Below are 53901 nucleotides of genomic sequence, written 5' to 3' on the forward strand. Positions count from 1 at the left end.
CTGTAGGAGCGCACCCTGTGCGCGATGCTCTTCGCGCAATGAACATCAGGGCATCGCGCACAGGGTGCGCTCCTACGGGACACGCGGCGTTTTACGCGCATACGAGGTAAGCAGACATGTGGTATTTCTCATGGATCCTCGGGCTGGGCCTGGCCTGCGCCTTCGCGATCCTCAATGCGATGTGGTACGAGGTACACGCCGCCGACGAGGCGAACCGACTGCGCGAGGATTCCGAACTGCCGGACGAACTGACCTAGCGCCGCTGACCTAGCGTCCGGCCAGCAACGCCTCGATCGCCTCGGCCTCCTTCGGCACGGCGGCGGTCAGCACCTCGTTGCCGTCGCGGGTCACCGCCACGTCGTCCTCGATGCGGATGCCGATGCCGCGCCAGCGCTCGGCCACCGAGCGGTCGTCCGGCGGCACGTACAGGCCCGGCTCCACCGTCAGCACCATGTCCGGCTCGAGCAGGCGCGATTCGCCGTCGACCCGGTAGTCGCCGACGTCGTGCACGTCCAGCCCCAGCCAGTGGCCGGTCTTGGCCGGGAAATAGCGCTGGTAGCTGCCGTCGGCGATCGCCGCGTCGGCCTTGCCCTTGAGCAGGCCCAGCTCGCACAGGCCTTCGGCCAGCACGCGCACCGCCGCCGTGTGCGCGGCGCCGAACGGCCGCCCCGGCCGCACCTCGTCGATCGCCGCCAGCTGGGCGGCCAGCACCACTTCGTACAACGCGCGCTGCTCGCGGCTGTAGCGGCCGTTGACCGGGAACGTGCGGCTGATGTCGGATGCGTAGCAGTCCAGTTCGGCGCCGGCATCGATCAGCAGCAGCTCGCCGTCGCGCAGCGCCGCGCGGTTGCTCTGGTAATGCATCACGCAAGCGTTCGCGCCGCCGGCGACGATCGGCGGAAACGCCGGCACCGCGCCGCTGCCGCGCACCACCCGCAGCAGCTCGGCCTCCACCTCGTACTCGTGGCGGTCCGGCGTGGCGATCTGCATGGCGGCCAGGTGCGCGTCTGCCGCGATCGCGGCGGAGGCGCGCATCAGCTTCAGCTCGGCGCGCGACTTGTACAGGCGCAGGTCGTGCAGCAGGTGGCCGAGCGCCACGAATTCCTTCGGCACCACGCCGCCGCCGCGCAGCTGGCGCAGGCGGCGCATCCAGCCGAGCAGGCGCGCGTCGAAATCCGGCTCGCGGCCGAAATGGCAGTACACGCGGCCGCGGCCCTCGATCATGCCGGGCAGGATGTCGTCGATATCCTCGATCGGGAACGCATCGTCCATGCCGTAGCCGGCCACCGCCTGCTCGGTGCCGATCGACGGGCCGTGCCAGCGCTCGCGCGCCGGATCATGTTCGCGGCAGAACAGCACCGCCTCGCCATGGCGGCGCCCCGGCAACAGCGCCAGCACCGCGTCGGATTCGGGAAAACCGGCCAGGTAATGGAAGTCCGAATCCTGCCGGTACGGCCATGCCGCGTCGGCGTTGCGCATGCGCTCGGGGGCGGCGGCGACCAGCACCACGGCGTCCTCGCCGGCCATCTGCATCAGCTGGCGGCGGCGCCGCGCGAACTCGTCCGGCCCGATCGCCAGCGCGGCCAGCTTCGAGGCAAGGGGGATCAATGCACGCTGCCGCTGCCGGACGGGTCGGGCGCCGCGCATTCGGTGTACAGCAGCATCGCGGCGACGCGCACGAACTCCTGCACCTCGATCAGCGCATCCTCGTCCTCCGCCTCGTCGCCGAAATCGAACGACGAGCCGGCCACCGTGCCGAGGTCGCGCAGCACTTCCTGCGCCTCGTCCGACAGTTGCGCGTGCGCCGCGGTGCCGGCCAGGCCGAAACCGCCGAGGAAGCCGCGGCACCAGTCGACCATCGCCTCGACGCGTTCGGCCAGCGGACGGTCGTCCTCCGGCAGCAACGGCTCGAAGCCCAGCTCGGGATCGGCCAGCTCGGTTTCGCTCTGCCGCGCCAGCCGGTCCAGCAGGGCCAGGTCGTCCGCGCTGGCGTCGGTCGCCTCGCCGTCGAGCTGCAACGCGGCCAGCACCGTGGTGCCGCGCAGCGAGCCGCCGCCGGCCAGGTAGCCGCACAGCGAGCCGTGCAATTCGCTGGCCGTGGTGCCCAGGCGCAGGCGCCCGGCCAGCGCGTCGATGTCGTCGTGGCCCACCAGCCCCGGTGCCGTCATGGCGTTGCTCCATCAGGAAATGGCCGCCAGTTTAATGCAGCGCCGACCCCGTCACCGACCCGGCTGATTTCCGCTGGCGTCCTGTTATAGTTTTGGACATGAGCACGCCCGAGTCCGTCCAGACCGATCCGGTCCATCAAGAGTTGGCCGCCCTGGCGCAGCAGCTTGACCGGCTGCTCGACACGGTGCGTCGTCTCACCGAGGAAAATCGCAGCCTGCGCCAGAGCCAGGAACAGTTGTCCGGCGAACGCGCCGGCCTGCTGGCACGCAACGAACAGGCACGCAGTCGCGTCGAGGCGATGATCCAGCGGCTCAAATCGCTTGAAAGCAACGGCTGATAGAAACCATGTCCAGCAGTGAACCGGTCGCGCTGCGACTGATCGACCGAGAATTCCTGATCGCCTGCGCGCCGGAAGAGCGCGAGGGGCTGCTCGAGGCCGCCGGCTTCCTCGACCGCAAGATGCGCGAGCTGCGCGCGAACGCGAAGGCGCCGAGTTTCGAGCGGCTGGCGGTGCTCACCGCGATCAGCGTGGCGCACGAATTCCTCAGCCTGCGCAAGCAGCACGACAACCAGGAACGCCGCCTCAGCGACGGCCTCGCCGCGCTGCGAAGCAAACTTGATGCCGCGCTCGACGGCGAGCCGACCCGGCGCTGACCGCTGCGCCCGCATGAACCCGGCCGGCGTCGGCAGTGGCACATTCCGGAACAAGCGCCTAAAATCGTCCACGGCGTTTTCTGCGATGTGCGCCAGCACACTCTTACATTTGCCTTGTTCCTAAATACGGCCCCGGGTCGGCTTCACATCGGCTGTTGTGCATGTCCGCCGCGCGCGGAAAGCCTTGAGGCCATGTAGTCCTCCCACCTGATCCATCGTGGATCAAGGTCGTTCGGTGGGCAGCGGCATCGCGGTTGACGCCACCTCTTCCCGCCGCCCCGTTCGTCACGTGACGAACGGGGCGCACCACGACGGAGCTGCGCGAAACGTGGACGCCCTCGCCCGACGACGCGAGCTTCGCCAGCGCCTGGCCGGTCAACGCCGCGCCCTGCCGCCGACCGAGCGCATCGCCGCCGCCCAGGGCCTGCGCCGCAGCCTCGAGCAGTTGCCCGAGTACCTCACCGACACGCGCGTGGCCGGCTACTGGGCCAGCCACGGCGAGCTGCCGCTGAACCTGGCGATCGCGCCGCTGGCTGGTCGCGGCCAGCAGTTCCTGCTGCCGGTGATCGGCCAGAACAAGCACCTGCGCTTCGCGCCCTGGCAGTCCGGCGACGCGGTGCAGCCGAACCGCTACGGCATCCCCGAGCCGGTCGCGCCGACCGAACTGCTGGAGCCGTTCCAGCTCGACCTGGTATTGGTGCCGCTGCTGGGCTTCGACCGCCGCGGCAACCGTCTCGGCCACGGCGGCGGCTACTACGACCGCAGCTTCGCCTTCCTCAACGAGCAGGTGCGCCCGACCGAACCGCTGCTGGTCGGCATCGGCTACGCGTTCCAGGAATTGCCCGAGGTCGACGAGGAGCACTGGGACGTCCCGCTCGACTTCATCGCCACCGAGCGCGAACTGATCGACTGCCACGCGCCCGCCCCCCATCCGGAGACCGCCGCGTGAACCACTGGCTGATGAAGTCCGAACCGGACGCGTTCTCGATCGACGACCTGAAGCGCAAGAAGCGGGAAGCCTGGGACGGCGTGCGCAACTACCAGGCGCGCAACTTCATGCGCGACGGCATGCGTCCTGGCGACAAGGTGTTCTTCTACCACTCCAACTGCGCCGTGCCCGGCATCGTCGGCATCGCCGAGGTGGCCACGGACGCCTACCCCGATCCCAGCCAGTTCGACCCGAAGAGCAAGTATTTCGACCCGGGCAGCTCGCGCGACAACCCGCGCTGGATGCTGGTCGACGTGAAGTTCGTGAAGAAACTCAAGCGCACGATCAGCCTGGACGAACTGAAGAACGATTCCGCGCTGGCCGAGATGCCGCTGCTGCGCAAGGGCAACCGGCTGTCGGTGATGCCGGTCGACACCGCCCACTGGAAGTACATCCTGGCGCTGGAATGAGCGCCGCCCGACCACCCTCCACCGGAATCCACCGATGAGCAACGCAAACGAGAAGAAGCTGGCTGGCGAAGCCGCGATCCGCTACGTCGAAGACGGTGCCGTCGTCGGCGTCGGCACCGGCTCCACCGTGGCGTTCTTCATCGACGCGCTGGCCGACCTGAAGCATCGCATCCAGGGCGCGGTGTCCAGCTCGGAACAGTCCACGGCGCAGCTGAAGAAGCTGGGCATCCCGGTGCTCGACCTCAACGCCACCGGCCCGTTGACGCTCTACGTCGACGGCGCCGACGAATGCGACCCGTACAAGCGCCTGATCAAGGGCGGCGGCGCCGCGCTGACCCGCGAGAAGATCGTGGCGGCGGCCAGCGAGAAGTTCGTCTGCATCATCGATGCCAGCAAGCGGGTCGAGCTGCTCGGCAAGTTCCCGGTACCGATCGAGGTGATCCCGATGGCGCGTAGCCTGATCGGCCGCGAAGTCGTCAAGCGCGGCGGCCACCCGGTGTGGCGCGACGGCGTGGTCACCGACAACGGCAACTGGATCATCGACGTGCACGGCTGGCAGATCGTCGATCCGGCCGCGCTGGAAAGCGAGCTGAACCAGCTGCCCGGCATCGTCACGGTCGGCCTGTTCGCGCGGCGGCCGGCCGACGTGGTGCTGGTCGGCGACAGGGAGATGTGATCCGCTGCGCCGTCGTCCACGAAAACGGCCCGCACGGGCCGTTTTTTGTTTCGGCGCCGGCCGCCTTATGGCGCCGGCCGCGGCTTCAGCCCGTCGCGAAAACGCAGGTACCGCGCGGAATGGCGCGCCTCGCGCAGGCGCCGTGCGTGCGCCGCGAGGATGTCGCCGCGGGTGATGATGCCGACCAGCTTGTGCGGGTCGTCCTTGCTCACTACCACCAGCCGGCCCACGCTCTCGGCGACCATGTGGTCGGCCGCCTCGCGCAGCGAATGGCTTTCGCTGACCGCGATCGGCGGCCGCGTGACGAGTTCGCTCAAGGTCAGCGTGTAGTGCCACTGCGGATCGAGCAGGCTGCGCCGGGTCAGCACGCCCTGCACGTGGCCGCGCTCGTCCACCACCGGATAACCCTGGTGCTGCGCCTGCGGCAACTCCTCGGCCAGCCAGCGGCGTACCTCGGCCAGCGTCTGGCTGGCCTTGAGGGTCACCACGTTGCGCGAACAGGCCTCGTCCACGCCGACCTGGTCGAGGTAATCGGCCACGTATTCAGACGGCACGCGCACGCCGCGGCGCACGATCTTCTCGGTCATGATGGTGTTGCGCATCATCAGCGCCGAGATCAGGTAGGCCGCGGTGCAGCCGCCCAGCAGCGGCAGCAGGCCGACCGGCTGGCCGGTGGTCTCGAACGCGAACACCACCGCGGTGAGCAGCGCGCGCGAGGCGCCGGCGAAGATCGCCGCCATGCCGACCAGCGCGGCGATGCGCGGATCCATGCCGATCTGCGGCGCCAGCGCGGCGATGCCGATGCCGATCGACGCGCCCAGCGCGCCGCCGATGGTGAACAGCGGCGCCAGCGTGCCGCCGGAGGTGCCGCTGCCCAGCGCGATCGACCAGGACAGGAACTTCATCACGCACAGGAACGCCAGCGCGGCCAGGGTCAGCCGGCCGTTGAGGATGTTCTCGATGTTGGTATAGCCCACGCCCAGCGTCAGCGGCGCGAAGTAGCCCACCACGCCGACCACCACGCCGCCGAGCGCCGGCCACCACATCCAGTGGATCGGCAGCTTCTCGAACCAGTCCTCGATGCCGTACACGAGCCGCGTGGTCCACACGCTGACCACGCCGATCAGTGCGCCGATCAGCACGTACAGGAACAGCGCCATCGCGCCGGGCGCGGCCAGCACCGGCATCTGGAACACCGGGGTGGTGCCCTGCAGCAGGTAACGCATGCCGGTGGCCGCGACGCAGGCCAGCGCCACCGGGATCAGCGAGCGCGGGCGCAGTTCGAACAGCAGCAGTTCCACCGCCAGCACCACCGCCGCGATCGGCGCGGAGAACACCGCCGCCATGCCGGCCGCCGCGCCCGCCGCCAGCAGCACCTTGCGCTCGCTGCCGGTGACCTTGAGCACCTGGCCGATGAACGAGCCCAGCGCGCCGCCGGTGGCGATGATCGGGCCCTCGGCGCCGAACGGGCCGCCGGTGCCGATCGCGATCGCCGAGGAGATCGGCTTCAGGAACGTGATCCGCGGCGGGATCTTCGATTCGTTCAGCAGCACCTGCTCCATCGCCTCGGGAATGCCGTGGCCACGGATCGCGCGCGAGCCCCAGCGCGCCATCACGCCGACGATCAACCCGCCGGCCACCGGCACCAGCACCACCCACCAGCCCAGATGCGGCACCGCGTCGGCGGGCGACGAAAACGCGGTGGACCAGCGGCCGTAGAACGCCAGGTTCGTCACCACGCCGATCAGCGCGGTCAGCAATTTGGCGATCAGCGCCGCCAGCACGCCCAGCACGATCGACACCGCGGTGATCCGCAGGACGCGCCGGTCGACCAGGGTCGATCGGCGCGGCATCTTCGCCGCGTCCAGGCTCATGCCCATCGTCGGCGCAAGCGGCAGGGCGTCGGTGCTGCCTTCGGTTTGCACGGCCGGACGACCCGGCTCGTTTTCGCTTGCAATCATGGATCAGCCCGCGGGGACAAAGCCGCAGATTTTACGCTGCGGCGGCGCAAAACCGAAGGGCGGAAGTCCATGAATTGACTCGCAATTTCATGCGCCATCCGCGACGATGCGCCGACCACGGGCAACGAAAAAGCCCGCCATGAGGCGGGCTTTGGTGCCGAAGCGCCGCAGCTGCGGCGGCATCGGCGTCTGGATTGGCAGCCCCGGATGGATTCGAACCACCGAATGCCTGAGTCAGAGTCAGGTGCCTTACCGCTTGGCGACGGGGCTAGGAAGCTCAGTTTAGCGCTTCGAGAACTGCGTGGCGCGACGTGCCTTGTGCAGACCGACCTTCTTGCGCTCGACCTCGCGGGCGTCGCGGGTCACGAAGCCGGCCTTGCGCAGCGGCGACTTCAGGCTTTCGTCGTACTCGATCAGCGCGCGGGCGATGCCCAGGCGGATCGCGCCGGCCTGGCCGGTGATACCGCCGCCGGCGACCGTCACCTTGATGTCGAACTTGTCGGTGCTCTGGGTCAGTTCGAGCGGCTGGCGCACGATCATGCACGAGGTCTCGCGGCCGAAGAACTGCTCGAGCGACTTGCCGTTGACCACGATTTCGCCCTTGCCCTTGCGCAGGAACACGCGAGCGGCGGAGGTCTTGCGGCGGCCGGTGCCGTAATTCTGCTGGATCGTCATGAGGGTTCCTTAGATTTCCAGCGCCTGCGGCTGCTGTGCGGTATGCGGATGCTCGGCGCCACCATAGACCTTGAGCTTGCGGTACATCTCGCGGCCCAGCGGGTTCTTCGGCAGCATGCCCTTGACGGCGATCTCGATCACGCGCTCCGGGTAGGTCGCCAGCAGGTCCTTCAGGCTGGTGGTCTTCAGGTTGCCCACGTAGCCGGTGAAGCGGTGGTACATCTTGTCGTCCAGCTTGGCGCCGGTGACCGCCACCTTCTGCGCGTTGACCACCACGATATAATCGCCGGTGTCGCAGTGCGGGGTGTATTCCGGCTTGTGCTTGCCGCGCAGGCGACGGGCGATCTCGGTCGACAGGCGACCGAGCGTCTTGTTCGTGGCATCGACCACGAACCAGTCGCGCTTGACGTTGTCGGCATTGGCGCTAAACGTTTTCATTTCAGAATACCTGTCTGCCGCCGTGAGGCGGTACGCATGATTCAGGAAAGCATGCTTCGGTGGAACAAAGGCGCGAGATGATAGCGGAGCCGTCATCCATGGCGCAAGCCCACCGGCCGGCGAGCTGTGAGCTGGCAATGATAGCATGACCGCCAGGCCGCTTGAAAAGCCCCCTGCCCGCGCCCGCGGGACGCATGGCCGAATGGGCCGGCCAATGCGTGCGGTGCGGACCTGCCTGCCGGCATGCCACACCTAATGTGTAATGTGCTGGACCGCAACAAGGCGGAATCGCCGTGCGGACGCATCGCCAGCGCCTCGGAACGCCGGCGTGCGGGCTGGCCGACCCCACCGCCGAGCTGCGCGCGCACCTGGATCACTACTGCCTGGGTTGCCTCAACTGCGAAACGGCGTGCCCGTCCGAAGTGCAATACGGTGAATTGCTGGTGGAAACCCGCTCCCTACCGGGGCCGTCGCCGCAACAGCCGCTTGCCCGGAGTTCCCCGCACGGCTGCGCGACGACACACGGCGGCAAGCCGCCACGCTGGAACCGCAGGCGCTGTTGTCGTCCAATATGGGCTGCCGCCTGCGCCTGGCCGCCGGCCTCGACGCGCAAGGCCGCCTGCCCTGGCCGACCCTGCTGGCCGAACAACTGCAACCGGAAACCCCATGAACGTGCGCACCCTGAGTCCCCTCGACCGCCTGCTCGCCCAGGGCGAACGCGCGCTGGAAGCGATCGCCGGCGTGCCCCCGGCGCATCGCCGCTCGCCCGCCGCCGGCGTCGCCGAAGCGGAGTTCGACGATGCGGAACGGCGCCACGCCGCCGGCCTGATGCGGATCAACCACACCGGCGAGGTCTGCGCGCAGGCGCTCTACTTCGGCCAGGCCGCGCTGGCGCGCGACGCCGACAACCGTCGACACCTGCTGCACGCCGCGACCGAGGAAACCGACCACCTGGCCTGGTGCGCCGAGCGGCTGCGCCAGCTGGACAGCCGGCCCAGCCTGCTCAATCCGCTGTGGTACGCCGGCAGTTACGTGATCGGCGCCGTCGCCGCACTGGCCGGCGACCCAGTCAGCCTGGGCTTCGTAGTCGAGACCGAGCGCCAGGTGGAAGCGCACCTGGCCGAGCACCTGGAAAGGCTGCCCGTGCAGGACGGGCGCTCGCGCGCCGTGCTGGCGCAGATGCAGACCGACGAAATTCGCCACGCCCACGCGGCGCAGGCGCGCGGCGGCCTCGAGCTGCCGTTCCCGCTGCCGCAGCTGATGCAGCTGAGCTCGATGGTGATGAAGACGGTGGCGTACCGCGTGTAGGATTTCGCAGCCATCGCGGCGAAGCGAGCCGCCGAGCAAAGAGCAACCCCGGACGCCACCCGGACCGGGCCGCCAGCCACTCAGGCTCATACCTGACGCAATCGTGGTGGCAGGGCACGACGACCGGCAGCATGGCCACGGTTCGACAAAAATGCGGCCCGGTGACCGGGCCGCACTGCGAAGTGTGGCTCTTGCCTGCTTTTTCTGGTTACTTGCCGCTCTGGTAAAGCGATAGGTAGCGGCCGGCTGCAACGGCATAGGCCGCGCGGGTCACGGCGAGGCCCGGATCGAAGTAGGCATGCAGGGTGGGCTGAAGATCGTACGGCCCCTGGGTCACTGCGAAGCGTGCATTGATGACACCGCGATCCAGCGCAAGCTGCACGTACCCATGCAGACTTGCCGGAATCGTGCCGGCATCATCAAGCGGGATGCGCTTGCCGTCATAGAACGCAGTGAGTGCACCGCTGAACGAGCGCGCCTCATCCTGCAACGCCAGGCTCTGCACCAACGAATAGGCGAGGCCGAGCCGGGTGACGCCGTCATTCGGCCGGAACGCCCCGTTCGACTGAAGTGTCATCACGCCATCCTGGCTCTGGCTGAGATCGCGCAGCGCACCGCCGCGGGCGACAGCCGACTCGGCAAAGGCATATGCACTATCGCCGATGCCAAGGTCGGCAAAGCTCGACCGACCTGAGAAAGGAAGATACTGCCGCACGCTGGTGCCCATCAGCAGATACTGCGCCAACTCGCCGCGCTTGAGCACCTGATCGGGACGGAACTGCCCATTCGCGTAACCATCGACGAGGCGATTGGCAACGGCAAACTGGATGGCCTGCCTGGCTGGGTGACTGCCGATGTCGTTGAGGCCGGTATAACCGCCGCTGTTGAGGAAGCTGACCTCGCCCTTCACGGTGCCGGGTGCCGCATAGCCGTTGGTGACCTTGAGCGGATCGAGGCCGGTACCGGACAACGAGCCGATGCCGCGCACCGTGACCCGCCACACGCCAGGCTTGGCCGGTGCGCCGGTGGTCACCGTACTGCCGAGGACCGGCAGCGCGATCGACGAACCGTAACGCACGCCGTCAGGATCGATCAGCACGAGCGCCAGTGTATTGGCATTTATGGTGGCACGCGCACTGACCCACGATGCCTCCGGCCCGACCACGAAGGTCTGCTCGCCCACCGGTCCGATCGGCGCGAAATCCACCGAGAACCGTACCGGAGGTGCGCCCGCAACGAGCAATTGGCTGCTGTTGAACGTGTTCAACGCATTGACGGTCGCCCCGAAGCCGGTACGCACGCCGGCAGCCTCGGCTACCGCCGTATAGGCATTGATGTGGCCCGCGCCGGCTTCCCACGGCAACCGGCCGGTCATGTTGGTGGCGGTGCGCTTGATGATGTCGCTGACATTCGCCGGGGCCAGGTTGGGATTGGCCTCGAGCATCAGGGCGACGATACCGGCCACATGCGGGGTGGCCATCGAAGTGCCGCTCATCACGGTGTAGAACGGCAGTTCGGCCGGCGTGAGAGTCGCGGCATCCTTCTGCACGGCCAACGCCGGCAGCGTGCCCGTACTGTCGCGAGTGGAGACAATGTCCACGCCGGGCGCGACGATGGTCGGCTGGTTGACGTATGTCCACTGGACGCCATCAGGCATCTTGAAGGTACCGCTCTCGCCGCGCTTGCCACGTGAGGAGAAGCCGGTCAGCACGCCGTTCTTCTCGCCGGCGCCTACCGAGATCACCCACGGCGCCTGTGCGTACGGGTTATGGGTATCCTCGCCCGGGCCGTCGTTGCCGGCGGCGAATACACTCACGATGCCGCGCTTGTACAGCTCGTAACTGGCAATGTTGACCGGATTCAAGGGGTCGAACTTGCCGGAGCTGCCCCAGGAGTTGCTGGTCACCCGGATCGGACTGCGGAAACTGAACTGATTGGTCGCCGCGTAGTCGAGTCCGCCGACCGCGTCCAGGATGAACAATACCGCGCCCGAGCCGTAGCCGACCAAGTCGGCACCAGGCGCCACGCCGCGGTACAGGCCGTTCGAGCGCGCCCCCGTGCCGCCGATGGTGCCGGCGCAATGGGTACCATGGCCCGAACCCCAGTCGGTGTTGACCACCCCCTCGACATAGGTGATCGGCAACATCGAGTCGTATGAAGCGAGGTTGGTCGCGCCTTGGGCGTTCTGCACCAGATGCGGACCGAATTGCAGATCCATGTGGCTGCCATCGACGCCGGAGTCGTTGACCACCACGCTCACGCCCTTGCCGCTGAACGGAATTGCACGGCGGTAGTCAGCCGGGTTCTCGACCGCACGCGCTGCGCCGGAGATTTCGCGTGCCTCGTAGTTGAGGTACTGCAACGGCGAGTTCAAATAGATCGAGACCACGTCATCGCGCTGCGCAAGCGCGCGAATCCCGTTCGGGGTCGCCAGCGCGCCGGCGATCGGCAGCGTGCGCATGGTCACGCCCTTGCTGATGCCGAGCGCCTTGAGAGCGGTCACCTGGTCCGCCGTCACCGGCCCGGACTGCTGGTAACTGATGACGACCTGCAACTGGTCTGTCGCAGCTGCGACGCTCATCTTCGACAGCAGTTGTGGATCGAGGTGGGCATCGGCCAACGCAACGCCGCTGGCAAGCAAGCCGGCGGCCACTGCGCACAGGCGAAAGGTCTTGCGCTTGAGGTTTGAAACGGACAATGACGACATGATATGGGCTCCGAGGAATCGCCCGCCGAGCGGGGGCGCTGACCGAGTATCCCGGCCGACCCCAGATTTCCTCCATCCGGAGTTGCATCCATCCGCGACAGGGGAAACCACCTACATCACGGCTTTTCAGCGTCACGGCGCCCTGCCTGCCCGAGCCGACTTCGGCCCCCGTATGGCGGCGCTCCGGACCACGAAACCGGCAACTGCCCCACGCCCCGTCCGCCCACAGACGCCTGGATTGCACAGGGCCGCACCACATCCATGCTCGGATGCCGTGTACATCCGGCCTACCACACGCATCCGTACTGAGTGAACCCACCTACTGGCACCGTCGGGCGAGATGGGTTAGGTTCAACCGGATCGCAAGAAAAAACTCTTTCTGCTCGCCTGCCGACACGCCGTCACCGGAGTCGCAACCGGGAGTCCGCCATGCTGAAACCCGCTATTGTCGCCAAACTGTTGCTCGCTTCCGCTCTGGGCCTTTGCGCATCGCTGACGTGGGCACAGAGCCTGCCGGTCACCGTGGCGGTCGCCGGCAACGTGGCGACGGTCCGGGTGGACTTGCCCACGCAACAAACGCTCGCCGAAGTGATCCTGACCTTCGACGACAGCCTCGGCCTGAGCGCAAGCAGCCTCGGGGTGAGTGCGAAGCTGGTCGACCCGTCGAATCCGGCACTGCTGTCGCGGCTGCCGGACGGCAGCCTGAATCGGCTCGACCCGTCGTTTCCGCTGATGGTCACGATCGAACCGCCAGCACTCGGCGCACTCAGCTTTCAACGCACGGTGCATGTCGAGGTGCACACACATGCACTGACTTATGCGGCCGGCAGCCAGTTGCGCCTGTTCAAGGCGCCGCTGAATGGCAGTTTCCGCGATATTACCGACGAAATTGCGCCAGGCAGCGTGCGGGCGCGTGGCACTACCGGGGGCTTCTCGCAGTTCCTGGTACTGACCGACCTGCGCCACACCAGCGACGTGGTGACCGACAAGTTCACCCGGCTGCAGTCCCTGATTGCCCAGCTGCCGCTGTCTGAACGTGGACCGCTGCAAATGAGCGCGGATACGGCGCAGAGCGCGCTGAACGAAGGCCGCTACGGCGATGCACTGGCCGCCCTGGATTACCTGCGCGCCCGTGTTGCCGCCCGCGCCGGCACGGCCATACCCTCGCAATGGCGGGCCACCCGCGATGTCGACAACCAGGCCGGCGAACTGCTGGCCGCGACCTCCACGCTCTCATTCAGCATCGGCTACCAGCGCGATTTCGGCCGCTGAAAACCCGTCATCTCGGACCGTGCACGATACGCAGCGTGGCCGTGATGCGTGGTCGTGATGGGCTTGCACGGGTGCCATTGCGCAGATGCGCCGCGAGCTAATATGACCGCATGCAGGCACGGCTGACCGCTTTTGTCCCCGACAACGCCGCCATCACCGGCTCCCTCAGGCCCGGCGAACGGCTGCGGATAGGCCGTGGCGACGACTGCGATCTGCTACTGGCACATGCCTCGATCTCGCGCGCGCATGCCGAACTTGTTGAAAGCGACGGGTGCTGGCGGTTGGCCGACCTGCGCAGCAAGAACGGAAGTTTCGTCGAAGGTGTCCGGATCGCCTCCACCGTACTCGAAACCTCCTGCTGGTTGCGCTTCGGCGATGTCCATTGCGAGTTTTCGCTGCTCGACGGCAGCGCGGCCGAGGCCGAACTCGAACGCTTGAACGAACGTCGCCGCGTGGCCACAGCGCATACCAATCACCTCGATGCCATAGCTCACGCGGGTAATGCCGAGGCCGCACCCGGCCAGTCATTGCTGGAAGCCAGCCTGCGCGCAGTGACCGAGCTGGCAGGCTGCGACCGTGGCTTCCTGCTGGTCAGCACACAAGGCCACCACCGCGTTCGCGCAGCGCTCGCGCTGGACCCGGCGCAAATGACCGGGCGCGAGTTCGCCGGCAGCCTCAGTGCGGTCACCCGGGCCATCGAACAACGCCGTGCCGTCGTATTCAACGACATCGACGCAAACGCCTGGCCCGGCGCGTGCGCCTCGGTGGTCAGGGCCGGACTGCGCACCCTGGTCTGCCTCCCGTTGCTCGACGGTGACCGCGTCCTCGGCGCGATATACGCCGACCGGGTCGAATCGGGACCTCCGCTGACCACACTCGATCTGGAGTTGCTGGAAGCGTTTGCCGACCGCACAGCCCTTTGGCTCAGCGCGCACCACGCGCACAGCGACCTGACCGGACCTGCGCCACCCCATCTCGACTGGAACGGCATTCTCGCCGGAAAGATCTTGCAGACGTCATGAGCCAACCCACCGTCACCGGCATCTATGCGCACATGGATTTCACGCCTGGCGTACTGATTGCGAGGCGTTTTCGCATCGAAGGGTTGGTCGGCGTGGGTGGCATGGGAGTGGTCTACCGGGCCCGGGACACCGCGCTCGACGTGACAGTGGCGCTCAAGTTGCTGCGCCCGGAACTGGCCGCGCGACCGGACTCGTTCGAACGCTTCCGCCAGGAGCTGCTGCTCGCGCGCCAGGTATCGAGCCCGCACGTGGTGCGCATCCACGACCTCGCCGAGCATGATGGTCATTGGCTCATCAGCATGGACTACGTCGACGGAGAAGCGCTGGATCGGCGCATCGACCGTGGCCCGCTGCCGCTTGAGGACGCGCTGCGAATTGCGCGGCAGATTGCACTCGGCCTGCAGGCAGCTCACGCTCGCGATGTGGTGCATCGCGACCTCAAGCCGGCCAATGTGCTGGTCGACCGCGGGGGCGACGCTTACATCAGCGACTTCGGTGTCGCCTGCTCGCTCGCCAGCAGTGGTCTGACCATGGCCGGCCCGGGCGGCGCGATCGGTACGCCCGACTACCTCTCGCCGGAACAGGCTCGCGGCGACTCCGTGGACACGCGCAGCGACCTTTACGCTCTGGGTTTGATCCTGCACGAGATGCTGACCGGCACACCGGCGTTCAAGAGTGCGACCGCGGCCGAGGCGATCGCGCAGCGGCTGGTCCGTCAACCGCCACCGGTCACCCGCGAACGTCCTGACCTGCCAGCCTGGGTGGCGCGACTCACCGAACGGCTGCTCCGCCCACGGCCATCGCACCGTTTGCCGGATGCGGCCGCCGTGATCGAGGCCATCGACCGCCGCTCGATGCCCCGTGACCCGCGTGCGCACTGGCGCGCCTGGACCGCCGCCGCGACCCTGCTGGTAGCGGTCGGCGTCGCCGGTACGTTCTGGTGGATGCCGCGCGACCGGGGTGGCGCCGCCGCGCCGCCGCCACTCCATCGCATACTGCTGCTGCCATTGCGCGGCGCGGGTTTGCCGGCACCTCGCCTGGTCGCGCTGGACGCCTATCTGCGCGCAAGCATCTCGGCCCTGCCCGGTGTCGCCAGCGTCGATCCCGAACGAACCCGCCAAGCGTTGCGCCAACTCGATGCAGCCGGCAGCGCTCCCGACCCGGTGGCGCTCCGCCGCCTCGCCGTCGCCGATCGCACGCTCTCTCCCGATTTGCGCCATCGCGACGGACAATGGTTCGTGCACGCCGAACTGCACGAGGATCACGCCCCGCCGCGAACACTCGACGGACCACTGGCAAGCGATGCAGTCGCGGCCTTTCGCGCGTGGCTGACGCAGCCGGTCCTGGCCGAAGCCATCGGCGCCAATACGCCCACCGCGGGCCTGCGCCTGCCTGCGACAACCGCGACGATCGATGCGTTCGGCACAGCGCTGCAGGCACGCGAGGACGACAAATTCCCCGTTGCGCTGCAAGACCTGCTCGCCATCACCAAGAGCGAACGCGACGACCCGCTGCTGTGGCTGGTCCAGCTCCGGCTGGCACGGGCGATTGGCGAACATGACATTGAACGCGACGCCATCGAAAAGGGGCAACGTGCCGCCAGCACCGCACCGGCGTGGCTGCAACGCGTGTTTGCCGCAGAACACTCGCTGTACGGCGGCGACGTGCCTAGCGCCGTTGCGCAATGGCGCGCGCAAGTCGAGCAGAACCCCGACGACACCCTGGCTGACCTGCAGCTTGCGCGCGCCCAAGGCGCCGGCGGCGACTTCCGCGCAGCCATTGCCAGACTGTCCTTGCTCACGACGCGCGACAGCGACGACCCGCGCGCCTGGTATGAGCTGGGGAAATTCTCGATCCTGCAGGGCGAGGCGAGACGCGCGGTCGACGACTACCTGGTGCGTGCACTGGTCCTGTACAAGCGCAGCCGCAACCTCTACGGCGTGGCCGAAACGGTCAACGCATTCGGCATCGGCTACAGCCGCCTCGGCCAGACCGCCAATGCCGAGGAACAATACCGCAAGGCAGTGGAGCTGCAACGCGAGATCGGCAACCGCCGTGGGGTAGCCACCAGCCTGCGCAACCTCGCCAACGTGCTGAGTCTGCGTGGCGCCTTCGAGGAAGCCGGCAACGAGCTCGCCCGTGCTCGCGTACTGAATGTCGAACTGGACGACCGCGAGGGGCTTGCAGCGGTGGACAACGAGCTTGGTGTACTCGCCGAGGAGCGCGGCGACTATCACGGAGCGCTCGACGCCTATCGCCGCGCCCTGCAAGGCTGGCAGCAAGTCGGCGACGCGCATGGATTGGCCCAGGCCCTCAACGACATCGGCTTTGCCGATTACCAGTTGGGCGAATACGACGACGCACAAAGCTACTGGCAGCGCGCCGCGGAAAGCGAAGCCGGACTCGGCGACACCGGCCGCATCCGTACCCGGCAGAACCTGGGCCTGCTGGCGGCGGCGCGAGGGCGCTGGCGCGAGGCGCTCGAGCTGCAACAGCAAGCACTCGACGAAGCCGAGAAGCTGCAGATGCCCGAGGAAGCCGCCGTGAGCCGGCGCAACCTGGCTGAACTGGCGTTGATTCAGGGAGACGTGGCCGGCTCACTCGTCCAGGCCGACAAGGCCATGGCGCTGTTCCGCCAGCGCAGGGATCAGCGCGGCATCGCCGACGTGCAGCTCTTGCGCGTGCGGGCCCTGCTCGTCGCCGGCGCCCGCGCCAGAGCACGAAGCGAACTCGATCCGCTTGTGGCGGGCGCGGCCAGCGCCTCACTCGAGCAACGCGCCGGTGTCGAGGTTGTCCGCGCGGAACTCGCGCTGCATGCCGGCGAGATGTCCGATGCAAGGGGGGCCCTGGATCGCGCGAGGCCATTGGCCGACGCTTCGGGGGTGCGTACGCTGCAGCTCCGCACAGCGCTGCTACTCGCACGAATCGACCCTCACGCAGGGTCCGGACTGGACGCCGCCACGGCGGCGCTCGGCAACGCCGAATTGCGGCTCGATTGGCTGACCCTGGCGATGCGACGTGCGCTGGCCACTGGCGATGCAGCCAATGCGACCCGCGCCTACCGCGAAGCAACCGGCCTGATGCGCGGCGGAGAGACACTCAACGCGTCGCGCATCCATGCCCTCGGCGCGAGCGCGCTGCGCCAGGTCGGTGACAGTAGCGCGGCGGCGGATGCCGAGCGTGCGGCGGCGGCCGCAACGGCCCGCTTCCGCGCCAGCCTGCCGGCCGATCTGCGAGATTCGGCTCGCCCGCCGATCCAGCGCCTCGAAACGGACGAAATCACGCCATGACACGTGCAGCCTCTTCATCGCAAGCCGAGGCTCAGGCACGCTACCAGCACCTGCTGGACCGACTCGAGGCCAGCGAACGTGAATTTCGCCGTCTGGGCCGTTCAGTGCTGCAGGTGCAGGAAGCCGAACGACGCCGGCTCGCACGCGACCTGCATGACGGCATCGGCCAGAATCTGACCGCGCTCAAGCACCGCCTGGCACAGATCGGCTACGCACTGCCGGCGGAATTTGAGGCATTGCGCGCCAGCCTCGACGACGCGATCGCGTTGTGCGGCGATACGCTGGACGACACCCGTCAGCTGTCCCGCCTGCTGCGTCCACCGATTCTCGACGACCTCGGCCTCGAACCGGCACTGCGCTGGCTGGCGCGCAGTCTCGGCGACGCCGCCGGCATAGCGATCGCGGTGGAAATCGAACCGATGCCCAGCCTCGACGGCGAACTCGAAACACTACTTTTCCGCGTTGCCCAGGAAGCGCTCAACAACGTGGTCAAGCATGCCCGCGCACGCAGTGTGCTGGTGCGCCTGGTCGAACGCACCGGCCGTCTGCAATTGCTGATCGTCGACGACGGTTGCGGCTTCGACCCTAAACTCGTACAGCTCGTCGGCGGCATTGGCCTGGGTGGCATCCGCGAACGCCTGCAGCTCTTCAACGGCCAGCTCGACCTGCGCTCCGCTGCCGGCCAGGGTACCCGCCTGCGCGCATCGGTGCCGCTCGACGGCCGTTGAGTGGCGATAACGGCCCTGCGCTTGACGTGACCGGGGATGGCATGCAGGGTATGTTGCATGCCATCCGCCCCGATCCGCGTTCTGCTCGTCGACGACCACACCTTGGTTCGTGAGAGTCTCGCGGGCATCCTGCAACGCGGCGGTGACATAGAAGTCATAGCGCAGGCTGCCGACGGCGTCGAAGCCGTCGACATGGCCTTGGCCACGCGCCCTGACATCGTCATCACCGACTTGTCGATGCCGCACTTGAACGGCATTGAGGTGATACGCCGCTTGCGTCAGGCGCTGCCGGACACGCGCGTGCTGGTGCTGACCATGCACCAGGAGGACCAATACGTGCTGCAGGCCGTGCGCGTTGGCGCCAGCGGCTATATGGTCAAGGACTGCGCCGCCGCTGAATTGCTCTCGGCGGTACGCAACCTGCACGCCGGGCGGGGGCATTTCAGCCCGCAAGCGGCGCGCGCGCTGGCCGAACAGCTCCAGCACCCCGAGCGATTGCTGGATGACCGCTATGAGCTGCTGACCGCACGCGAACGGGAAGTGTTCCGCCTGATCGCCGAAGGACTGACCACCAAGGAAATCGCCCGCAGGCTGGTGATCAGTGCCAAGACCGCCGAAAACCACCGCGCCCGCGTGCTGGTCAAGATTGCCGTGCGCAACACCGCCGAACTGGTGCGCTACGCCTTGCGCCGCGGATTTCTCGACTAGCTATCCCCGACGCGGCACGCCTGCATGCGCGGTGGCGCAATGCCTTGTTCGGGTCCCATCCACTCCCATGCCATGATGACCGCCTCGCGTCTTCTTCCTCCACGGGCGCAGCACTGTGCCCCAATGGTGCGCCACCGGATGCCCATGTCCACTGCCACTGATAACCCGGGTGACTTTATCGAGGTGTATCCCGACGCCTTGCCCGCGGCACAGTGTGCCGCCATGGTCGAGCGTTTCGCGGCAAGCGGCAAGACCCACCCCGGACGCGTCGGCAGCGGCGTGCTGCCCGAACTGAAGGACAGTCGGGATCTCGCCATCAGCGAACAGGCCGACTGGCGCGATGTGGAAATGGCGCTGAACCAGGCGGTATTCCGCGGGCTGCTCGCATATCTGAGACGATACCCGCACGCACTGATTGCGCCGCTCATGCTGGAGGTTCCGGGCCCGGGCGGTACCCGCCATCGGCTCACGCCCGAGCGCCTTCAGGCCATGGACGACGGCGCGCTGTCTGCACTTGCGGAAACGGCATTCCGGCCGGGAGCAATCAATCTGCAGCGCTACAGCGCGGGGCGCGGGGGTTATCCGTACTGGCATTGCGAGCTGTACCCGCGCGACCCACGCGCGGACACGTTGCACCGGCACCTGCTGTGGACGATCTACCTCAACGAGGGCTTTGCCGAAGGCGAAACCGAGTTTCTCCACCAGCAGCGAAAGATCGTGCCGCGCACCGGCACTCTGTTGCTGGCCCCGGCATCGTTCACCCATACCCATCGCGGAAATCGTCCGCACGGTGCCGACAAGGTGATCGCGACGAGCTGGGTGCTGTTCCAGCGCGCCGAACGATTGTTCGGCGCTGGATGACGGATCTGTCCCGCCGGCAAAGCAGCAGTTCGCCCGAGCGAACGACCCGCCCTAACGGAAGATCCGCGGCCCCGAATGGCCTCCCGCGAGCAGCCCGGAAAGGCCGCCTTCCGGGTTTTTCGTCACATCAGGTTGCGGCCGTGGAACAGTTCCTCGATCTCGCGGCGCAGCAGCGATTCGATGCGCTGGCGTTCCTTGAACGAGAGGTCGTCGGCATGCGCCTCGAACAGGTAGGTGTCGAGGTCGAAGTCCTTGATGTGCATCTTCGTGTGGAACATGTTCTCCTGGTACACGTTGACGTCGAACATCTCGTACTTCTGGCGGATGTGCTTGGCCAGGTAGTCCTGCACCGAATTGATCTTGTGGTCGATGAAGTGCTTCTTGCCCTTCACGTCGCGGGTGAAACCGCGTACGCGGTAGTCCGCGATCACGATGTCGGACTCGAAGCTGTCGATCAGATAGTTCAGGGCCTTCAGCGGCGAGATCACGCCGCAGGTGGCCACGTCGATGTCCGCTCGGAACGTGGCGATGCCGTTGTGCGGGTGCGTTTCCGGGTAGGTGTGGACGGTGATGTGGCTCTTGTCCATGTGCGCCACCACCGCGCCCGCGATCGAATCGCGGCCCAGCTTCTCGACCACCGGCTCCTCGGAGATCAGGATGGTCACCGAGGCGCCCTGCGGGTCGTAGTCCTGGCGGGCCACGTTGAGGATGTTCGCGCCGATGATCTCGGCCACGTCGGTGAGGATCTGGGTGAGCCGGTCGGCGTCGTACTGCTCGTCGATGTACTCGATGTAGCGCTGGCGCTGGTCTTCGGACACCGCATAGCAGATGTCGTAGATGTTGAAGCTCAGTGCCTTGGTCAGGTTGTTGAAACCTTGCAGGCGCAAACGGGGGAGTGGCTTGACCACAGGCGGCTCTCCATGACCGATATGTTCGGCCAGCAGCAGAGGCGGGTTAGCGACAAGGGTCCCCGCGGTATGGTGTGAAGTGCAGGCGCGCAGCCTGCACGACCCTTGTGTACCGCATGCGACAATCCTGCCGCATCCGGGAGACCGCGAAGTATGAGGCAAAAGAAAGAGAAATTGAACCTGCCGCAATTCTTCAGGTTTGCCATAATGCCAGGCTTGCAGGGATGGTCCGCGGACAAGCAGTGCCGTGTGGCAATGACCGCCGCTGTGACTACAACCATCTGTGGGGGATAGACGTGGCGCAACTCAAGTACCAGCTCCAACAGGCTTTCGAACGCTCGCAGGCGCCACTCGGCTTCGCCCCCGACCCCGCCGCGATGGAGCGCTTCCTGGCGCTGTGCCACCGCCGGCGCTACCCGGGCAAGACCGCGATCATCCGCCCCGGCGACCCGGCCAACACGCTGTACTACGTCATCGACGGCTCGCTGGCCGTGTGCACCGAGGACGAGCAGGGGCGCGAGCTGATCCTGGCCTACATCAGCCGCGGCCAGTTCATCGGCGAGATGGGACTGTTCGTGGAGCAGGCCCAGCGCGAGTCGATGGTGCGCACGCGCACCGCCTGCGAGATGGCCGAGATCAGCTACGAACGGCTGTTCCAGCTGATGGAGGGCCCGCTGCGCGAGGAGTGCCCGAAGATCCTGTTCGCGATCGGCTCGCAGCTCACCAACCGCCTGCTGCGCACCTCGCGCCAGGTCAGCCGGATGGCGTTCATGGACGTCACCAACCGCATCTCGCGCACCCTGCTGGACCTGTGCCAGGAACCGGACTCGATGACCCACCCGGACGGCACCCAGATCCGTATCTCGCGCCAGGAAGTGAGCCGGATCGTGGGCTGCTCGCGCGAGATGGTCGGCCGTGTGCTCAAGCAACTGGAGGAGCAGCGGATGATCGACGTCTCCGGCAAGACCATCGTGGTGCGCGGCACGCGCTGACCCCGCGGAGCGCCCCTGGCCGCTGCCGCAGCCGGCTCCCTGGCAGGGGGCCGGCTGCGGGCATTCGCCGCCACCGGTTGCGAGGCCGCGCTTGGATTGCGGACAGTTCTTCATCTTCGTCGGGCCGGCCTGCCCGCCCAACTGGCCGACGGCGCGCTGGGCATGGCCTATGGCCTGGTCTCCAACTCGATCCTGCTGGCGCTGGGCCTGCCGCCGGCGGTGGCCAGCGCCACGGTGTATACGGCCGAGGTATTCACCACCGGCGTGTCCGGCGCCTCGCATGCCTGGTTCGGCAACGTGCGCTGGCGGCTGTTCTGGCAGCTGGCGGTCCCCGGCGCGATCACCGCGCCGTTCGTCGCTTGGCTGGTGCGGCACCTGCCCGAACGCGCCGTGATGGCGGCGGTGGGCAGCCTGATCGTGCTGATCGGCCTGGGTCAGCTGGCGCGCCAGTGGTGGTGATTCTCCGCGGGGCGGTCAGAACCACTCGACGCGGGTAATCGCCCGGCCCAGCGCCTTCTCCACTTTCTTGCACAGCGCGGGCGTGCCGTTGACCAGCACCGCCTCGGCGGCCAGCTTCAGCATCGCCGCGTCGTACATCGAATCGCCGTAGGCAACCTGCCAGGCGGCGATCCCGTGCTCGGCCAGCGACTGCACCTTGCGCTGGCCCACGTTGTGTCGCAGCAGTCGCATGCCGAACCATCCCGGCCGCAGCTGCGAGGCCAGCACCTCCAGCCCGGTCAGGCCCAGTTGCTGCAGGATGCCGCTGGCCAGGGTGTGCTCGCAGCCGGTCACCACGAGCACGCGATCCCCCGCCAGCTGGTGCCGGCGAAGCGCCTGCAGGCCATCGCGGCAGAACTGCCTCGGCCGGCGCGCCAGCGTGGCGGCGAACGCGTTCGCCGCCGCCTGGTAGCGCCGCTCGCCCAGCCCCAGCAAGGCGATGCGCACCAGCGTGTACATCGGCCAGCGTCGCGAGAACGGACGCTGCAACAGCAGCAGCGGCGAACACAGCAAGGCCAGCGCGCAGCGCCACGGCGAGCGCCGATAGCGTTCTCGCATGAACTGGTAAAACGAGTCGCCGCGGATCAGCACGCCGTCGAAATCGAACAGCACCACCCGCGGCGGCGCGGCCCCCGCCTCCCCTTCCGGCATGACGGTCACGGCAGGGCGAACAGCCGCTTGAGTTCGCTGCCCGGATCCTCGGCGCGCATGAACGCCTCGCCGACCAGGAACGCCTGGATGCCGCCCGCGCGCAGGTAGGCCACGTCTTCCGGCGTGTGGATGCCGGACTCGGCCACCAGGATGCGGTCGTACTCGATCAGCCCCTGCAACACCAGCGAGGTCTCCAGCGAAGTCTCGAAGCTGCGCAGGTTGCGGTTGTTGACGCCGACCAGCGGCACCGGCAGCGCCATCGCGCGCTCCATCTCTTCCTCGTCGTGCACTTCGCACAGCACGTCCAGGTCGAGTTCGGCGGCCTGCAGCGACAACTGCAGCAGCACGTCGTCGTCCAGCGCCGACACGATCAGCAGCACGCAGTCGGCGCCGATCGCCCGCGCCTCCTGCACCTGGTACGGGTCGATGATGAAATCCTTGCGCAGCACCGGCAGCGAGCACGCCTCGCGGGCCTGCTGCAGGAACGCCTCGCTGCCCTGGAAGAAATCGCTGTCGGTCAGCACCGACAGGCAGGCCGCGCCGGCGGCCTCGTAGCTGCGCGCGATCGCGGCCGGGTCGAAATCCGGCCGGATCACGCCCTTGCTGGGGCTGGCCTTCTTCACCTCGGCGATCACCGCCGGCAGGCCGGCGTCGATCTTCGCCTCGATCGCGGCGGCGAAGCCGCGGGTGGCGGGCAGATCGGCGATGCGCGCGGCCAGCTCGGCCTCGGGCAGCCGGGCCCGGCGTTCGGCAATCTCTTCCGCCTTGCGGGCAAGAATGCGATTGAGGATGTCAGTCATGGCGTCTCACAGTTGCTGTAGCGCGATGGAACCATGGTGTGCCGGCCTACAGGTTTTTGCGCGAAGGGTGTGTGGTTTTCGCGCACAGGGTGCGCTCCTACGATTGGCCCGCAAGCCGGCGGGTCGCCGCCACGAACGACTGCATTTTCGCATGCGCCGCGCCGCTGGCAATCGTGGCGCGGGCCAGTTTGATGCCGTCGCCGATCGAGCCGACCACATCGGCCGTGTAAAGTGCCGCGCCGGCGTTCAGGCAGACGATGTCGTGCGGTATGCCCTGGCGGCCCTGCAGCGCTTCCAGCAGCATCGCCTTCGATTCTTCCGCATTTTCCACGCGCAGGTTGCGGCTGGACGCCATTGCCAGGCCGAAATCCTCCGGCTCCACTTCGTACTCGCGCACCACGCCATCGCGCAGTTCGCCGACCAGGGTGGCCGCACCCAGCGAGATCTCGTCCATGCTGTCGCGGCCCCACACCACCAGCGCGTGCCGCGCGCCGAGCTGCTGCAGCACGCGCACCTGGATGCCGACCAGGTCGGGATGGAACACGCCCATCAGGATGTTCGGCGCGCCGGCCGGATTGGTCAGCGGCCCGAGGATGTTGAACAGCGTGCGTACGCCCATTTCCTTGCGCACCGGCGCCACCACCTTCATCGCGGGATGGTGGTTCGGCGCGAACATGAAACCGATGCCGGTCTCGGCCATGCATTGCGCGACCTGCGCCGGCGGCAATTCGATCGCCGCGCCCAGCGCCTCCAGCACGTCGGCGCTGCCGGACTTCGACGACACGCTGCGCCCGCCGTGCTTGGCGATGCACGCACCGGCCGCCGCCGCCACGAACATCGCCGAGGTGGAGATGTTGAAGCTGGAGGCGCCGTCGCCGCCGGTGCCGACGATGTCGACGAAGTGTGGGTGCGGCGGCGCGTCCACCTTCGCCGACAGCTCGCGCATCACCCGCGCCGCGCCGGTGATCTCGCCCACGGTTTCCTTCTTCACGCGCAGGCCGGTGATGATCGCCGCGGTCATCAGCGGGCTCACCTCGCCGTTCATGATCTGGCGCATCAGCGCGATCATCTCGTCGTGGAAGATCTCGCGGTGCTCGATCGTGCGCTGCAGGGCCTCCTGCGGTGTGATGGTGATCGCGCGGGCGTGGCCGTTCATGCCGCCGCCCTCAGCGGCTGGCCCAGGAAATTGCGCAGCAGGTCGTGGCCGTGCTGGGTGAGGATCGACTCGGGGTGGAACTGCACGCCCTCGACCGCCAGCGTCCGGTGGCGCAGGCCCATGATCTCGTCGACCGAGCCGTCCGGGTTTTCCGTCCATGCGGTGACTTCCAGGCAGTCGGGCAGCGACGACTGCTCCACTACCAGCGAGTGGTAGCGCGTGGCCTCGAACGGATTCGGCAGCCCGGCGAACACGCCCTGCCCGCGATGGATCACCGGCGAAGTCTTCCCGTGCATGATCCGCTTCGCGCGGATCACCTTGCCGCCGAACGCCTGGCCGATCGCCTGGTGGCCCAGGCACACGCCGAACACCGGGATCTCGCCGGCCAGCTCGCGCAGCACGTCCAGCGACACGCCCGCATCGTCCGGCGTGCCCGGCCCCGGCGAGATCATGATGTGCGAGGGCTTGAGCGCGCGGATGCCGGCCACGTCCAGCGCATCGTTGCGCACCACCTGGACCGCCTGCCCCAGCTCGCCCAGGTACTGCACGAGGTTGTAGGTGAAGCTGTCGTAGTTGTCGATCATCAGGAGCATGGCGGATATCGCTTCGGTCGCATTGGCGCAGTGCGTCATGATAACCGCAGTACGTACGCCGCGCGTCCTGCGCCGGATCGCCACCATCCGGCCGGCGGCGGGGCGGTCGGCCACGCGGGCCGGTGCGCACCCCGGGGCGAACCGCAGGCCTCGCTGAACGGCGCCGCCGGGGCATGAGCCACGCCGGCGGCGGTCGCAGCGGCATCAATTCACGGAGGCGCTCAGGCGAGGTCGCCCCGCGACTGCCGGGTCACCATGCTGGTGGCGGCAAGGTCGCCGGTGACGTTGCCCAGCGTGGCCAGCGCGTCGGGGAGGGTGTCGACCGCCAGCATCAGGCCGAGCGGGCTCAGCGGCAGGCCCATCGCCTGCGCCACCGGCAGGTTGGTGGCGATGAAGGTGACCTGGCCCGGCAGGCCGACCGAACCCAGGCTGATCACCACCGCCAGCAGCGCGCCGGCGAGCAGCTGCGCGGTGGACAGGTCGATGCCGTAAGCCCAGGCGATGAACACCGCCGAGGTCACGTATTGCACCGGGCTGGTCAGGCGGAACAGGCTCACCGCCATCGGCAGCACCAGCGCGGCGACCTGCTGCGGGTAGCCGAGCCGGCGGTCGGCGCTTTCCAGCATCGCCGGCAGCGAGGCCAGCGACGATTGCGTGCTGATCGCCACCACCTGCGCCGGCACCAGCGCCAGCGCGAAGCGGCGTAGCCGCTCGCCGCCGAAGATCACTGCCAGCGGCAGCATCATCACGGTGACCGCCAGGTACAGCAGGCACTCCACCAGCACGTACACGCCGAGCGCGCTGAGCATGCCCAGGCCCGAGCGAGCGCACACCGAAAGGATCAGCGCGAACACGCCCAGCGGGGCGATCCACAGCACCCAGCGCACGATCACGATCATCGCGTCGGCGATCGCCTGGAAGAATTCCATCAGCAGCGCGCGCCGCGCCGGCGCGATCCGGGTCAGCGCGAAGCCGAGGCACAGCGCGAACACCACCAGCGGCAGCATCGCGCTCTGCGCCGCGGCCATAATCGCGTTGCTCGGCACGATCGCCACCAGCGTGTCGATCCAGTTCACCGGCGCCGCCTGCGCGGCGGCGGGCATGCTGGCGTGATCGAGCGCGGCGACCAGCGCCGGGTTGTGCGGGAACAGCGCGAACACCAACGGCGCGGCCAGCGCCGCGAACAGCGCGCCGCCGGTCAGCACCACGACGAACACTACGATCGCGCGCCGCGCGATGCGGCCCGAGGCGGCCGCGTCGGTGGCGGTGTTGACGCCCACCACCACCAGTGCCAGCACCAGCGGCGCCACGGTCATCTGCAGCGCGTTCAGCCACAGCTTGCCGATCGGCTGCGCCACGTTCGCCACCTGCAGCGCCACGGTTTCGTTCCAGTGGGCCAGCAGCAGGCCGACTAGCGCGCCGGCGGCCAGCCCGGCCAGCACCCGGGTGGTCGCACTCACCGCGCGGCATCCGCGGCGGCGAGCGCCGGCAGCTTCCAGTCCGCGCGCAGCCGCTCGTACTCGGCCTGCGGCAGCAGCACGAAGACCGGGTGCTGCTGCGGCTTCAACCAGGCCAGCAGCGACCGCATCACCGCTGGCGTCATCGCGGTGCAGCCGGCGGTGGTATCGCTGGGCGATTTCCACAGGTGCGCGAAGATGCAGCTGCCGCCCTGCGGCGCCGCCTGCGCGTTGTGCTCGATCACGAAGCCGAGCCGGTAGCGCTGGTCGCCGTTCGCGTGCAGGTCGCGCCGCATCGGTTCGCTGGAACCCTTCACCGCGCCGGCGCCGACCACGTTCGCGTCGACGATGCGGTTGTACTGGGCCGCGCCGCTGACATCCATGCAGTAATCGGTGGCGGTGAGCGCGCGGTACGGCAGCGCGGTGACCGCGTGCGCGGCGTAGCCGAACGCCTCGCCGATGCGGAACACGCCGGCCGGGCTGCGGTTGTCGCCCTCGCGCTTGAGCGGCCCGTCGTGCTGCGGCGCGTTCAGGCCCAGGCCCCAGCCGGCGCCGTTCTTGCCGATGGTCACCGGCGCGGCGGCATGCACCTCACGCCAGCCGTCGCCGTCCCGCGCAAACGTGCGCAGGGTGCCGTGGTTTGCGTTCCAACCGGCGGTGGTGACCAGTACCAGTTGGCGGGCGTCGTGCCACGGCGTGGCCGCCGCGCCGGCGTGCGCCGCACCGGCGAGCATGCCGGCAAAGGTCAGTACGGCAAGGGTTGAGCTGCGGACAGTCATCGGCCTTTCATCCGGCGGGTCAAATGATGATGTTGTAGGAGCCCGCTCGCGGGCGATGCTTTTGCTTCGATTTACCATTCCCGCGGAAAAGCATCGCCCGCAAGCGGGCTCCTACGGGGATGAGGCATGGGGTCATGGCTCCAGCATCAGCTGGATGCGGTCGAGGTTGGCCAGCAGCTGCGCGCGGAAATCATCGTGGCCTTCGCACAGCTGCACGAACACGCCGTCGAGCAGATGCTGCAGCGCCGACTGGTACAGCAGCGGCTGGATGTACGGCAGCTCGTCGTGCGCCGACACCACCAGGGCGAGGTCGGCCAGTGCACGCAGCGGGTTGGCGGTATGCCGCGTCACCGTGATCACCCGGCCGCGCCGCTCGCGGAAATAGCGGGCGATCTTGCACAACGCCGGATGGTTGCCGTGCTCGGAAAACACCAGCAGCACGTCGCCGGCGCTGGCCGCGGAAACATTCGCGGTCATCCGCGCGGTGTCGAAGTTGTGCACGGTGAGGATGCCCAGCAGCGACAGCTTCAGCGCGAAGCCGCGCGCGTGGATGTCGTCCTCGCCCAGACCGATGATGAACACCTTGCCGGTGCGGCCGGCCTGCTCGATCGCATCGGCCACGGCGTGGAGGGTTCCCGGCGGATTGATCAGCCGGGTAGCTTCCTCGGCCTCGGACTTGCGCCGCCACAGGTTGCCGGCGGAGGCGCCGCCGCGTTCGCCATCCCCTGCCGCGGCGACCTGCGGCGCATCGCCGTTGTCGGCACGGGCGATCGCCTCGCCCACCGAATACTTCAGGTCCGGATAGCCCTTGAAGCCCAGCTTCTGGGTGAACTTGACCACGCTGGACTGGCTGATCCCCAGCGCGTTGGCCAACTGCTGCGAGGAGTAGTCGCGCAGGAGCTGCGCGTTTTCCAGGATGAAGTCGGCGATGCGCCGCTCCACCGCCGACATCTGGTCGCGCTCCGAACGGATTTTGACCAGCGGCGACATCATCAATCCCCCAGCCTCTCCAGCCCGCGGATCTCGCGGATGCCCAGCCCGGGGGCCTCCGTCACCGAGATTTCCGACTCGTTGAAGATTACCCCACCGTCGACCGGGTTGAACTGGCACAGCGAGGGGCCGTCCAGGTCGACCTTGGTGATCACGTTCGACTTGGCCACCGCCACGTGCACCGCGGCGGCCACGCTGATCGAGGTTTCCAGCATGCAGCCGATCATGCACTCGATGCCGTGCATGCCGGCGATGTCGGCGATGCGGATCGCGTTGGAGATGCCGCCGGTCTTCATCAGCTTGATGTTGATGATGTCGGCCGCGCGCAGGCGGATCAGCTCGATCACTTCCATCGGGCCGAACACGCTCTCGTCGGCCATCACCGGCGTGTGCACGCGCTCGGTGACGTAGCGCATGCCGGCCAGGTCGCGCGCCTTCACCGGCTGCTCGATCAGCTCCAGCTTGATGCCGGCTTCCTCCAGCGTCTGCAGCGCGTACACCGCCTGTTTCGCGGTCCAGCCCTGGTTCGCGTCCAGCCGCAGCAGGGCGCGCCCTTCCACCGCGGCGTAGATCGCCTTGACCCGCTCGATGTCGACGCCGATGTCCTTGCCGACCTTGATCTTCAGCGACTCGAAGCCGCGCTCCACTGCGCTGATGGAGTCGGCCACCATCTTGTCGATGTAGTCGACGCTGATGGTGATGTCGGTGGTGATCACCGGGTCGCCGCCGCCGAGCAGCTTGTACAGCGGCGCGCCGTAGAGCTGGCCCCACAGGTCGTACACCGCGATCTCCACCGCCGCCTTGGCGCTGGTGTTCTTCTCCATCGAGGACTGGATCAGCTGGGTAAGGTGGTTGAGCTCGGCGATGTCCTGGCCGATCAGCCGCGGCGAGATGTAATGGCGGATCGCGTCGATGATCGAGCCGTGGGTGTCGCCAGTGATCACCGCGGTGGCCGGCGCCTCGCCGTAGCCGACCTGGCCCGAGTCGGTGTGCACCATCACCACGATGTCCTCCACCGTGTTGACCGTGCGCAGCGCCGTTTTGAACGGGGTCTTCAGCGGCACCCGCAGCATGCCGAACTGGATGTCGGTGATTTTCATGGGCAAGCCTTCATGGAATCCGTGTCCTTTTTCTTCTTGGTGCCGGCACGCTCAATGGCGGATGCGCACGATGCTGGTCATGCGGTCGACATAGGTTTGACTGTCGTTGTAGAGCAGCGGCAGCAGCGGAGTCACCGACACCGCGTTGAGCTTGATCCGCGCCTTGCTGCCGTCGGCCTTGTGGTAACTCATGCCGCCCACGTCGTGGATCACGTACGGCTGGCCGTGCAGGTGGCCGATCACCATCATCACGTGGCCGGGGATGTAGACCAGGTCGCCCACCTGCAGTGCGTGCGCGGCCTTGAGGCGTTCCTCACGGCTGTCCTTCGCGGTGAACCCGCGATGCTCCAGCGCCGGGCTGATCGCCTGCTTGCTGGTGTTGCGCGGCATCTGCACGCCCATGCTGCGGTATACGTCGGAGACGAAGCCGCTGCAGTCGCGGCCGTCGTAGGCGTGGCCCCAACCGTAGCGCTCGCCGAGGAACTTGAACGCCTGGCGGATCAGGTTGGCGCGGGTCAGCGGCAGGTAGTCGGCGGCGCTGTCGGTGTTTTTCTGCAGCAGCGCCGGGGTGAACGCCAGCGTGCCGTCGGCCTGGCGCAGCGGCAGTTCGATCACATGCGCGGCGTACGGCGTCTGGCCGTTGACCGGCTGGTCCGGCGGCAGCTTCGTCAGCAGCGGCACGCGCGTGCCCATGTCCAGCGGCAGCTGCGATACCGCCGGCTGCTCGCGGGTGAACACGGTGCGTTCGACCGCGCCGGTGACCACCCGGTACGGCACCTTGCCGGCATAGCCGAACACCGCGGCCGCGCTGCCTTCGGCCACGTTCTCCTTCTCGGTCCACGCCGCATAGCGCGGGCTGACCACGAACAGCCATCGGCCGTCGGCGCTGGCGTGCACGATCGCCACCGGCGTGCCGGGGAACTCGGCAGTCTCCTGGAAGCGGTCGATGTCGGTGTCGCCCTTGGTGCTGAACACGCGCAACGTGGTAGGGAAGGTACGCAGCGCGGCGCGGCGCACCACCAGGCCGTAGCGCGTGGGCTGCTGCGCGGGAATCGCATCGAGCGCGAGGTTGCCGACCACGGCATCCAGCGTGGCGGCCGGCACCGGCTGGCCGTCGACGTCGAACAGCGGACGGTCCGGCCGCTCGGACAGGGCTTCGATCCAGCCCGCGACCTGCTCGCGGCTCAAGGTTTTCGGCAACGCGTGCAGGTCGTGCATCGACGGATCGACCTGCAGCAGTTTCGCGTTCTGCGCCTCGATCGTGGCGCGGTCGAGGATCACCCGGTCAGGCTCGGCCTGCAGGCCGACCCAGAACGCGGGCGTGAGCTGCGCCTCGCCGACGCCGAGCACGCCGGACGGCGGCACCGTCAACGCATCGTTCGCCTCGCGCGCCTGCAGCGGCGCGCCGGCGAGGGCGAGCGCAAGCGCGGTGGCGGCAAGCAGGGGAAGTCGCATCGTCTTGGTCCTTGGTTGAAACCGCATCACGGGCCGGCCAGCGCCGACAGCACCATTGCCACCACCAGTCCGTAACCGGTGCCCAGGATGTAGCCGAGCAGCGCCAGCAGGATACCGACCGGCACCAGCGCGGCCGAATAGCTGGCCGCCAGGATCGGCGTGGCCGCCACGCCGCCAATATGCGCCAGCGAGGAGATCCCGCACAGGTACAGGTCGAAGCGGAACAGCTTGGCGAAGCCGACCAGCAGCACCGCATGGATCGCGATGATGGTGATGCCGCACAGCAGGTACAGCGGCGCCGCGGCGATGCCCTGGAAGTTGCTCTGCGAGGCCAGCACCGCCACCACGCTGATCAGCATCGCGCTGGAGATCGTGCTGGCGCCGGGGAACTCCGCCAGCGGCGTGTGCGCCACCACCAGGCCGAGGCCGGTAGCGAGCAGGATCGTCCAGGTGGTGGCGCTGATCATGCCGGAGGCAGGCAGCCAGTTGGCCAGCCAGCCCGACAGCGCCGCCGCCGACAGCGCCATGCCCAGCCACAGCAACACGCTGTCGTAGGTGGTCGGCGCCTTGGTCTTCACCGGTGCCAGCGGGATGTCGCCGCTGGATGCCGCCCGGGTCCAGCGGTTGAACGCCGGTGCCAGCCGCGCTACCGAGAACAGCACCACCACCCACATCGAGTAGCCCAGCGCGTCGGTCAGCAGCGACATCGCCAGGTGCGCGTCGGACATGCCTATCGCCTGCTTCACCGCGATCATGTTGGCGCTGCCGCCGACCCAGCTGCCGGAGAGCGCGGCCAGCGGTTGCCAGTCGTCGCCGGGCAGCCAGTGGCGATAGATCAGGAAGGTGCCGACGAAGGCTACGAACAGGCTGAGCGAGGTGCAGGCGAACACGCCGAGCACCCGCGGGCCGAGCCGCCAGATCGCGCGCAGGTCGCAGTTGATCATCAGCAGGAACAGCAGCGCTGGCACCAGGTGCGCCACCAGCATCGACTGCGCCGCCCTGATCTCCTCGTTGACCTGCCACAGCCCGGAAACCGCCAGCGCGGTGACGAACAGATAGGTCAGCACGATCGGCGGCAGCACCGAGAACACCTTCCAGCCGAAGCGGCGTTCCACCGCCGGAAACAGGCCGGCGACCAGCAACATCAGCGCCAGGTAAGGCCAGACCGTATGAATCACATGCATCCCCTCGTGGATCGTTCGCGGGTATTCGCAGGTTGGCCGGCTTCCACCATCAAGGAATAGCTGATTCTTATAAACTTCGATTGAAGCATAAATTATTGACCAGTATTTGCAAGCGTGTTACACAGCGGTTTCAGGGGATTCGTTGCGGGGGACGCTTGTCGATGGATACGTTGCTGCCTGTCGCACCGGGAATACGCCGCCATGTCCGTGGCCTGCGCCTCGTCGCGTCCCTGCTCGCCCTGCTGTCCGCCGCACCGCTCGCCTTCGCCGGCAACGGCGCCGACGGCAAGGTCGTCGCCCCCATCATCGCCCAGATCGACGCCGGCCACTTCAAGGCGGCCGACACGGCGATCACCGGCGCGCTGGCGCAGCCCGGCCTGTCCGCCGACACACGCGACGCGCTCGCCTTCCAGCGCGAACGCATGCGCCGCATCCTGCTCGACTTCACCCTGAGCGCCGACGACGTCAAGGCGCGCGTGCGCAAGCCGATCCCCGACCTCAGCGAAGCCGAGTTCGCCAGATGGAACGCGGCCGGCCTGTTCGAGCACCAGGTGATCGACGGCCGCACGGTGTACTTCAAGCGCGCGCCCAGCAACTTGTTCCGGCTCAGCCCGGAAGCAGTGGCGCGGCGCGCGGTGCAGACCCCGATCACCGACGGCCCGATGGCGTCGCTGAACGAACATCAGCGCGCCATCTACCAGGCGGCGCTGGCCGAACACCGCAGCAGCGTGCTGCCGCAGCGCCTGCGCATGACGCAGACCCTGACCGCCGCCGCCGACGCGGTGCCGGCCGGTGAAACCGTGCGTGCGTGGATCCCGTACCCACAGGCGGTGCCGGGCCAGCAGGAGGACATCCGCTACGTCGCCAGCGTGCCGGTGCAGCACCGGATCGCGCCCGGGTCGGTGCCGCAGCGCACGGTGTACCTGGAGAAACCCGCGGTGGCCGGGAAGAAGACGGTGTTCTCGGTCACCTACGAGCTGACCCTGTTCGCGCAGTACCACGCGATCGACGCCGACAAGGTGCAGGCGGCAGCCATCACGCCGGAACTGGCCCCGTACGTGGCCGAGCGCGCGCCGCACATCGTGTTCACCGACGCCATGCGCAAGTTCTCGCACGAGGTGGTCGGCGACGAGAAAAATCCCTACCGCATCGCGCAGAAACTGTTCGCCGCGGTCGACCGCATCCCGTGGGCCGGCGCGCGCGAGTACTCCACCATCTCCAACATCAGCGACTACGCGCTGCACGCCGGCCACGCCGACTGCGGCCAGCAGACCCTGCTGCTGATGGCCCTGCTGCGCCTCAACGGCATCCCCGCGCGCTGGCAGTCGGGCATGGTGTTCTTCGGCAACGGCGACGGCAGCCGCTACAGCAACATCCACGACTGGGGCTACCTGTACCTGGCGCCCTACGGCTGGGTGCCGATGGACGTCACCACCGGCCGGCTGCAACCCGGACCGGGCGACGACAAGTCGCTGGAATGGTTCTACCTCGGCGGGCTCGACAACTACCGCATCGCCTTCAACGACGACTTCGGCCGGCGCTTCCAGCCGGCCAAGCGGCACTTCCGTTCCGACGACGTGGACTCGCAGCGCGGCGAGGCCGAGTGGCGCGGCGGCAACGTCTATTTCGACCAACTGGACTACGACTTCGACTGGCAGATCCTGCCGGCGGCGCAGGGACGCAGCGGCAAGTAATCCGCGGCTTTTCATAAACATGGCATCGACAGCGTCGATGGGGGAGATGGGGACATGAGCAACACCCGGATATTGCACAGGACCGCACTCAGCATGGCGCTCGGTCTCGGCCTGGTGACACTGGCGGTACCCGCGGCGTACGCCGGCAACAACGACGGCTCGGTGGTGGGCCGTGCCCAGCCGGGAGCGGTGATCACCGCGGCGAGCCCGGCGACCGGCCTGACCCGCACCATCACCGCCGACCAGCGGGGCAACTACCGCTTTCCGTTCCTGCCGGTGGGCGACTACACGCTCAGCGCCAGCAGGGACGGCCAGCCGCTGGGCCAGCCGCGCAAGGTCACCGTCAGCCTGGGCAACGCCACCACGGTGGACCTGGCCGGCGCCCCCAACGCCACCGAACTGGCGACCATCAACGTCACCGGCACCGGCCTGCCGGTGATCGACGTCACCTCGACCGAATCGGCCACCAACATCTCGCGCGAGGAACTGGTGCGCCTGCCGGTCAACCAGAACGTCGCCTCGGTAGCCCTGCTCGCGCCGGGCGTGGTCAAGGGCAACGCCAGCTTCGGCGGCATCTCGTTCGGCGGCTCGTCGATCGCGGAGAACGCGGTCTACGTCAACGGCCTCAACGTCACCGACTTCTACAACCGCAACGGCTTCTCCGAGGCGCCGTTTGCGTTCTACCGGGAGTTCCAGGTCAAGACCGGCGGCTACTCGGTGGAGTTCGGCCGCACCACCGGCGGCGTGATCAATGCGGTGGCGCGCTCCGGCACCAACGAGCTGAAGGGCGGCATGGAAGTCACCCTGGAGCCGGGCAACTGGCACTCGGCGGCCAAGGACCGCTACGACGCCAGCGGCCGCCGCTACCTCACCGCCAGCCGCGACCGGAATTCGCTGGTGAAGACGAACGTCTGGGCCTCCGGCCCGATCGTCAAGGACAAGCTGTTCATCTTCGCGATGTACGAGGCCCGCGGCAGCAGCCCGCGCAACACCAACAACGCCGGCACCACGCTCACCGCCAACAGCTCGAATACCGGGTTCTGGGGCACCACCATCGACTGGAACATCACCGACAGCAACACGCTGCAGCTGATGGCGTTCTCCGACAAAAACAAGAACACCGGCGACGTCTACGGCTACAACTTCGGCACCCACACGATCGGCACCCGGACCAACAAGGTCCTCACCGACACCGGCGGCAAGGACTGGGCGCTGACCTGGACCAGCTACCTCACCAACGACCTGTCGATGAAGCTGATGACCGGCCGCAACGAGCGCGAGGCGTTCACCCGCTCGCAACTCGACATCGCCTGCAACTACGTCGCGGCGAACAACGCATTCATGAAGATCCACGACCCCGGCGTGCGGCTCGGCTGTACCAGCAACTCCACCGTCTACAAGCGCAACGACACCCGCAAGCAGGCGCGCGCCGACTTCGAGTGGACGCTGGGCAACCACCTGCTGCGCTTCGGCTACGACCACGAGAACGACACCTCCGAGTACAACCGCCACTACGCCGGGCCGGGCGCGTTCTACTACAACCTGTATGCGGCCAAGCCCGGCGACACCATCTCCAACGGCGGGGTGATTCCGCCCGGCTACGACGCCTACGTGCGTGCGCGCCGCTACGAAATCGCCGGCACCTTCACCACCAAGAACGCCGCGTACTACATCGAGGACAGCTGGCAGGTCACGCCCACCCTGGTACTCAACGCCGGCGTGCGCAACGACAGCTTCGACAACCAGGACGCCGCCGGCCGCAGCTACATCAAGATGGACAGCCAGATCGCGCCGCGGCTGGGCTTCTCGTGGGACGTCCGAGGCGATGGCAGCGCCAAGCTGTTCGGCAACCTCGGCCGCTACTTCCTGCCGGTGGCCAACGTGATCAACATCAAGCAGGCCGGCGGCCTGCTCGACGAGCGCACCTACTACGCGTTCAACGGCTGGGACATCCAGACCCTCAACGGTGTGCAGTACGCCGTGCCCAAGCTGGGCCCGCAGCTCGGCGCGGTCGATGTCTCGCAGGGCAACGGTACCGTGGGCGACCTGCGCTCCGAGGTCGACCGCAACATGGACCCGGTCTACCAGGACGAGGCCATCCTGGGCTTCCAGCAGATGATCAACCCGCAGTGGTCGTGGGGCGTGAGCACCACCTACCGGCGCCTGCACAACGCCATCGACGACATGCAGATCACCGCCACCGCGCAGTGCGGCGGCAACGGCTACATCGGCTGGGTGATGGCCAACCCGGGCAAGAAGGTCACCGTGTGGGGCGACACCGACTGCGACGGCAAGCCGGACGGCTGGGTCACCGTGGACACCTCGAAGGAAGGCTGGGCGATGTACGACGCCTCCGGCAAGTACCTCGGCCAGCGCGGCTGGGTGAAGCCGAAGCGCACCTACGCCGCCATCGAGCTGCAGCTGAACCGCGCGTGGGACGAGCAGTGGGCGATGAACGCCTCGTACACGATGTCGTGGAACCGCGGCAACGCCGAAGGTCCGGTCAACTCGGACACCAACTTCGACGACACCGGCCGTACCGAGAACTTCGACAACCCGTGGGTGAACCTGGGCGGCGACGGCTACCTGCCGAACGACCGCCGCCACCAGTTCAAGCTGCGCGGCACCTACGCGCTCACCCCGAACTGGCAGCTCGGCGCCGACCTGAGCGCGATGTCCGGCGGCCCGATCACCGGCTTCGGCGTGGGCAACCCCTACGACAAGACCAACTACCACAGCTATTACATCTGCGTGCAGAACTGCGACTCACCGATCTCCGAGAACCGCGTCTACGAACGCTCGCCGCGCGGCAAGTACGGCCGCATGCCGTGGACCATCGCGCTCAACGCCGGCATCAGCTACATCCGGCCGTTCGACGGCGGCGAGTTCCGCGTGAAGCTCGCCGTCTACAACCTGTTCAACTCGCAGCGCACCACGGCGGTGGACCAGGACCTGCAGACGTCCATCTCCAATGCCACCAGCGACACCTTCCGCCAGCCGCTGGGCTTCCAGTCGCCGCGATTCACCCAGCTGAGCATGGCCGTTACCTTCTGATCGACCTTCCCGATCGCGGCCCGCCGAGTGGCGGGCCGCTCTCTTCCCGACACCTCCGCACCCACCACCGATAGCGCATCCATGTCCACGCAGACGACGAGCCGCCCGACGGCGGGGAAAACCGCCCGGGAAACGGCCAGTGCCAACGGCATGTTCGACGGCGTCGACCTGCGACAACTGGCCGAACGCATCCCCACTCCGTTCCACGCCTATTCCGCCAGCGCGATCCGCCAGCGCATCGGCGAATTGCAGGCCGCGCTCGCCGGCCTCGACGCCACCATCTGTTTCGCGGTGAAGGCCAACGCCAACCTCGCCATCCTGCAGCTGATGGCGAACGCCGGCGTCGGCGCGGACATCGTCTCGGCCGGCGAACTGCGCCGCAGCCTGCACGCCGGCATTCCCGCCGAACGCATCGTGTTCTCCGGCGTGGGCAAGAGCGCCGACGAGATCGCCGGCGCGCTGAACGTGGGCATCATGCGTTTCAACGTGGAGTCGCTGGACGAGCTGCACGCGCTGCAACGCGCGGCCAAGGCGCAGGGCGTGGTGGCTCGCGCCGCGGTGCGCATCAACCCCGACGTGGACGCGCAGACCCACGCGAAGATCTCCACCGGCAAGTCGGAAAACAAGTTCGGCGTCGGCATCGACGAGGCGCGCCGCTGGTTCGCCGGCCGCAAACAACTGGACCACGTGCAGCTCGACGGCCTGCACGTGCACATCGGCTCGCAGATCCTCAGCCTCGATCCGTTCCGCCTGGCGCTGCAGCGGGTCGCCGCGTTCTGGCGCGAACTCGAACAGGCCGGCCATCCGATCGGCAGCATCGACGTGGGCGGCGGGCTGGGCGTGTGCTACCGCGCCGGCGTGGACCGGCCGGTCGCCGCCGCCGATTACGTGGCCGTGATCCGCACGGCGCTGGCCGGCTATCGCGGCCGCCTGCTGCTGGAGCCTGGCCGCTGGCTGGTGGCCGAGGCCGGCGTGCTGCTGACCCGGGTGATCCGCATCAAGCCAGGCATCGAACGCCGGTTCCTGGTGCTGGACACGGCGATGAACGACCTGCAGCGGCCCAGCCTGTACGACGCCTGGCACGATATCGTGCCGGTGGGCGGCGAACCGCGTCCGTTGGCCACCTACGACATCGTCGGCCCGGTCTGCGAAACCGGCGATACTTTCGCCCGTGCCCGCGAGCTGCCCGAATGCGCGGCCGGCGACCTCTTGCTGATCAGGGCCACCGGCGCGTACGGTGCGTCGATGGCCTCCACCTACAACTCGCGGCCGCTGGCGGCCGAGGTGCTGCTCGACCAGGGCTGTTACGCCGTGGTGCGCCGCCGCCAGCACTTCGAGGAAATGATCGCCGGCGAGCAGCCGGCGCGGAACTGGGAAACGACATGCGCCTGACCGCCCGCCTCGCCATCCTCGCCGCCCTGGCCCTGCCCGTCGCGCTGCACGCGCGGGCCGTGCAGGATCCGCCGATCACCATCGACACCCACGTCGACATCCCCTTCAACTACATGGGCGAGCCGCGTTTCGACGTCGGGCACGACACCCGGCTGCTGGTCGACCTGGGCAAGATGGAACGCGGCGGCCTCAACGCGGCGTTCTTCGTGATCTGGGTGCCGCAACACCAGCTCGACGCCGCCGGCTACGCCAAGGCGGTGCAACAGGCCAACCGGAAATACGACGGCATCGGCCGCATGCTGATGATGTATCCCGACCGCATCCGCCTCGCCACCACGCCCGGACAACTGGTCGCCAACCACGAGGCCGGCCTGCTCTCGGCCACGATCGAGATCGAGAACGCCTACTCGCTCGGCCACGACATCCGCCGCCTCGACGCCGCGTTCGACCGCGGCGCGCGCTCCGTCGGCCTGGTCCACGTCGGCAACAACGACCTGTGCAGCAGCTCGCTGCCCGACACCGGGCACGGCGAGCCGGCGATGAACAGCGCCGGCGACAAGGGCATGAGCGAGTTCGGCCGGGCCGTGGTGGAACGCGCCAACCAGCTCGGCATGATGGTCGACATCTCGCATGCCTCGGACCGCTGCGTACGCGAAGCGCTCAAGGTATCCGACGCGCCGATCATCGCCACCCATTCCGGCGCCCGCGCCGTGCTCGACCACCCGCGCAACCTGCCCGACGACCTGCTGCGCGCGATCGCCGCCAAGGGCGGCGTGGTGCAGGCCGTGGCGTACAAGGAATTCCTCAAGCACGACCCCGGCCGCGAGGCTGCCGAGAAGGCGCTGCAGGAACGCGTGGCGAAACAGGCCGGCGAAAAAGAGTACGACAGCGACAACGACGACTACCGGCCCGAGATGGACGCGGGCATGGCCGAGATCCAGAAGAAATATCCGCTGGCCACGCTGGACGACTACGTCAAGCAGATCCGGCACATGGTGCAGGTCGCCGGCATCGACCACGTCGGCCTCGCCTCGGACTTCGACGGCGGCGGCGGCATCACCGGCTGGAAGGACGCCAGCGAAACCCGCAACGTCACCGCGGCACTGCGCCGCGCCGGTTTCAGCGACGCCGACATCGCCAAGCTGTGGGGCGGCAACCTGCTGCGCGTGTGGCGCGAGGTCGAGCGCCATGCGCAACACTGAGGCGAGCTGCCCACTTTCTCTCCCTCCCCTGCCACGCAGGGGAGGGTTGGGGAGGGGTGCTCTTCCGCACGCTCGAGCTACCCCCTCCCAACCTCCCCCTGCCAGCAGGGGTAGGAGCCAGAAGCGCGGCACCGGGCAACAAGAGGCCTGCACCCTGCTCCCTCCCCTGCAACGCAGGGGAGGGCTGAGGCTGGGTGCTCTTGCGCTCCTGCTTCTGCTCGCCGTCCCGGTCGTCGCCGCCCAAACCGCCAACCCAACCTACGACAAGATCGTCGACGCGGCGATCGCCCGCTACCACCTGCCCGGCATCGCCGTCGGCGTGATCGAGAACGGGCAAGTCGTCTACGTGCGCACCGCCGGCGAAACCGTCGCCGGCTCGGGCCAGCCGATCACCCCGCGCACGCTGTTCAAGATCGCCTCCAACAGCAAGGCGATGACCACCGCGTTGCTCGGGCGTCTCGTCGATGCCGGCAAGCTGCGTTGGGACGACCCGGTGACGAAATACCTGCCGGACTTCCGCATGCACGACCCGTGGGTCACCGCGAACATGCGCGTGGCCGACCTGCTCACCCACTCCAGCGGCCTGCCCGAAGGCGGCGGCGACCTGATGCTGTGGCCGGAGCCGAACGCGTTCACCCGCGCCGACATCATCCACGGCCTTGCCTACATCAAGCCCGGCTACAGCTTCCGTTCGCAGTACCAGTACGACAACCTGCTCTACGTGGTGGCCGGCGAAGTGGCGGCCGCCGCGGGCGGCGCGTCCTACGAAACGCTGATGCGCCGCGAGGTGTTCGAGCCGCTGCACCTGGATCGCTGCCAGGTCGGCGCGTGGAACCGCGACACGGTGGGCGACGTGGCCACGCCGCATCGCCGCGACGGCGGCCGCAACGTGGCGATCCCCGAGGCCGCCGCGATTCCCGCGATCACCTCCGCCGCTGCCGGCGGCATCCGCTGCGACCTCACCGACATGCTGGCGTGGGCGCGCAACTGGCTGGCGCCCACCACGGCTCAGCTGAAATGGCTGTCGCCGGTACAGCGCGACGTGCTGCAGGCACCGCACATGCTGATTCCAGTCTCCACGCAGCGCCGCAAGCGGGACAACACCCACGTGATGGCCTACGGCTACGGCTGGCGCATGGCCGACGCCGACGGCCAGTGGAGCGTATGGCACACCGGCACGCTGAACGGCATGTACTCGATGCTGGCCCTGCTGCCGGATCACGGCAACGGCTTCGTGTTCATGATCAACGGCGACGCGGGCGACGCGCGCACCGTACTCGGCGAAGTGCTGATGAAGCACTTCACCGCACCCGGCGACCGCCGCGGCGTGGACTGGTACGCCGGCGCGCTGGAGCAGCAGGCGAAACAGCGGCCGGCCGCCTCGGGTGCGCCGGACACCTCGGCGCAGCAGCCGGCCTCGCCGGCCGAACTGGCGCGCTGGAGCGGGCAATACCGCGACCCGTGGTTCGGCGACATCACGCTGTGCCCGCGCGACGGCAGGATGCACTTCGCCGCCGCGAAATCGCCGTCGCTGGCCGGCACCATGATGCGCCTGGGCGAGCGCTATTTCGTGCACTGGGACGATTCGGCTGACCTCGACGCGTGGCTGGATTTCAACGCCGCGACCGGCGACCAGCCGATCACCCTGCGCATGGCCAAGCTCGACCCGCTGGGCGACTTCAGCTCCGACTACGAAGACCTCGACTTTCGCCGCGTCGGAACCTGCCCATGATCACCCGTCCGCCCATGACTACCCGTAGGAGCCCGCTGGCGGGCGATGCTCTTGCGAACTCCGAATCCCGGCTCTCAACAGACGAACGTCTGGTCATCCCGGCTTTCAACAGACGAATGTCTGGTCATCCCGGCAAAAAAAGCATCGCCCGCCAGCGGGCTCCTACGACAACCGGGTATCTGTTCGTGCTCGCCTTGCTCGTCGCCGCCGGCGGAATCGCCCACGCGGAGCAGGCGCCCGTGCTGTCGCCCGCCAAGATCGCCGCCGCCGCGAACCTGGTCGACATCCGCACGCTGGTGCCGGACATCGCCGAGGACATCAAGTACGCCGGCCACGACAACTTCGTGGGCGCGCCGGTGGACGGCTACCTGGCGCCGAAGTGCCTGCTGCTGCACCCGGTGGCCGAGGCGCTGGCGCGGGTCGAGCGCGAACTGCGCACGCAACACTTGCGCCTGAAGATCTGGGACTGCTATCGCCCCGCTCGCGCAGTGGCGCATTTCGTGCGCTGGGCACACGATCTTGGGGACCAGCGCACCAAGCCGCAACACTACCCCACGCTGGACAAGTCGAAGCTGCTCGGCGACTACATCGCGCCGGTCTCCGGCCACAGCCGCGGCGCCACCATCGACCTCACGCTGCAGCGCTGCGCCGCCGACGGCACGCGTTGCGAGCCGCTGGACATGGGCACCGACTTCGACTTCTTCGACGTGCGCGCGCACACCGACGCACCCGGCATCACTGCCGCGCAGCGCGCGAACCGCCTGCTGCTGCGCGATGCGATGGCCCGCGAGGGCTTCCGCAACTATCCGATGGAATGGTGGCACTACACCCTCGCGCCGGAACCCACGCCGCACACGCTCTACGACGTGCCGGTGCAATGACGCCAACACCGGACATTCACACACCTGAACCGTAGGAGCCCGCTTGCGGGCGATGCTTTTGCTTTTGCGAATCCCGGCTCTCAACAGACGAACGTCTGGTCATCCCGACTCCAAAAGCATCGCCCGCGAGCGGGCTCCTACGGGTGTTTGGCCATGACGAGGGAGTTTTGCCGTGTTCAAGAGATCTGCCATCTTCGCCGTGATCCTGCTGCTCGGCGGCTGCGCCTCCGGCACCAGGCCGGTAGACCCCACCGGCGCGATGATGCAGCGCTACGCCGGCGACGTGCCCGGCGCCTCGCTGCTGGTACTCAAGGACGGCAAGCCGGTCGTCCGCCGCGGCTACGGACTGGCCAATCTCGAGGACAACGAGCGCGCCACGCCCACGACCAACTACCGGCTCGCCTCGGTGAGCAAGCAGTTCACCGCCGCGGCGATCCTGCTGCTGGCCGAGGACGGCCGGCTCCGCCTGGACGACCCGGTGCGCCGCTGGCTGCCCACGCTGCCGGAGAGTACCGCGGCCGTCACCCTGCGCCAGCTGCTCAGCCACACCGGCGGCCTGGTCGACTACGAGGACCTGATCGCGCCCGGCACCACTGCGCAGGTCAGCGACGACGACGTGCTGCGCCTGCTGTCGGCCACGCCGAAGACCTACTTCACGCCGGGCACCGCGTACCGCTACAGCAACTCCGGCTACGTGCTGCTCGGCCTGGTGGTGGAGCGCGCCTCCGGCATCAGCCTGCCGCTGTACCTCCAGCAGCGTATCTTCCAGCCGCTGCACATGGACCACACCCTGCTCTACGAGCACGGCAAGGGACCGGAAGTGCCAAACCGTGCCTACGGCTACGGCGAGGAAAACGGCCGCTGGACGCGCACCGACCAGAGCGTCACCAGCGCCACACGCGGCGACGGCGGCATCTACTCCTCGATCGACGACCTGGCCAAGTGGGACGCCGCGCTGTACGACGACCGCCTGCTCAGCGCGGCCTCGCGCAAACTCGCCTTCAGCCCGCACGTGAAGGTCACCGGCGAGCCGTACGAAGCCAGCTACGGCTACGGCTGGCGCATCACCGGCGATACCCTGTGGCACTCCGGCGAGAGCATCGGCTTCCGCAATGTGATCGTGCGCTGGCCGCAGCAACACCTCACCGTGATCCTGCTCAGCAACCGCAACGACCCGGAACCGTACCGTACCGCGCTGGCGATCGCGGCGCCGTATCTGCAGTGACCACCCAGGGAGCCGCTGATAATGCGTGATCCGTTTTCCCGCGTGGCCCTGCTGGCGCTGCTCGCACTGCTCGCCGCCTGCACGCCGCTGCCGCCGCGCAACCCGCTGGCGACCTGGGTGCCGTCGCCGAACCACGACATCCGCCGGCCGGTGCTGATCGTGCTGCACTTCACCAACCAGCACTCGGTGCAGGAGAGCCTGGATACCCTGCGTACCGCCAACAGCGGCGGCCCGGTCAGCGCGCACTACCTGGTCGGCGCCGATGGCCGCATCTACCAGCTGGTGGCCGACCAGTTGCGCGCCTGGCAGGCCGGCCCGGGGCGCTGGGGCACCATCACCGACCTCAACTCCGCCTCGATCGGCATCGAACTGGACAACGACGGCGCCGCGCCGTTCGCGCAGCCGCAGATCGACAGCCTGCTGCGCCTGCTCGCCGACCTCACCACGCGGCTGCACATCCCGCGCACGCAGATCATCGGCCACGAGGACCTCGCCCCCGGCCGCAAGGACGACCCCGGCCCGCTGTTCCCGTGGCGGCAACTGGCCACCGCCGGCTTCGGCCGCTGGCCGCAGGGCGCGCTGGCCGATCCGCCCGCCGGCTTCGACCCGTGGCTGGCGCTGGCCGTGGTCGGCTACCCGCTGGAAGACCGCCCCGCCGCGGTGCGCGCGTTCCGCCACCACTTCCGCGGCATCGAGGGCGATGCGCTGGACGACGAGGACCTGCGCATCCTGTACAACCTGGCGCTGCAGATCACGGGGCGCAACTAGCCGCGGTCGGCCCGGCAACCGGACCTCACAACCCCTTCGCCGCCTGCGCCACTGCGCGGAACAGCGCGCGGCCCTTGTTCATCGTCTCCTCCCACTCGGCGGCGGGGTCGGAGTCGAACACGATGCCGGCGCCGGCTTGTACGTGCAGGCGGCCGCCGTGGATCACCGCGGTGCGGATGGCGATGGCGGTGTCGGCGTCGCCCCACCAGCCGATCCAGCCGATCGCGCCGCCGTAGATGTTGCGCTTGGCCGGCTCCAGCTCCTGGATGATCTCCAGCGCGCGCACCTTGGGTGCGCCGCTGAGCGTGCCGGCCGGAAACGTGGCCTTCAGCACGTCCATGTAGCCGAGCCCTTCGCGCACGGTGCCCTGCACCTGCGAGACGATGTGCATCACGTGCGAGTAGCGCTCGATCGCGAACGAGTCGCTCACTTCCACGCTGCCGGTCTCGCTGATCCGGCCCAGGTCGTTGCGGCCCAGGTCGATCAGCATCACGTGTTCGGCGCGCTCCTTCGGGTCGGCCAGCAGCTCGGCTTCCAATGCCTGGTCTTCTTCTTCCGTGGCGCCGCGCTTGCGCGTGCCGGCCAGCGGGCGCACCACCACCTTGCCGTCCTTCAGCCGCGCCAGGATCTCCGGCGAGGAACCCACGATCTGCGTTTCGCCGAGGTCGACGAAGTACATGTACGGCGACGGGTTCAGCGCGCGCAGCGCGCGGTACACGTCCACCGGCCGCGCGTTGAAGCGCACGCTCAAGCGCTGCGACGGCACCACCTGGAAGATGTCGCCGGCGCGGATGTATTCCTTCGCCCGCTCGACCATCGCCTCGAACTCTTCCCTGGTGAAGGACGACTTGAAGTCGCTCTCGTCCAGCGCGGTCGACTGCGTGAGCTGCGGGTACGACGCACCGCCCTGGCGCAGCCGGTAGACCAGCGCGTCGAGCCGGCGCCGCGCCGCGGCGTAGGCCTGCGGCTGCGCGGGGTCCGCATGCACGATCAGGTACAGCCGGCCCTTGAGGTTGTCGAACACCGCCACTTCCTCGGCCAGCATCAGCAGCACGTCGGGCGTGCCCAGCTCATCAAAGCGGTCCCACCGCGCCAGCCGCGGCTCGATGTAGCCGATCGTCTCGAAACCGAAATAGCCGACCAGGCCGCCGCTGAATGCGGGCAGCTGCGGCAGCCGCGGCACGTCGTACTGCGCGCGCAGCTTTTCGATTTCCGCGAGCGGGTCGTCGAGATGGCGGCGCTCGGTGACCTCGCCGGAGTCCTCCACTTCCAGCTCATGCCCGCGCAAGCGGTATACGCGCTTCGCCGGGAGGCCGATGATCGAATAGCGCCCCCAGGTGGCGCCGCCCTCGACCGATTCGAACAGGAAGGTGTACGGGCCGTCGGCCAGCTTCAGGTACACCGACAGCGGCGTGTCGAGGTCGGAAAACACCTCGCGCACCAGCGGGATGCGCGTGTGGCCCTGGCGCGCGAGCGCAGCGAATTCTTCTTGGGTGATCACGGCGTCAGGGTCGAAACGGCGGCGGAAGGCGCACACCTTAGCAGGGCGCAGCAGGGCGCGACAGGCGCGGGCCGCGCGCCAACGGCAGCCTCTACGGCGTAGACACCCTTCCGGCGGCATGCCGGATGCGCCCGGCAATAACCGCCGCGCGCCTGCGCCACCAGAGCCGGAGGCCCAGCAGCAGCATCAGCGCCACCGCCGCGCCGCTTGCCGAAACCAGGATGCGCCCGGCCAGTCCGGCGACCTGCCCCGAGTGCACCTGGAAGGCTTCGCGCAGCACCACATCACCCGCTGTGCCGCCGTCGGCCCAGTCGGCCGCCAGCAGCCCGCCACCGTGCTCGTCCAGGTACAGCCTCGACGGACCGAGCCCGTAACGCGGATTGCGGCCGGCTTCGCCCAGCGCGACCACGAACACGCCGAGCGCAGGATCGCGGCCGATCCGGTACGCGCGCGGCGCGTCGTAGTGGCGCCCGGCCAGGCGCTCGGCGGTGGCGGCGGCGGCACCGAACGTCAGCGGCGGACGCGAGTTGCCCGCCGCGCGGCCCTGCGGAAAGCGCGCAGCCGGCACCGGCGTGACCGCCACCAGCTTCGACAGCACCGGCCGGAACAGTGGCTCCCTGAGGTTCATCATTGCGCCGGTCAGCGCGATCAGCAGCGACAGCGCCGCCAGCCACAGCCCGCCGGCACGATGCAGCTGGTAGTCGCCGCGCCACGTGTCGCTGTCGGGCTTCAGCGACAGCGCCCGCCGCCACGCGTCGCGCCGGCGCCTGCCCCGCGGCCACGCGAGCACCAGGCCGACGCAACTGTGCGCGAACCACAGCAACGCCGCGCCGCCCAGCACCAGCTTTCCCGCCGACCCTGGCGTGTGCAGGCTGTAGTGCAGCGAATACAGGAACGGAATGACGTTGCGGCGCGCCGGTTCGAGCTCGCCCCACAGGCGCGTGCCCAGCACGCGCCCGCTCGCGGGGTCGACGAAGGCCTGGTCGTAGCGCGGCGGCGAGCCGTCCGCGCTGGCGGTGTCCAGCAGCACGGTGTCCTGCCCCGCGTGCGGCAGGCGTACTTCGGTGACGACCATGCCCGGCAACTGCCGCGTCGCCGCCGCGACCAGCGCGTCGACGGGCAGGTCGGGGCCCGCACTGCTGCGGCGGAACAGTTCCGGGTTGAACGCGGCGTCCAGTTCGCGCTCGAACGCGAGCAGGCTCCCGGTCACCGCGGACATCAGCAGCAGCACGGCCAGGCACAGGCCGACATAGCGATGCATCCAGGTCAGTGCGCCGCGCATCGGACCGGTCTCACTCCGCCGGCGGCAGGGCGAACGCCAACGTCGCGGTGTAGCCGTCCTCGTCCGCGAGCCTGCGGTCGCGGCGCGGGCGCGATGCGCTCACCTTGATCACGTTGAGCCCGCTGCTGCCCAGCACGACCTCCGCCCGCCCGTCGGCATCGGTGCGGACGCCCTCGGCCTGCGCGTCGTGCAGATAGTCCGCGGTCACCTTCGCATCGGCGAGCGGACGCCCGTCGAACAAGACCCGGACCGGCAGCACCTGGCCCCTCTGCAACGACATCGGGTCGGCCAGCGGCACGATCTCCAGCGGCAGGCCGAAGGCCTTCGCCGGCATCGCCAGCGGGCGCACGATCGTGGTGGTCGCCTTGACGTCGAAGCTGGTCCGCTCGGCGTCGGCTACCTCGGCGCGGCTGCCCGCGACCCACGCGCCGGCGCGGGTCTTCGACCAGTAACCGTCCTCGAACACCGCGGCCACCGCCGCGACATCCGCGTCGAAGCGCAGCAGCGCATGGCGATCCTGTGCGACGACCGCCGCCTCGCGCGCCTCGCCGGACGCCGTGCGGGCGAGCACCGTGCGCACCTGGCCAGCCGCGTAGGCCTCGTCGACCGACGCCTCGCCGAGCACCAGCGCCCATGCTCCCGCACGCTGCGCGACCCACACGCCGTGCGCCGCGGCCAGCGCGGGCAGCAGCATCGCGACGGCGGCCGCCAGGCACAGGCGCATGGCGCGGCTCACAGCTCCACCGTCATCGACAGGTGCACGGTGCGCGGATTGCCCTGCAGCACGCCGCCGTAGATCGCCGACTGCCAGTAGCGGTGGTCGGTGAGGTTCTCCGCATACAGGCGCAGCACGGACGGGTTGCCCGCGAGGCGCGTGGCGTAGGCCACGCCCGCGTCCCAGCGGTCGTAGCCCGGGACGCGCAGGGTGTTGGCGCGGTCGAGATAGCGGTTGCCGACGTGGAAGTAGCCCGCGTTCAGCGACAGTCCCTCGATCGCGGCCAGCCGATAGTCGACGAACGCGTTGGCCTGGAACCTGGCGGTGTTGCTCGGGCGCTTGTCCTCCAGTCGCGCGTTGCCGGTGTCTTCCTGCGCCGCGTCGAGCCAGGACGCGCCGGCGATCGCGCTCAAGCGCTCGGTGATGGCGCCGTTGGCCGTCACTTCGAGGCCGCGGTGGTGCTGGTGGCCGTGCTGCTTGAACACGTTGTCGGCGGGATCGACTTCCTGCAGCGGCTTGTCGATGTCGAACCACGCCGCGGTCGCCAGCAGCGACGGCAGCACCTGCCACTTTGCGCCAAGCTCGTGCTGCCGGCTCTTGACCGGATCCAGCCGGCGCCCGCCGTTCGCCGCCCACACCGGCGCGTAGGCGCCCTGCTCGAAGCCTTCGGTGTAGGTGCCGTAGAAGGTAACCGCCGCGGTCGGCTTGAACAGCAGAGCCGCGGTCGGCACGGTCGAATCCACGCTGAAGTCGCGCTGGCCGCCGGCGGCGAACGCGGTGTCACTGCCGTAGCGCAGGTAGCGCGCGCCGGCGAGCACCTGCCAGTAGTCGCCGAGCGAGAGGGTGTCGCTGGCGAACACGCTGCGCTGCGTGGTCCGCGTGCGGTTCTTCGCGGTGGCCTGGTCGAGGTCCGGCCTGGGGAACGAGCGCGGCGCGTAGATGTTGCCCACCGTTTCCGGAAATACCAGGAAGCCGCCGTCCCGCAGTTCGTTGCGGGCGGCCGCCACGCCTAACACCAGGTCGTGCCGGATGCTGCCGTCGCCGAGCTTGCCCGACAGGTAGCTCTGTCCGGCGGTAGTCTCGAACTTCTGGTCGGGGGCGTAGTAGTAGTCGCCGGACAGCACGTCGCCGTTCGGCGCGACTTCGTAGACGTCAGGGAACGCCGCGTCGCGGCCGGTGCGGCTCGCGCCCAGCTGCGTGGTGAGCAGCCAGCCCGATGCCAGCGTCACGTCGAGCCGCGAGCCCAGGTTCCAGCCCCGCGAGCGGTAGCGGCCCCACGGCTGCCCGACCAGGGTGCGCGGGTCGAAGCTGTCGGCAGGCACCACGGTGCCGCCGCTGCGCGGACCGACCAGCGCGCTGGCCGCCAGCTGCTTCTTCTGGTAGTCGGCATCCAGCTGCAGCAGCGCGTTCTCGCCGAGCCTGAAGTCGAACGCAGCGGAGACGAAGTTGCGCTCGAGGTCGCCGTAGTGGCGGTAGTCGCCGACCTTCTCCGAGGCCGCATTGACGCGGTAACCGGCGCCGCCGTTGGCCATCGGGCCGCCCGCGTCCACCGCGAAGTAGCGGCCGTCGTGGTTGGTGGCCTCGCCGGTCAGGCTCACGAACGGATCGCGCGTGGGGCGCTTCAGCACGTAGTTCACCACGCCGCTGGGCTCACCCACGCCGTACAGGAAGCCGGACAGCCCCTTGAGCACGTCGACGCGCTCCTTGTTCTCCAGCGGCACGTCCATGTAGACGTTGGTCGCCAGGCCGTCACGGCGCACGTTGTTGAGGGCGTTGGCGGAAAAGCCGCGAACCGCGATGCCGTCGTAGGAGGCACCCGGCGTGGCGGGCGTGACCGAGGGATCGTTCTTCAGCACGTCCAGCGCCGTGCGGGCGCGCTGCTCCTCGATCGTGTCGGTGGCGAAGGAACCGATCGAGAACGGCAGGTCCTTCAGGTCGCGCATGCCGAGCGCGCCGGCATTGACGTCACCAATCTCGAACAAGCGCGGGCGCTGCCCGGTGACGGTAACCGCATCCAGCGTCTTCGCCGGGGATTCCGCATTGCCGACAGCGGACGGCGCGGACGCCGGGGCCGATGCAGATGCGGTGGTGTCGGTGGCAACGGCGGGCGCCGTGGCGGCAACGGTGACGGCCAGCAGGCTGGCGCGGACGGCGCAGGACAACCGTGTCCTGCTTGAAGCAAACGACATGATGGAATCCATTGGTAATGGGAACTATTCTCATCATGACAGATGCCGTTCGCCCCGACAATCCGTGCCGACACGCCATCGCACCGGACGGGAAGCCACGCCCCGCCCGCCCGGATACCTACCGGGAAGCCCCGCCCCACCCGCCCGGATACCTACGCCAGCCGCTGCCGCGGCATGCCGTGCAGGCGCAGCGAGAACGCCACGCCGCTGCCGTCGTCGAGGTTGCGCGCGCTGGCCACGCCGCCGTGGCGTTCGGCGACCAGCCGCACCACGTACAAGCCCAGGCCCAGGTGCGGGGCGTCGCCGGGGGTGGCCTTGTCGCGCAGGCTGACCAGCGAGTCGAACAGCCGACCCTGCATCGCCACGGGCAGCAGCGGGCCCTGGTTGGCCAGCTCGATCTCGGCGCCGTCCGGCGTGCTGCGCAAGGTAAGTCGCAGCCAGCCGTCAGGCGGGGTGAACGACAGCGCGTTGTCGAGCAGCTTGTCCAGCGCCTGCGCGATCAGTTCGGGCGCGCCGTGCAGGTACAGCGGCACGTCGGGCAGCGTGCAGTCGAGCCGGCGTGCGCCGACCAGCGGCCGGTAGGCTTCGGCGCAGCCGCGCACCACGTCGCGCAGGTCCACGTCCTCGGGTTCGGCGGCCAGGATCGAGCGCTCCATCCGGCTCGACTCGCTCATCGCGCGCACCAGCGCGCCCAGCCGCGCCACGCCGTCGCGGGCACGCGCCAGGTACGGCTGCGCCTCGGCCGGCAACGCGGCATGCTCGAGATTGTCCAGTGACGACTTCACGATCGCCAGCGGCGTGTTGAGTTCGTGCGAGAGCTTCGAGGCCAGCGTGCGCAGGTAGTCGGTGTAGCTGCCGACCACCTCGAACAGCCGCTCGAAGCTGCGCGCCAGGTCGCCGATCTCGTCGGGCGCGTCGGTCATCGGGAACTTGCCGTGCTCGAACGAGCCGTCCAGACGCCCATCGTTGAGCTGCGCGCGTTCGGCCGCGTTGCGCAGGCGGCCCAGTCGGAGGCTGAGCCGGGTGGCGAACGCGAGCAGGATGCCGCCGGCCACCAGCAGCACGCCGAAGCTGGTCAGCAGCAGGCCGAACAGCGCGCGGTTGGCCAGCAGCGGCACCGTGCGGCTGGCCTGCTCCAGCAGCAGCACGCCGTCGATCCGGCCGGCGTGCCCGATCGGCACTGCGGCGGCCAGCACCACGCTGCCGCGTTCCTCGCCGCTGCGCCATACCGATACCGGCTTGCCGGCGCCCGCCTCGGCCACTTCGCGGGTGTCCAGCCGCGGCACGTCCTGCGACCACAGGCCGGCATCCTCCAGCCGTGTCGCCAGCAGCGAGCGGTAGACCAGCGCGGCGAACCAGCCCGGCTGGCCGTCGCTGCCGGGCGCCGTGTTCAGGCGGCCGCTGCGCGCCAGCAGCCAGCCCCGCGACGCCAGCACGCGCGCCTGCACGCGATCGGGCACCAGCTGCGCCAGCTCGCCGGCGAGCTTGTCCGAATAGCCGAGCAGGGGCCGCGTGTCGGCGGCCATCCGGTCGCCACCGGCCGCCGCGTCGTACACGCCGACGCCGAGCGCGTGCAGATGGAGATCGCGCGGCAGGCGCAGCTCGACCCGGTAACCGCTGCCGTCCTCCTGCCATTGCGCGGCGATCGTCTCCGGCAGGCCGTCGACCGGCGGATCCAGCGGCCGCGCGGCGAACGGCCCCGGCGCCGCGCTGGCCAGCAGGTAGCGGCGTTGGCCGTTCGCGTCGCCCAGCGCGAGGATCAGGTGATCGGCCGCCAGCGCGCCCGCATCGTCCGCATCGGCGCGGCTGCGCCGGGTGGCGCGCACGTCGGCGTACAAGTACAGCCAATCGTCGTCCGCGGCCAGCAGCAGCTTGCCGCGCGAGCCCAGCGGCTGGCTCCACGGCGTCAGCGGCGCCCAGTCGTCACCGTAGCCGTCCACGGTGATCGGGTTCGGTGCCTGCTGCACGTACCAGCCCGGGCCGGCGGATTCCGGCGCCACCGCGCCGGTCACCACCAGGCTGCGCGCCACCGCATTCGCCGACGCCAGCAGCGCCTGCGACTGCCCTTCGCGCAGCAGCGTTTCCATCTGCCGCACGTACAGCCAGCCGGCCACCGGCAACGCCAGCGTGCACAGCGCGACCAGCAGCAGCTTGCGGCGCAGCGTCATCGGGGCCGGCGGTCAGCGGCCATGCGCGGGCGCGGTGTTGTCCCTTGCCCAGCGCGTGGCCACCACCACGCGCATGAAGTCGTCGAGCAGCGCGCGGCGCGACGGGTCGGCATCGTCGAACGCCATCGACCAGCTCAGCCGCACGCCGCTGGCCGCGCCCGGATCGCAGAACACCAGCACGTCGTCGATGCGGTCGCTGCCTTGGTAGACCGAGGCCTCGCACGGCATGGCCGGATGCCGCACGGCGAGGCCGGACACCCTGCCGGCCGGGTCGTGCTGCAGGTAGCGCTTGCGGTCGGCCTGCACCTCGTCGGCCAGGGTGGCCAGCTGGCGCGGCCACACGTTGAGCACCATCACCCGCTGCGGCTTGCCGCTCCATTCGCCCCGGTACAGCACGGCATTGACGCCGATCGCGCGCGCGTAGGTGCAGCAGTCGCGCGTCCAGCCGGCCGGCGTGGCGACACGGATCGCCCAGGCCGGCGCGTTGCCGTCGCGGGCGCCGCGCGCCAGCACGTCGTCGTCCTTGCCGCCGGCCTGCGCCAGCGCCGCGAACGCGCACAGCATCAACGTCAACCCGATGCGCCGACTCACGGCTTCCACCGGTAGCCGACGCCGTGCACGGTCTCGATCGCGTCGAACTCCGGCGCCACCGCGATGAACTTCTTGCGGATGCGCTTGATGTGCGAGGTGATGGTGGCGTCGTCCACCACCAACTCGGCCTCGCGCATCAGCTGGTCGCGGTTCTTCACATGGCCGGGGAAGCGGATCAGCGTGTGCACCATCCAGAATTCGGTGACGGTGAGCGGGACCTCCTCGCCGTTCCAGGTGATGCGCATGCGCTCGGATTCCAGCTTCAGCGGACCGTGCTCGATCACCGTCTCGCTGGACGCCGGCACCTTCAGCGATTCGATGCGGCGGAACAGCGCGGCGATGCGCGCGGCGAGCTGGTGCAGGCTGGTGTCCTTGCTGAGGTAGTCGTCGGCGCCCAGGCGCAGGCCGGAGATCACGTCGAAATCCGAATCGCGCGCGGTGAGGAAGATGATCGGCAGCGTGGCCGATTTCGCGCGCAGCTCGCGGCACAGGTCGAAACCGCCCTCCGGCTCGTCGCCGAGGCCGATGTCGATGATCACCAGTTCGGGCAGGCGCATCGCGAACGCGCTGGACGCTTCCCGCCGCGAACCGTAGCCGCGCGCGTCGTAGCCGAAGCGGTTCAGCGCCTCGACGTAGTTGGCCCGGATCAACGGTTCGTCTTCGACGATGGCGATGCTGCGGCCCATGGCGCACTCCCTGATGACGGTGCGCGCAGCGTGCTATGCGAATCGCATGCGCGCAAGCCGCGCGGCGCGCTTGCCCGCGTTTTGCCACATGCCGGCAGCCGGCCGGCCCGATTGCGCCGGCGCCAGCGCCCGTGCCGGCGGTTTGATAGGCCCCAGGTAGCCGACCGGGAATGCCGCGATGCCCAGAACCGAATCCACCGAACGCGACCCCAACGCCGAACTGCGCGGCTTCGAGCCGCTGCGGGTGGCCCTGGCGCTGGGCGCCCTGCTGCTTGCCCTGCTGCTCAGCCTGTGAGGTGGACGCCAATGGACCCGCTCCGTCCCGACCCGAATTCGCTCGACCGGTTTGCCGTGGAAGGCCGCGTTGCGCCCGGCGCGAAGGGAACCGCGC

General features: G+C 68.6%; 47 protein-coding genes, 1 tRNA gene and 1 other RNA gene. 24 read left to right on the top strand and 25 right to left on the bottom strand.

Annotated features, from left to right (window positions below; all coding sequences use genetic code 11):
• Positions 1-116 precede the first annotated feature (116 nt).
• On the top strand, positions 117-257 hold the full coding sequence (cydX, locus tag AC3WRN_RS01780) for a cytochrome bd-I oxidase subunit CydX (protein ID WP_063089446.1): 141 nt from the start codon (positions 117-119) through the stop codon (positions 255-257).
• Between the two features lie 10 nt (positions 258-267).
• Here cydX and AC3WRN_RS01785 read toward each other — a convergent pair whose 3' ends face one another.
• Positions 268-1608, bottom strand: coding sequence for an aminopeptidase P N-terminal domain-containing protein (locus AC3WRN_RS01785; protein ID WP_068092706.1), 1341 nt, complete (start codon positions 1606-1608; stop codon positions 268-270).
• Positions 1605-2168, bottom strand: coding sequence for a UPF0149 family protein (locus AC3WRN_RS01790; protein WP_068092546.1), 564 nt, complete (start codon positions 2166-2168; stop codon positions 1605-1607). Before AC3WRN_RS01790 ends, AC3WRN_RS01785 begins: the two co-directional genes overlap by 4 nt.
• A 98-nt stretch (positions 2169-2266) precedes the next feature.
• Between AC3WRN_RS01790 and AC3WRN_RS01795 the strand changes: the two genes are divergently transcribed.
• From AC3WRN_RS01795 to rpiA, 6 genes are all read left to right on the top strand, one after another.
• Positions 2267-2506, top strand: coding sequence for a TIGR02449 family protein (locus AC3WRN_RS01795; protein ID WP_068092543.1), 240 nt, complete (start codon positions 2267-2269; stop codon positions 2504-2506).
• Between the two features lie 8 nt (positions 2507-2514).
• The gene (locus tag AC3WRN_RS01800; protein ID WP_068092540.1) at positions 2515-2823 is read left to right on the top strand and encodes a cell division protein ZapA; all 309 of its coding nucleotides are present in this window, start codon (positions 2515-2517) and stop codon (positions 2821-2823) included.
• 74 nt (positions 2824-2897) lie between these two features.
• A non-coding RNA gene (gene ssrS / locus AC3WRN_RS01805) (6S RNA) lies at positions 2898-3084 on the top strand.
• Between the two features lie 67 nt (positions 3085-3151).
• Positions 3152-3772, top strand: coding sequence for a 5-formyltetrahydrofolate cyclo-ligase (locus AC3WRN_RS01810; RefSeq protein ID WP_492621628.1), 621 nt, complete (start codon positions 3152-3154; stop codon positions 3770-3772).
• An 11-nt stretch (positions 3773-3783) separates the two neighbouring features.
• Positions 3784-4221 (top strand): EVE domain-containing protein, encoded by a 438-nt coding sequence (locus tag AC3WRN_RS01815; RefSeq protein WP_492621752.1) that lies wholly within the window; start codon positions 3784-3786, stop codon positions 4219-4221.
• Between the two features lie 34 nt (positions 4222-4255).
• A complete protein-coding gene (gene rpiA, locus AC3WRN_RS01820; RefSeq protein ID WP_492621629.1) occupies positions 4256-4897 on the top strand; it encodes a ribose-5-phosphate isomerase RpiA in 642 nt (213 codons plus the stop codon).
• A gap of 65 nt (positions 4898-4962) precedes the next feature.
• On the opposite strand, the gene AC3WRN_RS01825 is transcribed toward rpiA, so the two are convergent.
• From AC3WRN_RS01825 to rplM, 4 genes are all read right to left on the bottom strand, one after another.
• A complete protein-coding gene (locus AC3WRN_RS01825; RefSeq protein WP_492621630.1) occupies positions 4963-6858 on the bottom strand; it encodes a chloride channel protein in 1896 nt (631 codons plus the stop codon).
• Between the two features lie 195 nt (positions 6859-7053).
• A tRNA-Gln gene (locus AC3WRN_RS01830) sits at positions 7054-7128 on the bottom strand.
• 12 nt (positions 7129-7140) lie between these two features.
• Positions 7141-7533: a 30S ribosomal protein S9 gene (gene rpsI / locus AC3WRN_RS01835; RefSeq protein ID WP_068092527.1), complete on the bottom strand. Its 393-nt coding sequence runs from the start codon at positions 7531-7533 to the stop codon at positions 7141-7143.
• Positions 7534-7542: 9 nt separating this feature from the next.
• Positions 7543-7971, bottom strand: coding sequence for a 50S ribosomal protein L13 (gene rplM, locus AC3WRN_RS01840; RefSeq protein ID WP_068092522.1), 429 nt, complete (start codon positions 7969-7971; stop codon positions 7543-7545).
• Positions 7972-8637: 666 nt separating this feature from the next.
• On the opposite strand from rplM, the gene coq7 reads away from it, so the two are divergent.
• Positions 8638-9279 (top strand): 2-polyprenyl-3-methyl-6-methoxy-1,4-benzoquinone monooxygenase, encoded by a 642-nt coding sequence (gene coq7 / locus AC3WRN_RS01845; protein ID WP_492621631.1) that lies wholly within the window; start codon positions 8638-8640, stop codon positions 9277-9279.
• A gap of 208 nt (positions 9280-9487) precedes the next feature.
• On the opposite strand, the gene AC3WRN_RS01850 is transcribed toward coq7, so the two are convergent.
• On the bottom strand, positions 9488-11986 hold the full coding sequence (locus AC3WRN_RS01850) for a S8 family serine peptidase (protein WP_492621632.1): 2499 nt from the start codon (positions 11984-11986) through the stop codon (positions 9488-9490).
• A gap of 429 nt (positions 11987-12415) precedes the next feature.
• Here AC3WRN_RS01850 and AC3WRN_RS01855 point away from each other — a divergent pair, with 429 nt between their 5' ends.
• From AC3WRN_RS01855 to AC3WRN_RS01880, 6 genes are all read left to right on the top strand, one after another.
• Positions 12416-13258: a DUF6689 family protein gene (locus AC3WRN_RS01855; RefSeq protein WP_492621633.1), complete on the top strand. Its 843-nt coding sequence runs from the start codon at positions 12416-12418 to the stop codon at positions 13256-13258.
• Positions 13259-13368: 110 nt separating this feature from the next.
• Complete coding sequence (locus tag AC3WRN_RS01860; protein WP_492621634.1) at positions 13369-14280, top strand: FHA domain-containing protein; 912 nt, start codon at positions 13369-13371, stop codon at positions 14278-14280.
• Positions 14277-17570 carry a protein kinase domain-containing protein gene (locus AC3WRN_RS01865; RefSeq protein WP_492621635.1) on the top strand — a complete coding sequence of 1098 codons (3294 nt, stop codon included), beginning with the start codon at positions 14277-14279 and terminating at the stop codon, positions 17568-17570. The genes AC3WRN_RS01860 and AC3WRN_RS01865 overlap by 4 nt, the downstream gene beginning before the upstream one ends.
• Positions 17567-18298 carry a sensor histidine kinase gene (locus AC3WRN_RS01870; RefSeq protein WP_492621636.1) on the top strand — a complete coding sequence of 244 codons (732 nt, stop codon included), beginning with the start codon at positions 17567-17569 and terminating at the stop codon, positions 18296-18298. The genes AC3WRN_RS01865 and AC3WRN_RS01870 overlap by 4 nt, the downstream gene beginning before the upstream one ends.
• Positions 18299-18355: 57 nt before the next feature.
• The gene (locus tag AC3WRN_RS01875; protein ID WP_492621637.1) at positions 18356-19006 is read left to right on the top strand and encodes a response regulator; all 651 of its coding nucleotides are present in this window, start codon (positions 18356-18358) and stop codon (positions 19004-19006) included.
• A 144-nt stretch (positions 19007-19150) separates the two neighbouring features.
• Positions 19151-19867: a 2OG-Fe(II) oxygenase gene (locus tag AC3WRN_RS01880; RefSeq protein WP_492621638.1), complete on the top strand. Its 717-nt coding sequence runs from the start codon at positions 19151-19153 to the stop codon at positions 19865-19867.
• A 122-nt stretch (positions 19868-19989) separates the two neighbouring features.
• On the opposite strand, the gene speD is transcribed toward AC3WRN_RS01880, so the two are convergent.
• A complete protein-coding gene (speD, locus tag AC3WRN_RS01885; protein ID WP_068092516.1) occupies positions 19990-20775 on the bottom strand; it encodes an adenosylmethionine decarboxylase in 786 nt (261 codons plus the stop codon).
• Between the two features lie 290 nt (positions 20776-21065).
• Between speD and crp the strand changes: the two genes are divergently transcribed.
• Both crp and AC3WRN_RS01895 read left to right on the top strand, forming a co-directional pair.
• Positions 21066-21767 carry a cAMP-activated global transcriptional regulator CRP gene (gene crp, locus AC3WRN_RS01890; protein WP_201028686.1) on the top strand — a complete coding sequence of 234 codons (702 nt, stop codon included), beginning with the start codon at positions 21066-21068 and terminating at the stop codon, positions 21765-21767.
• A gap of 162 nt (positions 21768-21929) precedes the next feature.
• Positions 21930-22226, top strand: a complete 297-nt coding sequence (locus AC3WRN_RS01895; RefSeq protein ID WP_492621639.1) for a sulfite exporter TauE/SafE family protein — start codon at positions 21930-21932, stop codon at positions 22224-22226.
• A 15-nt stretch (positions 22227-22241) separates the two neighbouring features.
• Here AC3WRN_RS01895 and AC3WRN_RS01900 read toward each other — a convergent pair whose 3' ends face one another.
• The 10 genes from AC3WRN_RS01900 to AC3WRN_RS01945 all read right to left on the bottom strand — a co-directional run bounded on the left by AC3WRN_RS01900 (position 22242) and on the right by AC3WRN_RS01945 (position 32430).
• Complete coding sequence (locus AC3WRN_RS01900) at positions 22242-22916, bottom strand: haloacid dehalogenase-like hydrolase (protein ID WP_492621753.1); 675 nt, start codon at positions 22914-22916, stop codon at positions 22242-22244.
• A gap of 5 nt (positions 22917-22921) precedes the next feature.
• Positions 22922-23716: an indole-3-glycerol phosphate synthase TrpC gene (trpC, locus tag AC3WRN_RS01905; RefSeq protein WP_068092510.1), complete on the bottom strand. Its 795-nt coding sequence runs from the start codon at positions 23714-23716 to the stop codon at positions 22922-22924.
• Between the two features lie 97 nt (positions 23717-23813).
• The gene (gene trpD, locus AC3WRN_RS01910) at positions 23814-24872 is read right to left on the bottom strand and encodes an anthranilate phosphoribosyltransferase (protein WP_492621640.1); all 1059 of its coding nucleotides are present in this window, start codon (positions 24870-24872) and stop codon (positions 23814-23816) included.
• Positions 24869-25465, bottom strand: coding sequence for an anthranilate synthase component II (locus tag AC3WRN_RS01915; protein ID WP_068092504.1), 597 nt, complete (start codon positions 25463-25465; stop codon positions 24869-24871). Before AC3WRN_RS01915 ends, trpD begins: the two co-directional genes overlap by 4 nt.
• Positions 25466-25686: 221 nt before the next feature.
• Positions 25687-26925: a dicarboxylate/amino acid:cation symporter gene (locus tag AC3WRN_RS01920; protein ID WP_492621641.1), complete on the bottom strand. Its 1239-nt coding sequence runs from the start codon at positions 26923-26925 to the stop codon at positions 25687-25689.
• Positions 26922-27701, bottom strand: a complete 780-nt coding sequence (locus AC3WRN_RS01925) for a L,D-transpeptidase family protein (RefSeq protein WP_492621642.1) — start codon at positions 27699-27701, stop codon at positions 26922-26924. Before AC3WRN_RS01925 ends, AC3WRN_RS01920 begins: the two co-directional genes overlap by 4 nt.
• A 132-nt stretch (positions 27702-27833) precedes the next feature.
• Positions 27834-28691: a MurR/RpiR family transcriptional regulator gene (locus AC3WRN_RS01930; RefSeq protein ID WP_492621643.1), complete on the bottom strand. Its 858-nt coding sequence runs from the start codon at positions 28689-28691 to the stop codon at positions 27834-27836.
• 2 nt (positions 28692-28693) lie between these two features.
• Positions 28694-29791, bottom strand: a complete 1098-nt coding sequence (locus AC3WRN_RS01935; protein ID WP_492621644.1) for a dipeptide epimerase — start codon at positions 29789-29791, stop codon at positions 28694-28696.
• A gap of 51 nt (positions 29792-29842) precedes the next feature.
• Positions 29843-31246 carry a C40 family peptidase gene (locus tag AC3WRN_RS01940; protein ID WP_492621645.1) on the bottom strand — a complete coding sequence of 468 codons (1404 nt, stop codon included), beginning with the start codon at positions 31244-31246 and terminating at the stop codon, positions 29843-29845.
• A gap of 26 nt (positions 31247-31272) precedes the next feature.
• A complete protein-coding gene (locus tag AC3WRN_RS01945; protein ID WP_492621646.1) occupies positions 31273-32430 on the bottom strand; it encodes a DUF819 family protein in 1158 nt (385 codons plus the stop codon).
• 161 nt (positions 32431-32591) lie between these two features.
• Between AC3WRN_RS01945 and AC3WRN_RS01950 the strand changes: the two genes are divergently transcribed.
• From AC3WRN_RS01950 to AC3WRN_RS01985, 8 genes are all read left to right on the top strand, one after another.
• Entirely contained in the window at positions 32592-34124 is a 1533-nt protein-coding gene (locus AC3WRN_RS01950; RefSeq protein ID WP_492621647.1) for a transglutaminase-like domain-containing protein, read from the top strand.
• Between the two features lie 54 nt (positions 34125-34178).
• On the top strand, positions 34179-37178 hold the full coding sequence (locus AC3WRN_RS01955) for a TonB-dependent receptor (protein ID WP_492621648.1): 3000 nt from the start codon (positions 34179-34181) through the stop codon (positions 37176-37178).
• A gap of 81 nt (positions 37179-37259) precedes the next feature.
• A complete protein-coding gene (gene lysA / locus AC3WRN_RS01960; RefSeq protein ID WP_492621649.1) occupies positions 37260-38570 on the top strand; it encodes a diaminopimelate decarboxylase in 1311 nt (436 codons plus the stop codon).
• Entirely contained in the window at positions 38561-39772 is a 1212-nt protein-coding gene (locus AC3WRN_RS01965; RefSeq protein ID WP_492621650.1) for a dipeptidase, read from the top strand. The genes lysA and AC3WRN_RS01965 overlap by 10 nt, the downstream gene beginning before the upstream one ends.
• Before the next feature lie 184 nt (positions 39773-39956).
• Entirely contained in the window at positions 39957-41504 is a 1548-nt protein-coding gene (locus tag AC3WRN_RS01970) for a serine hydrolase (protein ID WP_492621754.1), read from the top strand.
• A gap of 179 nt (positions 41505-41683) precedes the next feature.
• Positions 41684-42385 (top strand): M15 family metallopeptidase, encoded by a 702-nt coding sequence (locus AC3WRN_RS01975; RefSeq protein WP_492621755.1) that lies wholly within the window; start codon positions 41684-41686, stop codon positions 42383-42385.
• A gap of 172 nt (positions 42386-42557) precedes the next feature.
• On the top strand, positions 42558-43610 hold the full coding sequence (locus AC3WRN_RS01980; protein WP_492621651.1) for a serine hydrolase domain-containing protein: 1053 nt from the start codon (positions 42558-42560) through the stop codon (positions 43608-43610).
• Between the two features lie 21 nt (positions 43611-43631).
• A complete protein-coding gene (locus AC3WRN_RS01985; RefSeq protein WP_492621652.1) occupies positions 43632-44378 on the top strand; it encodes an N-acetylmuramoyl-L-alanine amidase in 747 nt (248 codons plus the stop codon).
• 25 nt (positions 44379-44403) lie between these two features.
• On the opposite strand, the gene trpE is transcribed toward AC3WRN_RS01985, so the two are convergent.
• The 7 genes from trpE to pdsR all read right to left on the bottom strand — a co-directional run bounded on the left by trpE (position 44404) and on the right by pdsR (position 53510).
• Positions 44404-45879 (bottom strand): anthranilate synthase component I, encoded by a 1476-nt coding sequence (gene trpE / locus AC3WRN_RS01990; protein ID WP_492621653.1) that lies wholly within the window; start codon positions 45877-45879, stop codon positions 44404-44406.
• A 91-nt stretch (positions 45880-45970) separates the two neighbouring features.
• Positions 45971-47161 carry a PepSY-associated TM helix domain-containing protein gene (locus AC3WRN_RS01995; protein ID WP_492621654.1) on the bottom strand — a complete coding sequence of 397 codons (1191 nt, stop codon included), beginning with the start codon at positions 47159-47161 and terminating at the stop codon, positions 45971-45973.
• 10 nt (positions 47162-47171) lie between these two features.
• Positions 47172-47885, bottom strand: coding sequence for a DUF4198 domain-containing protein (locus tag AC3WRN_RS02000; protein WP_492621655.1), 714 nt, complete (start codon positions 47883-47885; stop codon positions 47172-47174).
• A gap of 8 nt (positions 47886-47893) precedes the next feature.
• Positions 47894-50065 carry a TonB-dependent receptor gene (locus AC3WRN_RS02005; protein ID WP_492621656.1) on the bottom strand — a complete coding sequence of 724 codons (2172 nt, stop codon included), beginning with the start codon at positions 50063-50065 and terminating at the stop codon, positions 47894-47896.
• Positions 50066-50217: 152 nt separating this feature from the next.
• Entirely contained in the window at positions 50218-52233 is a 2016-nt protein-coding gene (locus AC3WRN_RS02010) for an ATP-binding protein (protein WP_492621657.1), read from the bottom strand.
• A 12-nt stretch (positions 52234-52245) separates the two neighbouring features.
• The gene (locus AC3WRN_RS02015) at positions 52246-52824 is read right to left on the bottom strand and encodes a hypothetical protein (protein WP_492621658.1); all 579 of its coding nucleotides are present in this window, start codon (positions 52822-52824) and stop codon (positions 52246-52248) included.
• Positions 52821-53510 carry a proteobacterial dedicated sortase system response regulator gene (gene pdsR, locus AC3WRN_RS02020; RefSeq protein WP_492621659.1) on the bottom strand — a complete coding sequence of 230 codons (690 nt, stop codon included), beginning with the start codon at positions 53508-53510 and terminating at the stop codon, positions 52821-52823. The genes AC3WRN_RS02015 and pdsR overlap by 4 nt, the downstream gene beginning before the upstream one ends.
• Positions 53511-53901 lie beyond the last annotated feature (391 nt).

The organism is Rhodanobacter sp. FW101-FHT13A11, from assembly GCF_058790335.1.

Coding starts and splice junctions, on each gene's coding strand:
- coq7 (WP_492621631.1), top strand. CDS start 8,638: ATGAACGTGCGCACCCTGAGTCCCCTCGACCGCCTGCTCGCCCAGGGC.
- AC3WRN_RS01930 (WP_492621643.1), bottom strand. CDS start 28,691: ATGTCGCCGCTGGTCAAAATCCGTTCGGAGCGCGACCAGATGTCGGCG.
- trpC (WP_068092510.1), bottom strand. CDS start 23,716: ATGACTGACATCCTCAATCGCATTCTTGCCCGCAAGGCGGAAGAGATT.
- AC3WRN_RS01895 (WP_492621639.1), top strand. CDS start 21,930: ATGGCCTATGGCCTGGTCTCCAACTCGATCCTGCTGGCGCTGGGCCTG.
- AC3WRN_RS01940 (WP_492621645.1), bottom strand. CDS start 31,246: ATGCGACTTCCCCTGCTTGCCGCCACCGCGCTTGCGCTCGCCCTCGCC.
- AC3WRN_RS02005 (WP_492621656.1), bottom strand. CDS start 50,065: ATGTCGTTTGCTTCAAGCAGGACACGGTTGTCCTGCGCCGTCCGCGCC.
- AC3WRN_RS01965 (WP_492621650.1), top strand. CDS start 38,561: ATGCGCCTGACCGCCCGCCTCGCCATCCTCGCCGCCCTGGCCCTGCCC.
- AC3WRN_RS01800 (WP_068092540.1), top strand. CDS start 2,515: ATGTCCAGCAGTGAACCGGTCGCGCTGCGACTGATCGACCGAGAATTC.
- AC3WRN_RS01860 (WP_492621634.1), top strand. CDS start 13,369: ATGCAGGCACGGCTGACCGCTTTTGTCCCCGACAACGCCGCCATCACC.
- AC3WRN_RS02000 (WP_492621655.1), bottom strand. CDS start 47,885: ATGCGCCTGTGCCTGGCGGCCGCCGTCGCGATGCTGCTGCCCGCGCTG.
- AC3WRN_RS01995 (WP_492621654.1), bottom strand. CDS start 47,161: ATGCGCGGCGCACTGACCTGGATGCATCGCTATGTCGGCCTGTGCCTG.
- AC3WRN_RS01855 (WP_492621633.1), top strand. CDS start 12,416: ATGCTGAAACCCGCTATTGTCGCCAAACTGTTGCTCGCTTCCGCTCTG.
- AC3WRN_RS02010 (WP_492621657.1), bottom strand. CDS start 52,233: ATGACGCTGCGCCGCAAGCTGCTGCTGGTCGCGCTGTGCACGCTGGCG.
- AC3WRN_RS01925 (WP_492621642.1), bottom strand. CDS start 27,701: ATGACTGTCCGCAGCTCAACCCTTGCCGTACTGACCTTTGCCGGCATG.
- AC3WRN_RS01875 (WP_492621637.1), top strand. CDS start 18,356: ATGCCATCCGCCCCGATCCGCGTTCTGCTCGTCGACGACCACACCTTG.
- AC3WRN_RS01850 (WP_492621632.1), bottom strand. CDS start 11,986: ATGTCGTCATTGTCCGTTTCAAACCTCAAGCGCAAGACCTTTCGCCTG.
- AC3WRN_RS01815 (WP_492621752.1), top strand. CDS start 3,784: ATGAAGTCCGAACCGGACGCGTTCTCGATCGACGACCTGAAGCGCAAG.
- AC3WRN_RS01950 (WP_492621647.1), top strand. CDS start 32,592: ATGGATACGTTGCTGCCTGTCGCACCGGGAATACGCCGCCATGTCCGT.
- AC3WRN_RS01865 (WP_492621635.1), top strand. CDS start 14,277: ATGAGCCAACCCACCGTCACCGGCATCTATGCGCACATGGATTTCACG.
- AC3WRN_RS01985 (WP_492621652.1), top strand. CDS start 43,632: ATGCGTGATCCGTTTTCCCGCGTGGCCCTGCTGGCGCTGCTCGCACTG.
- AC3WRN_RS01935 (WP_492621644.1), bottom strand. CDS start 29,791: ATGAAAATCACCGACATCCAGTTCGGCATGCTGCGGGTGCCGCTGAAG.
- AC3WRN_RS01870 (WP_492621636.1), top strand. CDS start 17,567: ATGACACGTGCAGCCTCTTCATCGCAAGCCGAGGCTCAGGCACGCTAC.
- cydX (WP_063089446.1), top strand. CDS start 117: ATGTGGTATTTCTCATGGATCCTCGGGCTGGGCCTGGCCTGCGCCTTC.
- pdsR (WP_492621659.1), bottom strand. CDS start 53,510: ATGGGCCGCAGCATCGCCATCGTCGAAGACGAACCGTTGATCCGGGCC.
- AC3WRN_RS01945 (WP_492621646.1), bottom strand. CDS start 32,430: ATGCATGTGATTCATACGGTCTGGCCTTACCTGGCGCTGATGTTGCTG.
- rpiA (WP_492621629.1), top strand. CDS start 4,256: ATGAGCAACGCAAACGAGAAGAAGCTGGCTGGCGAAGCCGCGATCCGC.
- AC3WRN_RS01790 (WP_068092546.1), bottom strand. CDS start 2,168: ATGACGGCACCGGGGCTGGTGGGCCACGACGACATCGACGCGCTGGCC.
- AC3WRN_RS01955 (WP_492621648.1), top strand. CDS start 34,179: ATGAGCAACACCCGGATATTGCACAGGACCGCACTCAGCATGGCGCTC.
- rplM (WP_068092522.1), bottom strand. CDS start 7,971: ATGAAAACGTTTAGCGCCAATGCCGACAACGTCAAGCGCGACTGGTTC.
- AC3WRN_RS01825 (WP_492621630.1), bottom strand. CDS start 6,858: ATGATTGCAAGCGAAAACGAGCCGGGTCGTCCGGCCGTGCAAACCGAA.
- rpsI (WP_068092527.1), bottom strand. CDS start 7,533: ATGACGATCCAGCAGAATTACGGCACCGGCCGCCGCAAGACCTCCGCC.
- lysA (WP_492621649.1), top strand. CDS start 37,260: ATGTCCACGCAGACGACGAGCCGCCCGACGGCGGGGAAAACCGCCCGG.
- trpD (WP_492621640.1), bottom strand. CDS start 24,872: ATGAACGGCCACGCCCGCGCGATCACCATCACACCGCAGGAGGCCCTG.
- AC3WRN_RS01795 (WP_068092543.1), top strand. CDS start 2,267: ATGAGCACGCCCGAGTCCGTCCAGACCGATCCGGTCCATCAAGAGTTG.
- AC3WRN_RS01900 (WP_492621753.1), bottom strand. CDS start 22,916: ATGCCGGAAGGGGAGGCGGGGGCCGCGCCGCCGCGGGTGGTGCTGTTC.
- AC3WRN_RS01915 (WP_068092504.1), bottom strand. CDS start 25,465: ATGCTCCTGATGATCGACAACTACGACAGCTTCACCTACAACCTCGTG.
- AC3WRN_RS01880 (WP_492621638.1), top strand. CDS start 19,151: ATGTCCACTGCCACTGATAACCCGGGTGACTTTATCGAGGTGTATCCC.